A 55996-nucleotide genomic window follows, 5' to 3' on the forward strand; every position below is an offset into this window, starting at 1 on the left:
GTGGGAGGACGCCGGGATGGACCGCCTGGACGGCGCCCCCGACGCCCTGGCCGTCATCCGCAAGCTCAACGCCATCACCCCGCCCTCCACCGCCTTCGACGCCGCCTTCTCCTCAGACTGAAACCCCAGACGGAAACCCCGGACTGGAACCCCTAGACGGAAACCCCCGAACTGGAACCTCCGGCCGGAAACCCGGACCGAAGCCCGTACCGGAACCCCCGGCGCGAACCGCTGACCGGACTCCTCGGACCGGAACCCGGACAGGAGCCCGGACGGAAATCCCCGGCCGAACTCCTCGGACCGAACTTCCCGACGGGACTCCCTGCCTGAATTCCGCAGGCTGAGCTGGTTCGACGAAAACATATAGCGCCGAGACATATATCCGTAATATCCGCATAACGTACGATTCCTTGCACAAGCGGGTCGGACCACCCGGTCCGGCCCGCCGCGGGGTCGTCTCCTCCGTTTTAACGACCACGTAATACCCGCCGTGACATCCCCTCCGACCGGACGGCCGCAATGGTGATGTCATCGGCGCCGTCCGGTCCCGGCCGGGCGGATGAAAACCGTCATCCCCCAGGAGTCGACTCACCACAGGAGGCCAGATGCGTACGGGAGTGTGGCTGATAGGAGCACGAGGGTCCGTCGCCGTCACGAGCATCATCGGAGCGCTGGCGATGCGCGCCGGTCTCGCACAGCCGACGGGCTGCGTGACGGAACTCCCCGAGTTCCGCGGCGCCGGGCTGCCAGGTCTGGGAGACCTGGTGTTCGGCGGGCACGACATCGTGCCGACCCCGCTGGAGAAGAAGGCGGCCGCGCTGGCCGGAGCCGGGATCGTACCGGCCCGGCTGCTCGAGCCCCTGCGCGACGAGCTCGCCCGGGTCGAGGAGAACCTGAGGCAGGTGCCGCTCGCCGAGAACCAGGCCGCGACCGCGGAGCTGATCGGCGCCGACATCACCGAGTTCCGGCTGCGGCACGGCCTGGAACGGGTCGTCGTCATCAACGTCTCGACCACCGAGCCGGCCCCCGAGCCCCATCCGGCCCACGCCGACCTGGAGCTGCTGGAGGCCGAGCTGGCGACCTCGCGGGACCTGCTGCCGCCCAGCGCCCTGACGGCGTACGCCGCCTTCCGCGCGGGCTGTCCCTACGTGGACTTCACCCCGTCGACGGGCGCCCGGCTGCCCGCCCTGGATCGGCTCGCCGACCTGCAGGGGCTGCCGTACGGTGGCCACGACGGCAAGACCGGCGAGACGCTCGTCAAGTCGGTGCTCGCCCCGATGTTCGCCCAGCGCAACCTCCGGGTCCGCACCTGGTCGGGGATGAACCTGCTCGGCGGGGGAGACGGCGCCAACCTCGCCGATCCCGCCGCCAACGCCGCCAAGGCCGCGAGCAAGCAGCGGGTGCTGGGCGAGACGCTCGGCTACACCCCGCAGGGTGAGACCCGCATCGAGTACGTCGAGGACATCGGCGACTTCAAGACCGCCTGGGACCTCGTCACCTTCGAGGGTTTCCTGGGCACGCCCATGCGCATGGAGTTCACCTGGCACGGCTGCGACTCCGCCCTCGCCGCGCCCCTCGTCCTGGACCTGGCGAGGCTCACGTCGGCGGCGCACCGCTCCGGCCGCACCGGGCCGCTGGGCGAGCTCGCCTTCTTCTTCAAGGACCCGCTCGGGGCGGTGCCGCACGCGCTGGCCGACCAGTGGCGGGTGCTCCGCGAGTTCGCCGGCACCCTCGGCGGAGAGGAGCCGGTCTGATGCCGTCGCTGCGCGACCTCGCCGAGCTCGTGCGCGCCCCCGCCGCCCTGTCCGTACCCGGTGACGTCGTCGCCGGGGCCGCCGCCGGGCAGGTGCTCGGCGGCAGGACCCTCGGCCTGGCCTGCTCCTCGGTCTGCCTGTACTGGGCGGGGATGGCCGCCAACGACTGGGCCGACCGCCACCTGGACGCGGTGGAACGCCCGGAGCGGCCGATCCCGTCCGGCCGGGTGTCGCCGGACGCCGCGCTCAAGGTGGCCGCGGGTCTCACCGTCGCCGGTCTGGCGGCCGCCGGGCTCTCCGGCGGCCGACGGGCCCTGGCGGTCGCCGTCCCGCTCGCCGCCGCCGTCTGGTCGTACGACCTGGTGGCCAAGAACACGGCGGCCGGGCCGCTGGCGATGGCGCTGTGCCGCGGCCTCGACGTGCTGCTGGGCGCGGCCCCGGGGCGGAGCGTCGCGGACGCGCTGCCCTCGGCCCTCACCGTCGCCGCCCACACCTACCTGCTCACCGCGCTGTCGCGCGCCGAGGTGTCCGGCTCCGACCGCGGCCTCCCCGTGGCGACCCTGGCGGGCACCGTCGCGCTCGCCGTGGCCACCGCGCTGGGCCGAGGCGACGCCTCGCGCGAGCCGCGGACCGAGCGCGCGGCGCAGGTGGTGCGGGCCGTGCAGGCGGGGCTCACCGGCTGGTACGCCGCCAGGTTCGGCCTGTCCCAGGCCCAGGCGGTCGCCGAGCCGTCGGCCTCCCGGCTGCGGGCCGCCGTCGGCACCGGCATCGTCGCGCTGCCCGCCCTGCAGGGCGCGCTCGTCGCCCGCAGCGGCGCCATCCGCGAGGGCGTCGCGGTCGCGGCGGCCGTCCCGCTCGCTCGGGCCCTCGCCAAGAAGGTGTCCCCCACGTGAGCCCCGGCGGCACCGACACGAGCACGGGCGCCGGGCCGAGGTTCGGCTACGGTACCAACGGGTTCGCCAACCACCGGCTCGCCGACGCGCTCCGGGTCATCGCGGACCTCGGCTACCAGGGGGTCGCCCTCACGCTCGACCACGACCACCTGGACCCGTACGAGGAGGGCCTGGCGCGCAGGGTCGCGGCCGTGGCCGACCTGCTGCGCGACCTCGGTCTTGGCGTGGTCGTCGAGACCGGCGCCCGTTACCTGCTGGACCCGTGGCGCAAGCACGCCCCCACGCTGCTGCACGACGAGCGCGAGGCGCGCCTGGACTTCCTGAGCCGGGCGGTCGCCGTCGGCGCCGACCTGGGAGCCGAGGCGGTGTCGTTCTGGGCGGGCGTGCGCCCGGAGACGGTCGGCGAGGCCACGGCCTGGGCCAGGCTCGTCGACGGCTGCGCCCGGATCGCCGAGGAGGCCGGCACCGCCGGCGTGCCGCTGGGCTTCGAGCCCGAGCCCGGCATGCTCGTCGAGACGATCGCCGGATGGCGCAAACTCCACGCCGAACTCGGCGAACCACCCGCGTTCGGCATCACACTGGACATCGGCCACTGCCGCTGCCTCGAACCCGACCCGGTCCCCGACTGCGTCACCGCCGTCGCCGACCACCTCGTCAACGTGCAGATCGACGACATGCGCCGCGGGGTGCACGAGCACCTGGAGTTCGGGGAAGGGGAGATCGACTTCCCTCCCGTGCTGCGCGCCCTGGCCGAGTGCGGCTACCGGGGCCTGGTCGCGGTCGAGCTGCCCCGCCACTCGCACGCCGCGCCGCAGGTGGCCGCCCGATCCCTGGACTTCCTGCGCGCAGCCGCCGCCGAAGGGACGAACGCATGACACCGGAACCGAGCACCCGCACGGACAGCCTGTTCGCGGCCCTCGACCAGGAGTGGCTCGCCACCGCCCGGGAGGGCGTCGCCGCCAAACCCGAGAGCGTCGCGCGGCACTTCGCCTCCGCGGGACGGCGCGCCGGGCGGGCACCGCTGCCGGACGTCCCCGGCTGGACCGCCGACGAGGCGGCCAGGGCGGTCCTGCTCGCCGCGCTGCCGCCGGACGCGGTGGCCGGGCAGGTCGCGGACCTCTACCGGTACGGCGACGCCGACGAGAAGCGCGCCGTCCTCAAGGCCCTGCCGCTGCTGCCCGTCGGCGCGGAGGCGGTGCCGCTCCTGCACGACGCGATCCGCACCAACGACACCCGCCTCGTGGCCGCCGCCCTCGGCCCGTACGCCCGCCACCTCGACCAGACCATGTGGCGGCAGGCGGTGCTCAAGTGCGTGTTCATGGGCGTGCCGCTCGCCGCCGTGGACCGGCTGGAGGAGCGGGCCGACGCCGAGCTGGCCGGGATGCTCGCCGCGTTCGCCGAGGAACGCGCGGCGGCCGGACGGCACACCCCCGACGACGCGATCGCACTGCTCGACCGTCTGACCAGCGAGAAGGAGGCCTGATGCGGATCTTCGACCCGCACATCCACATGACGTCGCGCACCACCGACGACTACGCCAGGATGGCCGCCGCCGGGGTGCTCGCCATTGTGGAGCCCGCCTTTTGGCTGGGGCAGCCCCGGACCAACCCCGGCTCGTTCACCGACTACTTCGACTCGCTGGTCGGCTGGGAGCCGTACCGCGCGGGGCAGTTCGGCATCCTGCACCACGCCACCATCGCGCTGAACCCCAAGGAGGCCGGAGACCCGCGCTGCCGGCCGGTGCTCGACCTGCTCCCGCGCTACCTGGAGAAGGACCGCGTCGTCGCGGTCGGCGAGATCGGCTACGACTCGATGACCCCCGACGAGGACGACGCCTTCGAACGGCAGCTCGCGATGGCCGTCGACCACGAGCTGCCCGCGCTCGTGCACACCCCGCACCGCGACAAGGCCAGGGGCACCCAGCGCACCCTCGACGTCGTCGCCTCGTCCGGCATCGCGCCCGGACTGGTCGCCGTCGACCACCTCAACGAGGTCACCGCGAAGATCGTGCACGACTCGGGCTGCTGGATGGGCTTCTCCATCTACCCCGAGACCAAGATGTCGCCGCCCCGCATGGTGGAGATCCTGCGTGAGCACGGCCTGGAGCGGGTGCTGGTCAACTCCGCCGCCGACTGGGGCGTGTCCGACCCGCTGCTCACCCTGGAGACCGGCAGGGCGATGCTGGAGGCCGGGTTCAGCGAGGACGACGTCGACCGGGTGCTGTGGCGCAACCCCGTGGAGTTCTACGCCCAGTCGGGCCGCCTCGACCTGTCGGGCGTCGGCGCCGGGGCGGCGGAACCCACCTTCGAGGGCAGCTCCATCAAACGCGGAGGGTCTTGATGCGGCTACGCCACCCCGGCGGCCGGACGCTGCACCTGAGCTACTGCACCAACGTGCACCCGGCCGAGGACCTCGGCGGCATCGTCGAGCAGCTCGACACGTACGCGGTGCCGATCCGCGCCCGCCTCGGCACCGAGGTGCTCGGGCTCGGGCTCTGGCTGGCCGCGCCCGTCGCCGCCGCGCTCGCCGCCGACCCCGCGCTGCTGGCCGGGCTGCGCCGCGAGCTGGACGCGCGGGAGCTGGAGGTCGTGACGCTCAACGGCTTCCCCTACCGCTCGTTCCAGGACCCGGTGGTCAAGCACGCCGTCTACCACCCCGACTGGACGACGCCCGAACGGCTCACCTACACCCTCGACCTGGCACGGATCCTCGCCGTCCTGCTGCCGGACGACGCCGCCAGGGGATCGATCTCCACGCTCCCGCTCGCCTGGCGCGACCCCTGGGACGAGGACATGTCCCACCGCGCCACGCGCGGGCTCGACGAGCTCGCCACCGGGCTCGCCGCCGTCGAGTCCGCCACCGGCCGCGTCATCCGGGTGGCGTTCGAACCCGAGCCCGGCTGCGTGGTGGAGACCACCGACCAGGCCGTGCGCGCCCTGTCCGGCGTCGACACCGACCGGCTCGGCGTCTGCCTGGACCTCGCCCACCTGGCGTGCGCCTGGGAGCGGCCCGCCGACGCGCTGCGCCGGTACGCCGAGGCGGGCCTGCCCATCGTCAAGGTCCAGGTCTCCGCGGCCCTGGAGAGCGACGACCCGGAGAGCCTGCGCGAGTACGTCGAACCGCGTTTCCTGCACCAGACCCGCAACGCGGCCGGAGACGACGCCGACGACCTCGACGAGGCGTTCGAGCGGAAGCTGCCCGGACCGTGGCGGGTCCACTACCACGTACCGCTGCACGTCGCACCGGAGGCACCGCTCGCCACCACCGTACCGGTGCTGCGCGAGGCCCTCGCGGAGCTGGTCGGCGGACCCGAGCCGCTCTGCGACCATTTCGACGTGGAAACCTACACCTGGGGCGTGCTGCCACCCGCGCTGCGCCCGCAGACCCCCGACCGGCTCGCCGCGGGCATCGCCGACGAGCTGGACTTCGCCCGCGCCGAGATGCGCGACCTTGGAGTGAAAGCATGACATCGTTGCTGGTCCTCGACGTGGTGGGCCTGACCCCGAGGCTGCTGGCGCACATGCCGAGGCTGCGCGCCGTCGCCGACGGCGGCTTCCAGGCCGAACTCGGCACCGTGCTGCCCGCCGTCACCTGCTCGGCCCAGTCGACCTTCCTCACCGGTGTCGCCCCTGCCGAGCACGGTGTCGTCGGCAACGGCTGGTACTTCCGCGAGCTCGGCGAGGTCTTCCTGTGGCGCCAGCACAACGCGCTGGTCGGCGGGGACAAGCTGTGGCACGCCGCCCGGCGCGAGCGGCCCGGTTTCACCGTGGCCAACGTGTGCTGGTGGTACGCGATGGGCGCCGACGTCGACTGGACGGTCACCCCCCGGCCCATCTACCGTGCCGACGGGCGCAAGGACCCCGACTGCTACACCTACCCGCCGGAGCTGCACGACGAGCTCACCGGAAAGCTGGGCACCTTCCCCCTGTTCACCTACTGGGGCCCGGGGGCGGGCATCGCCTCGTCCACCTGGATCTGCCGCGCCACCGAGCAGATCATGAAGGACCACAACCCCGACCTCACCCTGGCGTACGTGCCGCACCTGGACTACGACCTGCAGAGGTTCGGCCCGTCCGACCCGCGCTCGGCCGCCGCCGCCTCCGAGCTCGACACCGTGCTCGCCCCCCTGCTGGACGCCGCCGCCGCGCGCGGGACCACCGTGGTGGCCCTGTCGGAGTACGGCATCACCGACGTCTCCCGCCCGGTCGACGTCAACCGGCTGCTGCGGACCGAGGGGCTGCTGAAGGTCTACACCCAGGACGGCATGGAGTATCTCGACCCCTGGACCTCCCGCGCGTTCGCCGTCGCCGACCACCAGGTGGCCCACGTCTACGTCGCCGACCCCGCCGACATCCCGGCCGTCGCCAAGCTCTGCGCGGGGCTGCCCGGGGTCGCCGAGGTGCTCGATGAGGAGGGCAAAGCCAGGAACGGGCTCGCGCACCCCCGCGCCGGGGAACTGGTCCTCGTCTCCGAGCCCGACGCCTGGTTCACCTACTACTACTGGCTCGACGACGCCCGGCGTCCCGACTTCGCCAACCTGGTCGAGATCCACCGCAAGCCCGGCTACGACCCCGCCGAGCTGTTCTTCGACCCCGCGGACCCCGGCGCCGCCAAGCGCAGGGCCGGGGTGGCGCTGCTGCGCAAGAAGACCGGCATGCGCTACACGATGAACGTCGTCGGTCTCGACGCGGGCGCCCGCGCCATCCGGGGCTCGCACGGCCGGCTGCCCGACAACCCCCTCGACGGCCCGGTGCTGCTCTGCTCGGACCCGTCCGTGGCCAGCGACCGGATCGCCGCCACCGAGGTCAAGGATCTGCTGCTCCGGCTCTCCCTGAGCTGAGCCGCCCTTAAACGGCGCCGCCCGTCTGTGCCTTTCACCCCCCGACCGGGCGGGCGGCGCTCTCCACCTCGTTTTTCCGGTTTACCGGGCCCATGCCTCGCGGCCGGTGGTCACCGCGGCGCCGGTGCGCAGTGACTCCCCGATCGCCAGGCCGACCAGGTGGTCCTGGCAGCCGTCGGCCAGGGAGTAGGGTTCCGGGGCCTCACCCCGGCACCAGGACGTCATCCGGCACAGGAGCGAGACGACGGCCAGGTCGTCCTCGGAGAAGTGCGCGCCCCGGTGGTCGTTGCGGTAGACCACGCGCCCGTCGAAGCTGATGTGGTCCAGCTCGCGGCCCTCCAGGTTCAGGTCGATCCCGGTCTGGCGCCGGGTGAGCCGCGACTCCACCGGGGTCCTCGGGTCGGCCAGGCGCACCACGTGGTCGTCCACGATCTCGCCCAGTGATCCCCGGACGACGATCCGGCGGGCGCGCAGCGGGTTCCACCACTGGTTGTCGGTGAAGTCGTAGAGTCCCATCCCCTCGGCGAACTCCAGGGTGGCGATCGTGGTGGCCGCCTCCTTCGGCGTGGAGTCGCCCGTCCAGCCGTCCCTGGACAGCGGGTCGGCAAGCGGGGCGGTGAACGACCTGGCCGACACCGTGGTCTCGCCGAACCCGGCCCCGAGCAAATGCCGGATCAGGGAGACGGCGTGGTACAGGTGCGTCGAGGAGATCTGCACGGAGGTCACCTGCCCGATGACCCCCTCGCGGACGAGCGCCAGCCTCGCCGCGTGACCCGGCATGTACGAGTACTGCTCGGCGACCTGCACCAGACCGCTGGACCCGACGGCCGACCACAGGTCGCGCAATCCGTCCAGGTCGGCCGCCGGGGGCGTCTCCGCCAGCACCGGCATGCCGAGTCCCACCAGCTCCTTCGTCACCTCGGGGGTGACCGGCCACGGCACCGAGGGAATGACGAACTCGGGCCGTCCGGCCGCGAGCATCTCCCCGACGGAGCGGAACGTCGGCACCCCCCAGGCGGCCTCGACCTCGGCGCCGCGCTCACGCGACCTGGTCACCACGCCGGACACCGACAACCGCTCCGGCAGCAGCCTGGCCAGGCGCAGGAAGAACTCCGAGCGCCACCCGCTGCCGACCAGGCCGAAGCGGCCCGCTGACTGTGAACTCATCACACTTCCTTGGAAAAAGGGGGTGTCCACGTCGTGACCTGGCCGGGCGAGTCGTCAGGCCCCGCGCGTCACGACGCGGATGTCGAACAGGAGACTACTCGGCGCGGTCCGGCGCGCCGTTCCGGGTTCGGGGGCTGGGGAGCGGCCGTCAGCCCGCGGGGTGGCGGTCGCGGCGGGTGCGGAGTTTGTAGCGGTTGCCGCAGCGGTCCATCGAGCACCAGCGCCGCGCCCCGGGGCGGGAGGTGTCGAGGAAGAGCATGGGGCAGCGCTCACCCCCGCACGTCCTGATCCGGTCGAGGGCCGGTCCGCCGAACACCTCGATGGCGTCGCGGGCCACGGCGGAGAGAAACTGCGCCCCGGTGACGGGGGAGGCCCAGGTGCGCTCCAGGGCGGGGCCGATGACCGGGACGGGCGGCGGCGCGGCGGCGGCCTCGTTCAGCGTGGCGAGGTCGGCCCCGGAGAGGGCGCGCGAGCCCGAGGCGGCGGTCTCGGCGAGCCGCTGGAGGGCGGCGCGCACGCGCAGGGTGGCGGCGAGGTCGTCGGCGGAGACCTGGACGAGGTCGCCGAGACCCGCCCTGGAGTGCGGGATCCACGCGGTGAGGTCGGCGGGTGTGTGGAGCCGTTCCCACTTCGAGAGCTCTCCCTCGCCTCCGGTGACGAGAAGCTCCAGGCACAGCGTGCCGGCGTCGAACCTGAAGCGCTGCCCGCCGAGCGGGGCGAGCTCCATGGCGTTTGCCAGGGTCATGGATCAAGTGTAACACTGACACCGGTTAAACCGGTGTCAAGCGAGAGGGAGTACGGCGATGAGCCCCGAGCGTGAGCAGACCGAGCGTGAGCCGATCGAGCGTGAGCCGATCGAGCGTGAGCTGATCGAGCTGTCCGAGCGGGCCTGGGAGGCCAACAGGAACGGCGACGCGCGGTTCTACGACCGCTTCCTCACCGAGGCGCCGCTGAGCGTGTCGCCGTGGGGGATCGTGGACGACCGGGAGGCGATCCTGGAGGGGTTCGCCGAGAACCGCAATCCGTACACGCGCACCGACCTGAGCGACCACCGGGTGATCGTGCTGGGCGACGGCGGCGCGGTCCACACCGCCACCGTGGAGATCGACGTGCTCGTCAACGGCACGGACAAGCAGACCATGAGGGTCTTCGCCACCACCGCGCTGACCCGCCGCGACGGTGAATGGAGGGCCGCCCTGTTCCAGATCACCCCCGCGCCCGCCGGGGACGGACCTCCACGTCGTCGCTGACCACTCGGCGAGGCGGCCGGTTCCGGCGAGTGTTGGACGGCGATTTTGTCGGTGGGCTGTCATAGCGTCGGTAGCCACGACCGTGGCGGGCATGTCGCGAGTGGAGTCGGCTTCGCTCCCGGTCACGATCGGGAGCGTGGCCACGCGCCGGCACGAATCGGCGGCGAGGCCGGAAAGGGACGCCGATGAGTGGTGTACGCGTACTGGTTGGCACGCGCAAGGGCGCGTTCATCCTGACCTCGGACGGCGGGCGCGAGCGGTGGGACATCAGCGGCCCCCACTTCGGGGGCTGGGAGATCTACCACCTCACGGGATCCCCCGCCGACCCGTCCCGGCTCTACATGTCGCAGTCCGGCGGCTGGTTCGGGCAGCTGATCCAGCGTTCCGACGACGGCGGCGCGACCTGGGAACCGGTCGGCAACCAGTTCCGGTACGAGGGCGTCCCCGGCACTCACCAGTGGTACGACGGCACGCCGCACCCGTGGGAGTTCACCCGGGTCTGGCATCTCGAGCCGTCGCCCACCGACCCGGACACGGTCTACGCCGGGGTCGAGGACGCGGCCCTGTTCCGCTCGGCGGACGGCGGGCAGACCTGGCAGGAGCTGTCCGGGCTGCGCGAGCATCGCTCGGGTCCTTCCTGGCAGCCGGGGGCCGGGGGGATGTGCCTGCACACGATCGTTCCGGATCCGCGCGATCCCGGGCGTATCGTCGTGGCGATCTCGGCCGCGGGTGTGTTCAGGACGGACGACGTCGGCAAGAGCTGGCAACCGATGAATCGCGGTCTGCGCTCCGAGGGCATTCCCGACCCGGACGCCGAGGTCGGCCACTGCGTCCACCACATCGCCACGCACCCGTCGCGTCCGGAGGTGCTCTTCATGCAGAAACACTGGGACGTCATGCGCAGTGACGACGCCGGGGAGTCGTGGTACGAGATCAGCGGTGACCTGCCCAGCGACTTCGGTTTCCCCATCGCCGTGCACGCGCACGAGCCGGACACCGTCTACGTCGTTCCGATCAAGAGCGACTCGGAGCACTACCCGCCCGAGGGAAGGCTGCGCGTCTACCGCAGCCGGACGGGCGGGAACGAGTGGGAGCCGCTCACCAGGGGGCTGCCGCAGAGCCACTGCTACGTCAACGTGCTGCGCGACGCGATGGCCGTCGACTCGCTGGACTCGTGCGGCGTCTACTTCGGTACGACCGGCGGCCAGGTGTACGTATCGGCCGACGCCGGCGACAACTGGGCGCCCATCGCCCGGGACCTTCCGGCCGTGCTGTCCGTCGAAGTCCAGACACTGCCATGATCCGCGTCGTGCTCCCGGCGCATCTGCGGAACCTCGCGCGTGTCGAGAGCGAGGTGACGCTCCACATCCAGGGGCAGGCCACGCAACGCTCGGTTCTCGACGCGCTCGAAACCCGCTATCCGGTGTTGCGCGGGACGATCCGTGATCACGTCACGCAGCGGCGCCGGCCGTTCGTGCGGTTCTTCGCCTGCGAGCGGGATCTGTCCCACGAACCACCCGACACCCCGTTGCCCGAGCCGGTCGCGACGGGGGCCGAGCCGTTCATGGTCGTGGGGGCGATGGCGGGCGGGTAGGCACAGATGCCGCCCGCGTGGAGGACCCGTGAAGGCCCCGTGAAGGGTTTCGCCACCCCGCCCGCCGTCGCGGTCATTCCGCGCGCCGGTGTGCCCGTCTCACCTCGCGGTCGATCGCCCAGGCGTCCGCCACCGGACCCACGTGCCCGAGCTTGTCGGGGTTGATCACCGAGCGGATCGTCTGGATCCGCCCGTCGAGCACGTCGAGCGCCAGGATGTGGAGCACCCTGCCGTCCCGGTCGCGGAAGATGGCGCCCGGCTCGCCGTTGACCTCGTGCTGCTCGAACGTCACGTCGACCCTGGCTATCCGGGGGAAGAGGAAGGCGAGCAGCCGGGCCACGTTCTCGGCGCCGACGACGGCCCTGGCCAGCTGCGGGGCCTTGCCGCCGCCGTCACCGACCATCGACACGTCGGTGGCGAGCAGGTCCCGCAGGCCGACGACGTCGCCGTCGCGGAGGGCGTCGAAGAACCGCGACGCCAGTTCCTCCCGCTCCTCGCGGGCCGCTTCGAAGCGCGGTCGCCCGGCCTCCATGTGCCGCCGCGCCCGCACCAGCAACTGCCGGCACGCCGCCTCCGACCGCCCCACCGCCGAGGCGACCTCGTCGAAGCCGAAACCGAACACCTCCCGCAGCACGAACACCGCCCGCTCCAGCGGGCTGAGCCGTTCCAGCAGCAGCAACGCCGCCATCGACACCGAGTCGGCCAGCTCCACCGACCGCGCCGGATCCTGGTACGGGTCGCTCAGCAGCGGTTCGGGAAACCACGGGCCCACGTACTCCTCCCGCCGCATCCGCGCGGAGCGCAGCACGTCGATCGAGATCCGCGTCACCGCGGCCGACAGAAGGGCCTTGGCCGACGTGGGCCGGGTCTCCAGGCCGTCGTAGCGCAGCCACGTCTCCTGCACCGCGTCCTCGGCCTCACCCACACTGCCCAGGATCCGATAGGCGATCGAGAACAGCAGTGGCCGCAGCTCCTCGAACTCCTCGACCTTGCTCACGCCGAATCCCCTCCTCGTGGACCCCTCTCACCCGGCCGTACTCGTCGGCGCGAGCATCCCGCGATGATCATCCGGGCCACCGGCACGCCAGGGTGACGCCCTTGGGCCCGGGGTCGGCGGCCGGGCCCCCGAGCCGGTCGCCGGCGCCGTTCAGTGGAACTGCCCTGCCACGTAGTCGCCGGCCGGCTGCCGGGTGATGATGTTCAGCCGGTTCACCGTGTTCATGAAGGAGATCAGGAGCACCAGGGCGGTGAGCTGCCCCTCGTCGTAGTGTTTGGCGGCGTCCGCCCACACCTCGTCGCCGACCCCACCGGCCCCGTCCGCGACCCGGGTCCCCTCCTCCGCCAGTCTCAGCGCGGCACGTTCGGCCTCGGTGAAGACCGTGGCCTCCCGCCACGCCGCGACCAGGTGCAGCCGCACCGGGGTCTCGCCGGCGGCGGTGGCCTCCTTGGTGTGCATGTCGAGGCAGACGGCGCAGCCGTTGATCTGACTCACCCGGAGCGCCACCAGCTCCTGCGTGGTGGCCGGCAGCGGCAGGTCCTTGAGCGCCTTGCCCACCGTCATGAAGTGCTTGAGGACCTTGCCGACGGCCGGGTCGGCGAAGTAGTTCAGTCGCGCGTCCATGGTGTTCTCCTCCGTGCTCGTTGACGGCTACACCCTCTGAGACGAGGTAGCCCGGCCCCCTGTGACACGGACGGATGTGACCTGCGTCTCCCGTCGGCCGTCCCCGGACATCTTCATGGTCACGTTTCCGGATACGCGAGGGGTGCGGCGACCGGTGTTTCCGGTCTGCGGGCCGCTCCTTAAACGCTCCTCAAAGGCCCTCCGGGGCTCGCGTAGGGGAGGCGTCAAGCCTCGGGGCCGGGGCGTATGGAACCCGTCAAGACCCGCAAGAAGGGCGAAAAACAGGGGTTTCCTGATTTATGTCCCACCCGTCGGGTGGTGGCGGACAAACCCCGGATTCGAGGAGTGGGGATGGCAGACGTCATCTTCGTCGCCCTGACGGTCGCGGTTTTCGTGATCCTCGGGCTGGTCGTCAGGGCGGTGGAACGGTTGTGAGTGCCGTCAACGCCGCCGGTCTGGTCGTGGTCGCCGCTCTGGTGATCTTCATGGTCGCGGCCCTGCTCTTCCCGGAGCGCTTCTGATGACGGAGCGCACGCGATGATGTCCTCGACCACGGCCGGGATCCTGTTCATCGGGTCCCTCGTCGCCGCCCTCGCGCTGGTCCACCGGCCGCTGGGCGACTACATGTACCGCGTCTACACCGGGACGAGACACCTCGCCGCCGAGCGCGTGATCTACCGGCTCGTCGGCGTCCGGCCGGACACCGAGCAGCGGTGGGGCGTCTACGCCCGCGCGCTGCTGGCGTTCTCGGCGATCTCCATCCTGTTCCTCTACGGCCTGCAGCGGCTGCAGGACAGGCTGTTCCTGTCGCTGGGCCTCGCCCCGGTGCCCGACCACGTCGCCTGGAACACCGCCGTCAGCTTCGTCACCAACACCAACTGGCAGGCGTACTCGGGTGAGTCGACCATGGGCTACCTGGTGCAGATGTCCGGCCTGGCGGTGCAGAACTTTGTGTCCGCCTCGGTGGGCATGGCCGTGGCGATCGCGCTGGTCCGCGGCTTCGCCCGCAGGAGGAGCGAGGAGATCGGCAACTTCTGGGTGGACCTGGTCCGCGGCACCGTACGCGTCCTGCTGCCGCTCGCCCTCGTCGGCGCGGTCGTGCTGCTGGCGGGCGGCCTGGTCCAGAACCTCACCTCCCCGCACGAGGTGACCACCCTGACCGGCGGCACCCAGGCGATCACCGGCGGCCCGGTGGCGAGCCAGGAGATCATCAAGGAGTTGGGCACCAACGGCGGCGGGTTCTACAACACGAACTCGGCCCACCCGTTCGAGAACGCCACCGCCTGGACCAACTGGTTCGAGATCTTCGCGATCTTCCTGATCCCGTTCGCGTTGCCCCGCACGTTCGGCCGCATGGTCGGCGACACCCGGCAGGGCTACGCGATCGTCGCGATCATGGGGACCCTGGCGCTGGCGAGCGTCGCGCTGCTGACCGGGCTGGAGGTCGCCCACGGCGGCACGGTCCCGCAGGCGGTGGGCGCGGCGATGGAGGGCAAGGAGGTGCGCTTCGGCGTGCCCAACTCCGGCACCTTCGCCGCCGCCACCACGCTCACCTCCACCGGGGCGGTCAACTCCTTCCACGACTCGTTCACCGCGCTCGGCGGCATGCTCACGATGTTCAACATGATGCTCGGCGAGGTCGCCCCCGGCGGCGCGGGCGCGGGCCTGTACGGCATGCTCGTCCTCGCCGTGATCACGGTCTTCGTGGCCGGGCTCATGGTCGGCCGCACCCCCGAGTACCTGGGCAAGCGGATCGGCTCCCGCGAGATCAAGTTCGCCGCGATGTACTTCCTGGTCACGCCGCTGCTCGTGCTGACCGGCACGGCGCTGGCGATGGGCTCGGCCCAACAGCGGGCGAGCATGCTCAACGGCGGCCCGCACGGCTTCTCCGAGGTGCTGTACGCCTTCACCAGCGCGTCCAACAACAACGGCTCCGCGTTCGGCGGTCTCACCGTCAACACGCCGTGGTACGACGTGGCCCTCGGCCTGTGCATGGCCTTCGGCCGCTTCCTGCCGATCGTCTTCGTCCTCGCCCTGGCCGGATCCCTGGCCGGGCAGGCGCCGGTGCCCGGGTCCGCGGGCACGCTGCCCACGCACCGCCCGCAGTTCGTCGGCATGGTCGTCGGTGTGACGGTGATCATCGTCGCGCTGACCTTCCTGCCCGCCCTGGCGCTCGGCCCGCTCGCGGAAGGAATCCAGTGATGTCCCCCCAGCCGCGTACCCCCGCCCCCGGGGACGGAAAGGTGGGCGGCGGCCTCCTCGATCCCCGGCAGCTGGTCACCTCGCTGCCCGAGGCGGTCAGGAAGCTCAACCCGGCCACGCTCTGGCGCAACCCGGTGATGCTGATCGTCGAGATCGGCGCGGCCTTCACCACGGTGCTCGCCGTACTCGAACCATCCTTTTTCGCCTGGGCCACCGTGGTGTGGCTCTGGCTGACGGTGATCTTCGCCAACCTGGCCGAGGCCGTCGCCGAGGGGCGCGGCAAGGCCCAGGCCGCGACCCTGCGCGCCGCCAAGCGCGACACCACGGCGCGGCGGCTGCGCGGACGCGACTCCACCGAGTGGGACGTCGTCGGAGCCTCCGAACTGCTGCGGGACGATTTCGTCGTCGTGGAGGCCGGGGAGATCATCCCCGGAGACGGCGACGTGGTCGACGGCATCGCCTCGGTGGACGAGTCGGCCATCACCGGCGAGTCCGCCCCGGTCATCCGCGAGTCGGGCGGCGACAGGTCGGCGGTGACCGGCGGCACGAAGGTGCTGAGCGACCGGATCGTCGTCCAGATCACCCAGCGGCCCGGCGAGAGCTTCATCGACCGGATGATCGCCCTGGTCGAGGGCGCCGCCCGGCAGAAGACGCCCAACGAGATCGCCCTCAACATCCTGCTGGCCGCCCTGACGATCATCTTCCTGGTCGCCGTCGCGACCATGCAGCCGCTGGCGATCTACGCCAAGGCCCAGAACCCCGGGGTGCCGGACTCGCTCGCCCTGACCGGGGACGGCGTCACCGGCGTCGTACTGGTCGCGCTGCTGGTCTGCCTCATCCCGACCACCATCGGGGCACTGCTGTCGGCGATCGGCATCGCGGGGATGGACCGGCTGGTCCAGCGCAACGTCCTCGCGATGAGCGGCCGGGCGGTCGAGGCCGCCGGGGACGTCAACACCCTGCTGCTGGACAAGACCGGCACCATCACGCTGGGCAACCGGCAGGCGTCGGAGTTCCTCACCGCCCCCGGCGTCTCCGCCGACGAGCTGGCGACGGCCGCGCAGCTGGCCAGTCTCGCCGACGAGACCCCCGAGGGCCGCTCCATCGTGGTCTACGCCAAGCAGGCGTACGGCCTCAGGGAGCGCGGGCCCGGAGAGCTCGCCCACGCCGAGTGGATCGGGTTCACCGCGCAGACCCGGATGAGCGGCGTCGACCTCGACGGCCGCCGGGTCCGCAAGGGCGCCGCCACCGCCGTCATGAAGTGGGTCCGCGAGCACGGCGGCCACCCCACCGACGAGGTCGGCGGCATCGTGGACGCCGTCTCCGGCTCCGGCGGCACCCCGCTGGTCGTCGGGGAGGTGGTCGAGGGCAAGGCGCGCGTCCTGGGGGTCGTCCACCTCAAGGACGTCGTCAAGCAGGGCATGCGCGAGCGCTTCGACGAGATGCGCAGGATGGGCATCCGCACCGTCATGATCACGGGCGACAACCCGCTGACGGCGAGGGCCATCGCCGACGAGGCGGGGGTGGACGACTTCCTCGCCGAGGCCACGCCCGAGGACAAGCTCGACCTGATCAGGTCGGAGCAGGAGGGCGGCAGGCTGGTCGCGATGACCGGCGACGGCACCAACGACGCGCCCGCGCTCGCGCAGGCCGACGTCGGGGTGGCGATGAACACCGGCACCTCGGCCGCCAAGGAGGCCGGAAACATGGTCGACCTCGACTCCAACCCGACCAAGCTCATCGAGATCGTCGAGATCGGCAAGCAACTGCTCATCACCCGCGGCGCGCTGACGACCTTCTCGATCGCCAACGACGTCGCCAAGTACTTCGCGATCATCCCCGCGATGTTCGCGGCGGTCTACCCGGGCCTGGACGCGCTGAACGTGATGCGTCTGTCCAGCCCGCAGTCGGCGATCCTGTCCGCGGTCGTCTTCAACGCGCTCGTCATCGTGGCGCTGATCCCGCTCGCCCTGCGCGGTGTGCGCTACCGCCCCTCCAGCGCCTCCACGCTGCTCAGCCGCAACCTCTACGTCTACGGCCTGGGCGGCATCGTCGTGCCCTTCGCCGGCATCAAGCTGATAGACCTGCTCATCCAGTTCCTTCCGGGGATGTCGTAATGGAACGCCTGCCCAGCTGGGTCCGCCAGCACCTCGCCGCGCTCCGCGCGCTGCTCGTCCTCACCCTGGTCACCGGGGTCGTCTACCCGCTGGTGGTCACCGGCATCGCCCAGACCGTGTTCGCCACCGGGGCGAACGGCTCCCTCGTCCAGAAGGACGGCAGGGACGTGGGAAGCGCGATCGTCGGTCAGAGCTTCACCGACGCCGACGGCAGGCCGGTCGGCCGCTACTTCCAGAGCAGGCCGTCGGTGGCCGGTGACGGCTACGACATGCTCGCCACCGCCGCGAGCAACCTCGGGCCCGAGGACGTCGTGGACGTCCCGGGGGCCAGGCAGAGCCTGCTCACCCAGGTCTGCGCCCGCTCCAGGGCCGTCGGGGAGCTGGAGGGGGTGAGCGGCGCCCGGCCGTACTGCACGCCCGACGGCGTCGGCGCCGTGCTGAAGGTCTTCCCCTCCGTCGGCGCCCCCACCCGGGTCGTCAGCGTCAACCAGGTCTGCCCTGCCCGGCCCTTCGTCGCCACCTTCGAGGGGGTCGCGGTGGAGTGCGCCCGGCCCGGCGAGGACTACGCGGCCGGGCGCACCGTCCCGGTCCGCGGCACGGCCAGGGCCGTGGTGCCCGCCGACGCGGTCACCGCCAGCGGCTCCGGCCTCGACCCGGACATCTCCGTCGCGTACGCCGAGCTCCAGGCGGCCCGGGTGGCCAGGGAGCGCGGCGTCCCCGTGGAGAGGGTGAGACGGCTGATCGCGGCGAACACCACCGGCCGCCCCCTCGGCTTCATGGGCGAACCGGCGGTGAACGTCCTCGAACTCAACCTGGCCCTCGACCGGTGAACAGGGGGCGGGGGCGGCTGCGCGTCTACCTCGGGGCCGCCCCGGGCGTCGGCAAGACGTACATGATGCTCTGCGAGGGCCGCCGCCGCCTCGCGAGGGGCACCGACGTCGTCGTGGGCCTCGTCGAGACCCACGGCCGCCCCCGCACCGCGGAGCTGCTCGACGGCCTGGAGGTCGTCCCACGCAGGAGCACGGCCTACCGGGGGAGCGCGTTCACCGAGCTGGACGTGGACGCCGTCATCGCCAGGAGGCCCAGGGTCGCCCTGGTCGACGAACTGGCCCACACCAACGTGCCGGGCTCGCGCAACGCCAAACGCTGGCAGGACATCGAGGAGATCCTCGACGCGGGCGTCGACGTCATCTCCACCGTCAACATCCAGCACCTGGAGTCGCTCAACGACGTGGTCGAGGAGATCACCGGGGTGGTCCAGCGCGAGACGGTACCCGACGAGGTGGTGCGCCGCGCCGACCAGGTGGAGCTGGTGGACATGGCCCCGGAGGCGCTGCGGCGGCGGATGGCGCACGGCAACGTGTACGCGCCGGAGAAGGTCGACGCGGCGCTGTCGAACTACTTCAGGGTCGGCAACCTGACCGCGCTGCGCGAGCTGGCGCTGCTGTGGGTGGCGGGCAAGGTCGACGACCAGCTCGACCGCTACCGCGCCGAGCACGGCATCGCGGGCACCTGGGAGGCGCGCGAGCGCGTCGTCGTCGCGCTGACCGGCGGCCCGGAGGGCGACACGCTGGTACGGCGGGCCGCCAGGATCGCGGACAGGAGCAAGGGGGCCGACCTGCTGGCCGTGCACGTCACCCGCGCCGACGGCCTGACCGGGGCCGACCCGGCGAGCACGGCCCGTCAGCGCACGCTGGTGGAGGACCTGGGCGGCACCTACCACCAGGTCGTCGGCGACGACGTGCCGGGCGCCCTGCTGGACTTCGCGCGCGGCGTCAACGCCACCCAGCTGGTGCTGGGGGCGTCGCGGCGCGGCCGGTTCGCCCAGATCCTCTCCCGGGGGGTCGGGGTGACCACGACCGCGCGGTCCGGGCCCATCGATGTCCACATGATCACCCACGACGGTGTGAAGCGGGGGCGCGACCGTGCCCCGTCGCGGGCCGCGCTGACCCGCACCCGCCGGGTGGCGGGCTGGCTTCTCGCGACCCTCGGGCTGCCGCTCCTGACGCTGGCGCTGCACCCCTTCCGTGGCGACGTGAACCTGCCGAGCGACATCCTGCTCTTCCTGCTCATGGTGGTCGTGGTCGCCCTGGCGGGCGGCATGTGGCCGGGCGTCACCGCCGCCGTGCTCGGCTTCCTGCTGCTCAACTACTTCTTCACGGCGCCGGTCGACCGCTTCACCATCGCCGACCCGGAGAACCTGTTCGCGCTGAGCGTCTACGTGCTGGTGGCCGTGATGGTGAGCGCGGTCGTGGACGTCGCCGCCCGCCGTACCCGGGAGGCGGCCCGCGCCCGCGCCGACGCCGAGGTCCTCTCCACCCTGGCCGGGCACGTGCTCCGTGGCGAGCACGCGCTCGCCTCGCTGCTCGCCCGCCTGCGGGAGACCTTCGGGCTGGCCTCGGTCACCCTGCTGGAACGCGCCGGAGACCCGGGTCCCGACGACCAGTCCGACCCCGAGGCGTGGCGGATCGTGGCCACCGCCGGTGACGCGCCCTGCACCTGCCCGGGGGGCGCGGACACCGACGTGGTCATCGACGAGCGGCTCGTCCTGGCCATCCGGGGCAGGCTGCTGGAGGCGTCCGACCGGCGGGTGCTGGAGGCGTTCGCCGCCGAGGCGGCGGTGGCGCTGCGGCAGGACCGGCTCGCGGCGGAGGCGGAGCGGGCCAGGCCGCTGGCCGAGGCCGACAGGATGCGCACCGCGCTGCTCGCCGCGGTCAGTCACGACCTGCGCACCCCGCTCGCCTCGGCCAAGGCCGCCGTGGAGAGCCTGCGCAACACCGGCATCGACTGGTCGCCACGGGACAGGGAGGAATTGCTCGCCACCGCGGACGAGTCCCTGGCCAAGCTGGACCGGCTGGTCGCCAACCTGCTCGACATGAGCCGCCTGCAGGCGGGAGTGCTCGGGCTGACGCTGGAGCCGACCGCGCTCGGGGACGTCGTGCCGCGCGCCGTCGACGACCTCGGCCACCTGTCCCGGCGGATCGAGACGGACCTCTCCGCCGAGCTGCCCGAGGTCGTCGCCGACCAGGCGCTGCTGGAACGGATCCTGGTCAACCTCATGTCCAACGCCGTCCGCTACAGCCCCGGGGGCCGGAAGGTCCTCGTCACGGCCAGCGAGTACGGCGACCACGTGGAGATCCGTGTCGTCGACCGAGGTACGGGCATCCCGCCCGACGCCTACGACCGGGTCTTCATGCCCTTCCAGCGGCTCGGCGACCGCGACAACCACACCGGCGTCGGCCTGGGCCTCGCGCTCTCCCGGGGGCTCGCCGAGGCGATGGCCGGAACCCTGCTACCGGACGAGACACCAGGGGGTGGCCTCACCATGATCCTGACACTTCCCGTTTCCTCCCGCCCTCGGGCGCGTCCGGCGGGGGAACGACCATGATCCTGACATTTCCTGGTTTCTCCCGCTCGCGCCCCGCGCTGGAACGACCGTGACCCGCGTCCTCGTCGTCGACGACGAGCCCCAGCTCCTGCGCGCCCTGCGCATCAACCTCGCCGCGCGCCACTACGACGTGGCCGTGGCCCCCGACGGCGGCGGGGCCCTGCGGCAGGCCGCCGACTGGCACCCCGACCTGGTCGTGCTCGACCTCGGCCTGCCCGACCTCGACGGGATCGACGTCATCCACGGCCTGCGCGGCTGGACCACCGTCCCGATCATCGTGCTCTCCGGCCGTACGGGAGGATCCGACAAGATCGACGCGCTGGACGCCGGAGCCGACGACTACGTCACCAAGCCGTTCGGCATCGACGAACTCCTCGCCCGCATCCGGGCCGTCTCCCGGCGCACCGCGCTGCACGACGCGGAACTCGCCCGGATCCGCATCGGCGACCGGATCGTGGACCTGGTCGACAAGACCGTCTCCGACGGCGTGCGGCTCACGCCCACCGAGTGGCACCTGCTGGAGATCCTGATCCGCAACCCCGGCAAGCTCATCACCCAGCGGCAACTGCTGACGGAGGTCTGGGGTTCCAAGTACCTCAAGGAGACCCACTACCTGCGCCAGTACATGGCCCAGATGCGCAAGAAGCTGGAACGGGACCCGGCCTGCCCGGTCCACCTGCTCACCGAGCCCGGCATGGGATACCGCTTCCAGCCCTGAAGGGGTGGGCTCGTGTTCGATCCCCGCGGGTCTCCTTTTAGGGCGTCGCGCCCCCGGCCCCTCCGCCGTGCCGCGAATCTCCGCCGCGTGGACCGCCGTACGGTCCACGCGGCTTGCGGGCCTCCGCTGTGCGAACCGTGGTACCGCGCGTCGCGGTACCACGGCGCCGCTACAGAGGGTCCGAGCTGCTCGCCGGGGACTGCCTCGCCCAGGCGAGCTGCTCGTTCCCGCGCAGGTCCTCCTCGGCGGTCTGCTCCACCCTCGCCATGGCCCAGCGCAGGATCGGCGGTGCCATGAGCGAGGTCACGATCGCCACCAGCACGATGATCGTGTACACCTCGACGCTGAGGATGCCCAGCCGCAGGCCCACCATGGCCACGACCACCTCGATCACGCCCCGCGCGTTGAGCCCCGCGCCCAGCGCGAGCGCCTCCCACCGGTTGAGCTTGCTGGCACGCGCTCCCGCGTACGCCCCGACGAACTTGCCGATGATCGCGACGGCCAGGATGCCGAGCCCGGCGAGCAGGATCATCGGGTCGGTCAGGGACGTCAGGTCCATGCGCAGCCCGGCGGTGGCGAAGAAGATCGGCGCGAAGCCGGAGAGCACCACCGTGCGCAGCGGGGCGAGCCGCGCAGGGTCGACGCCGCCCGCGGAGCCGATCAGGATGCCGCACACGAAGGCGCCGAAGATGGCCTCCAGCCCCATCGCGTGCGTGGCGGCGGCGGAGAGCAGAAGCAGTACGGCCGCGGTCGCGACGGACGAGCCGGGGTCCTCGCCCCGGGAGGTGAGCCGGAACGCGTGCCGTACCAGCGGGCGGCCCAGGGTGAGCGCGAAGACCACGACCGCCAGCAGGCAGGCGAGCGAGATCAGCACGTTCCCGGCGCGCAGGCCGGTGGTGGCCATGGCCGACACGATCGACAGCATGAACCAGCCGAACGCGTCGTCGATCATTCCCGCGGCGAGCGTGAGCTGCCCGACGTTGCGGTGGAGCAGCCCCATGTCCATGAGGGTCTTGGCGATGACCGGGATGGCGCTGACGCACATCGCGACGCCGAGGAAGAGCGCGAAGACCAGAGGCTCCGTTCCGGCGGGAATGAGCGTGGCCGGGAGCAGGAAGCCGGCGCCGACGCCGAACGCGAGCGGCACCAGCAGCCCACCGGCGCTGACACCGGCGGCCGTGGCGCCCCGGCGCCGGATCAGCCCCATGTCCATGTGGATGCCGGTGATGCCGACGAGCAGCAGCACGCCGATCTGCCCCACCGCGTCGAGCAGGTGGAACTGGGCGCTTTCCTGCGGGAACAGCCAGGTGGACAGCCCCGGCGCGACGTGCGCGAGGAACGACGGGCCCAGGAGCACGCCGACGAACAGCTCGCCGACGACGGCGGGCATGCCGAGCCGCCGGGCGAGGCGGCCGAAGACGAGGGCGAGCAGCAGGAGCAGCCCGACCTGGAGTAAGAAGATCAGCAGTTGGTGTGCGGCGATCGGCGCCACCGGCGCCGCGAGCGGGACGAGCACGACAGACCCCTCCGGTCTCTCACAAGGCACCGCCCTGTCTCCCCGGTCAGGACCGTACGACGTAGAGCCTGACAAAACGAAGTTCAGTCATCAATCCTTGAAGAGTTACCCAAAATATGCTTTGTCACGTGTGTCGCTTGTTTTATGGCGGACATCACATGGCCAATCGTGTTTCACCTGTGGAAACGGGCGGAGGTGCGGAAAACCGAAAAGGGCACGGCCTCGTGCTCAGGTTCCTCGCCGGGCCGTGGAGTGGACCGGTGCCGAATGCCCTGCCCCCATTTCCTCCATTTCCGCTTTTTTCGCCGAGTGGCCCTCGGGACGCGCCCAGCAGGTGACCGCGGGGGCGGGTCCGCCGGGGGCGTCGCCCTGGAAAATCATCTTCAGGATGCCGGGGAACTCGCCGGTACGGTCCAGGCCGAGGTCGTGCACCAGCACCGTCGCGGGCCGCGTCCGGGCGACGGTGTCGGCCAGCCCGACGAGCCCGGTGGGGGAACCGGCGGACGGCGGCGACGTCAGGGCCAGGAACCAGGCGCCCACGTCGATGGCGAACCGCGCGAGCCGTGCCCCGTCCACGGTGCGTGTCACGCCGTCGCCCGCCGGGGAGCCGGGGAACACCAGCTCGCCACGGTCACCGGTGAGCCGGCCCGCGCCCACGAAGTGGATCACGTCCGCGGGCCTTCCCGCCAGTGCCGCCCCGATCCAGTTGAGCCACGGGTCACCGGGACGTGGGGCCAGGGCCACCGGAGGGTCGTGGACCACGATGCCGGGACGGGCCGCCGCGAGCCCGCGTACCCGCCCCGCGCACTCCCGGCCGGTGAACACATGCACGCTCGCCCGGTGGCCGGTGCCGTCGTGCCACTGCTCGGCGAGGTCCGCCAGGTCGGGCGCGAACAGGGGGCCACCGGCGCAGAGCACCACCCTCGGCCGGTCGCCGGGCACCGGCGGGCGCGGCGTGAGATACGGCGTGCGCAGGACGGTCCTGGCCAGCGACACCGACAGCAGCCGTTCCCAGGGAAGCAGGTGCAGGTGGCCGCGCGGCTGCCGGACGTCGAGCCAGAGCCGGGGGTTCCCGTCGCTCCCGCCCGCCTCCAGCGCCTCGCCGACCGCGCGCAGGACCTCGCCCGGCACGGTGAACCCGTCCTCGGGGAGCTCACCGGCCGCTGTCCCCTCGTCCGGTACGCCGAACAGCCGGGCGGGCCAGGACGCGCTCCACCGCCGTCCCGGGTCGCGGTGCGGCACCTCCAGGGTCACCCGGTGCCCGCCCGCGGACCTCTTCTCCAGTCGCACGCGCAGCGTGGGCGCCTCCTCCATGACCACTTCCTTACCGGGGAGAGGGATGCTGGTTCTCCACCGGGACGGGACGCGCCTCAGAGGGGTTCGTACCTTGTCGTGAACGGCTCCTTCGCCCGGTACGGCGATGATGGGCCGCGCGGGGCATGGGATGCCTGAGTAGCCCCCTACTCAACCGTCATCGGGGGCCAAGCAGGGTGCCGACCAGGGCGCGGCCGTATCCGGGCGCGAGGGAGTCGCTGATGAACAGGACCCGGTACATCATCGGCGCGAGCACGTGGTCCAGCACCGCGTCCAGCGCGGGCACGTCCTCGCCGCGCCCGGCGGCGCGGGTGAGGATGGCCTCGATCTGACCGCTGGTGTACGCGCAGCACTGCCCGGTGCTCCTGCCGTCGCCGTCGCCGGCGACCACGTCGCGGGCGACCGCGCGGCCGGTGGGGGAGGACATCTCCTCCAGCCACTCCTCGGCCCACGCCGCGAGGTCGTCCCGCAGGTTCCCGAGGTCGGCCGGGGGACCGTCGGGCCGCATGTGCTGCAGGGCGACGTCGGCCAGCAGCTCCTGCAGGTCACCCCACCTGCGGTAGACGGTCGAGGGGGTCACGCCCGCGCGGGCGGCCACCAGGGGCACGGTCAGGTCGGCGCGGTCGCGCTCGGTCAGGAGGTGCCGGACCGCGTCGTGGACGGCCTGCTGCACCCGCGCGCTCCGGCCCCCGGTGCGAACCGCCTGCCTCGTACCCATGGGCCGATCTTAACGCAAAATATTTGCTTCAGTGGTTCCGGGTGTGTACGTTGCTAACGCAAAACCTTTGCTTTAAAGCCCTGGAGTCCCCATGCCCTCCACGTCCTCCGTATCCCCCGCGTCCTCTGTGTCCGCTGTCTCTCCCGCGTCCCCCGCCCGGCGGGCCCGCCTGGGGACCGGCGCGGCCTCGGTGCTCCTGGCGCTGACCCTGACGACGTTCATGGCCGCCGCCAGCGCGCCCACCCCGCTGTACGCGGTGTACCAGGGGTACTGGGGATTCTCCTCCAGCGTCCTGACCGCGATCTTCGCCGTCTACGCCGTCAGCCTGCTGATGGCCCTGCTCACCGTCGGTTCCCTGTCGGACCACGTCGGGCGCCGCCCGGTGATCCTCGGGGCGATCGCGCTCGAAACGGTCGCGATGGCGATCTTCGCCTCCGCCGACGGGGTGCCCGCCCTGGTGGTCGCGCGCGTCCTGCAGGGCTTCGCCACCGGGGCCGCGAGCGGGGCGCTGGGAGCGGGTCTGCTGGACGCCGACCGGACACGCGGCCCGCTGATCAACAGCGTGGCCCCCGCCCTGGGCCTGGCGGCGGGCGGCCTGGGATCGAGCCTGTTCGTGCAGTACCTGCCCGCGCCGACGCGGACGGTGTTCGTCGTCCTCATCGTCGCGTTCGTGCTGCAGGGCGTCGCGATCCTCCTCCTGCCCGAGTCCGCCGGTCGCCGGGCGGGCGCGCTGGCCTCGCTGCGCCCGCACGTCAGCGTGCCCGCCGGGGCACGCAGGGTCCTGCTGATGGTCACCCCGATCACCGTGGCCGGGTGGGCGCTCGGCGGGTTCTACCTGTCCCTGGGGCCGTCCCTGGCCCGCGGCGTCACCGGCTCGACGTCGATCCTGGTGGGCGGGCTGCTGGTCTTCGCGCTGACCTTCAGCGGAACCGTCGCGATCCTCGCCATGCGGGCGGTTCCCGCCCTGCGCACCATGCGCGTCGCCTCCGTGCTCCTGGCCCTCGGGGTGATCGTGACGCTGCTCGGCGTGAACACCGGCTCGGGAGTGCTGTTCTTCACGGGTACGGTTGTCGCCGGGCTGGGCTTCGGCACGGGTTTCCAGGGCGCCGCGCGCACCCTGCTCCCGGCCGCGGCCCCGCACGAGCGGGCCGGGCTGATGGCCGCCTTCTACATCGTCAGCTACCTCGCCATGAGCATCCCCGCCACCGCCGCCGGGATCGCCGCGGGCCATCTGTCCCTCACCGAGCTCACCACGTACTACGGGATCGTCCTCGTCGTCCTCGCCCTGGCGGCTCTGGCCGGGACGTTCCTCGTCCGCGACCGTCTCCCCGAGACGGCGCGCCCGGCGTGACCGCTCCCCGGCGGGGGCCGGGCGGGGCCGCCGTGGAAGGCTGTCCACCATGACTGTTCTGAACATCCCCACGGTGAAGCTGGTCAACGGCGCGGACATCCCGCAGATCGGCCTGGGCACCTGGCCCATGTCGGACGAGGAGGCGGAGGTCGCGGTGGCCGACGCCGTCGAGATGGGCTACCGGCTGGTGGACACCGCCTACGCGTACCGCAACGAGGTCGGGGTGGGGCGCGGGCTGCGGGCGAGCGGAGTGCCGAGGGAGGAGCTGTTCGTCACCACCAAGCTGAACGGCGAGTGGCACGGATACGACGCCGCGCAGGAGGCGTACCAGGCCAGCCTGGACCGGCTCGGCCTCGACTACGCCGACCTCTACCTGATCCACTGGCCGCTGCCGCGCAAGGACCGCTACGTGGAGGCGTGGAAGGGCATGGTCAAGCTGCTGCGGGACGGCCGGGTGCGGGCGATCGGCGTGTCGAACTTCAAACCGGCCCACCTCGACCGGCTGCTGGCCGAGACCGGCGTGGTGCCCGACGTGAACCAGATCCAGCTCAACCCGTTCTTCACCCGTGACGAGCTCCGCGCCTACGACGCCAAGCACGAGATCGCCACCCAGTCCTGGGGCCCCCTCGGGCAGGGAGGCGACCTGCTGGAACAGCCGGTCGTCACGGCCGCCGCCGAGCGACACGGCAGGACCCCCGCCCAGATCGTGCTGCGCTGGCACATCGAGCTCGGCCTGATCACCGTGCCGAAGTCGTCCAGCCCCGAGCGGATGCGGGCCAACGCCGACGTCTTCGGCTTCACCCTCACCCCCGAGGAGGTCGCGGAGCTGTCCTCCCTCGACCGGGGCGAGGCCGCCGCGACCGACTCCGACTCGGTCGGCCACTGACCTTTTTCACGACTCAGGAGACCCGGGTGCGAACGAGGACAGGAGGCGGCTGATCCAGGTGCCGCGCGAGACCTCTGACGCGGGGGCGTCCGCGCGTACGGAGGGATGGGTGGGGTTCTCGCGGGCATACCTGACCGCGAGAATAATTCACAGTTAACCTATAGAGATAGTAGATTTAATCGAGACCAGCCCACATGGGGCCACCGGCCAGAGGTAGAGGCGCACCGTCGGGGGGACTTTCGGATGCACATCACGGCCCGGAGCGACTACGCCATAAGAGCGATGCTGGTCATCGCGCTGAGCGATCCCGCCCCGGTCAAGTCGGAGACGATGGCCCAGGCGCAGGAGATCCCGGCGAGTTTTCTGCGTGGCATCCTGACCGATCTGCGCCGCGCCGACCTCGTCTTCGCCCAGCGGGGGCACGAGGGCGGCTTCACGCTCACCCGGCCGCCCGTCGACATCTCGGTCGGAGACGTCCTGCGCGCCGTCGCGGGCGAGCTGACCTCGGTGCGGGGGCTGCCGACCGGCGACGTGGCGTACTTCGGGGAGGCGGTGCGGTTGCGTACCGTGTGGCTGAACATCGAAACCTCCATCAGCGCCATCGTCGACACCGTCAGCCTGGCCGCCCTCCTGTCGCCGGTGGCCGAGGCGGGCAGGCGACGCAGGGCCTGACCCCGCATGTGGGATGAAGATTCCCATACCTTGAGACGCCTTGCTCGAAACGTGACTTGACGTCGCCTTGGCATTCAATCACCATAATTCCTATCAACAGAGTAGGAAAAACAGGAAGGGGGGCGTTGTGCGTGCGCTCATCCTCTTAGGCCTGGTCGGCTTCGCGGCACAGCTCGTCGACGGCAGCCTCGGCATGGCCTACGGTGTCACCTCGACGACGCTGCTCCTGGCCATCGGCACCAACCCCGCTGCCGCCTCGGCCACCGTTCACCTCGCCGAGATCGGCACCACCCTCGCCTCCGGCGTCTCCCACTGGCGTTTCAACAACATCGACTGGAAAGTCGTCGCCAAGATCGGTATCCCCGGCGCCGTCGGCGCGTTCGCGGGAGCGACCTTCCTGTCCGGCCTCTCCACCGAGGTCGCGGCCCCGGTCATGTCGACCATCCTGCTCGTGCTGGGCCTCTACGTCCTGATCCGCTTCACGGCCTTCGGCCTCCCGCGCGGCAACCTGGGCAAGCCGCTGCGCAAGCGCTTCCTCACCCCCCTCGGTCTGGTCGGCGGATTCGTCGACGCCACCGGTGGCGGTGGCTGGGGCCCGGTCGGCACCCCGGCGATCCTCGCCAGCGGACGTCTGGCGCCGCGCAAGGTGATCGGTTCCATCGACGCCAGCGAGTTCCTGGTCGCCGTCGCCGCCAGCATCGGCTTCTTCGTCGGCATCGGCTCCGAGAACATCAACTTCTCCTGGGTCGCCGTCCTGCTGATCGGAGGCGTCATCGCCGCCCCCATCGCCGCCTGGCTGGTCCGCCACATCCCGCCGCGCATCCTGGGCTCCGCCGTCGGCGGTGTCATCGTCCTGACCAACGTCCGGACCCTGCTGCGCAGCGACTGGATCGACGCCTCCAGCGGTGTCCAGACCTTCGCCTACATCACCATCGCCGTCATCTGGGCCGCGGCCATCGCCTACTCTGTCCGCGAGTACCGCCGTGACCGCGACAACGAGACGGTCGAGGCGATCGAGGAAGAGGAGAGGCGCCGCGCCGCGGAGCAGGAGACCGCCGGCACCGCCAGCTGATCCCGGCGGCGTCCTCCGGCGCGCCGTACGCGCGAAGGCCCCCTCGCCTCGGTGAGGGGGCCTTCGCGCCGTGTGCGGCAGGGGCACCGCCTCCGTCCGTCACGCGCGGGCGATGCCGTTCGGTGACCCGGAACGGCCCACGGGTCCGAAGTGCTCCGACACGCGCTCGGCGGGGTAGGCGCCGTGCTCGGTCACGATCCGCGTCACCAGGTGCGGCGGCGTGGCGTCGAAGGCGGGGTAGTGGCCGGTCACGCCCTCGCCCGCGGTGCGCCTCCCCAGGACGTGCAGGACCTCGTCGCCGTCGCGCCGCTCGATGACGACGTCGTCGATCCCCGGAGCCCGCGGATCGGGTGCCGGGATCACCACGTAGTACGGGACGTCGAAGGCGCGGGCGGCCAGCGCCACCCCGAGCGTGCCGACCTTGTTCACCACGTGCCCGTCCATCGTCACCCGGTCCGCCGCGGTCAGTGCCACGTCGGCGAGCCCGTCGGACAGCACCGAGGCGACCATGCCGTCGGTGATGAGGGTGGGCCGGTAGCCCATCTCCACCAGCGTCGGCGCGGTCAGCCGTGCCCCCTGAAGGTAGGGCCGGGTCTCGGTGCAGACGAACTCCAGCCGCTTGCCCGCCTCCTGCGCGGCCTCGACGGTGGCTATCAGGTAGGTGTCCGCCCAGCAGTGGGTGAGGACGCGGTCGCCGTCGTCGAGCAGTGCCGCCGCGTGCCTGCCCATGGCCGCGCTGCTCGCCAGGTAGGCCGCGTCGTGCTCGGCCGCCGCCCGGGTCACGGCCTCCACCAGTTCGTCCCCGTACGCCTCGGGCAGCGGCCCGTCCACCGTGGCGGCCAGGACGGCCTCGACGGCGTCGCGGATGTGGTTGTTCGTGGGCCGGGTCGCGATGAGCCGGTCGCCCGCCTTGCGCAGCCGCGCCGCCGCCAGGCCCGGCGGCTCGCCCCGCGCCTCACGGGCTGCCAGTGTCATCCCGGTGGTCGCCGCGAACGAGGGGCCGGTGCTCTGCGTGACCATCCGCTCGATGGCCACCGCGACGTCCTCGCTGGTGGCACAGCGCACCCAGCGGTGCTCGAAGGGATAGACACGGCGGTCGAGTATCTCCACGGCGTCCTCGGTGATCCGGACGGAGTCCGCGAGGACAGGGCGCCTTCCGGGCGTGCTCATGAGACCTCCAGCGGGGGATCGGGCGGTCTGCCGCCGCTCTGCTCGCACACCGGGCGCCGTTCGGCGTCACCGCCATCACCGCGACCCGGTTGCGCCTCGCGCTTATGCCCCTTTTGAGGGGCCTCGTACCCACGGATGGCGGGTCGTTCCCGGGCGGTTCGCCGTTCGAGTGAACGACGACCAGGAGTGGACTCCGCGTGGACCCAGAGTGGACGCCGAGTCGACTCAGGCGAGCTTCTTGCCGATCTCGGTGATCTGGGCGCGCTGCTCGCTGACCATCTTCTCCGCCAGCTGGGTGGTGGGCCGGTGCCTGCCCAGCGCGATCGCGACCTTGGCCATCTGGACACCGCTGTTGAGGTGCTTGCCCAGCACGCTCAGCCACAGCTTGTCGAAGGAGGCGCCCGACCGTCCCTCCAGGGAGGAGAGCTGGGTGGCGGACAGCATGCCGGGCATGTTGTGCGCGGCGTGGTCGCCCTCCGCCGGTACCTCGACCTTCCACGACCGCAGCCAGCCGGACATCAGGTCGATGTCGGCGGACTCCTTCTTCTTGATCTTCGCGGCCAGGTCGCGCACGTACGGGTTCTCGCTCCGGCCCGCCACCAGGTCGGCGAGCTGGATCGTCTGGCGGTGGTGCGGAATCATCTCCTGGGAGAAACGGACGTCCGCGTCGGCCCGATCACCGGCCAGTCCCACCGCCTGGACGGGGGTTCCGGCGGTCACGGCCGCTGACGAGCACCCGGCGGTCAGTATGGCGGAGACCAGCAAGGTGGCGGTCAGGGACCGTCGTTTGCGCGACCGCCGGGTGCTCATCGAAATCACTGCCCCTTTCCTGCGGGTGGGAAGGACCATTCGTGCCGTTCCGTCCTGAGATACGCGGGCACCGTTCGCGGGGTTCAGGGTCCGTCGTAAATCGCGCGCCGGATTCCGGACGCCGGGGTGGGTCAGCCGGGGACGTCGCGGTGGTCGGAGATGCTGTCGAGCCAGGCGCGGTGCAGGTCGGCGTAGCGGCCCGCCCGCCCGGCGAGCTCACCGGGCGGGCCGTCCTCCACGATCCTGCCGCCGTCCATCACCAGCACCCGGTCGGCGATCTCGACGGTCGACAGGCGGTGCGCGATGATCAGAGCCGTCCGCTCCGCCAGGATCGTCCGCATCGCCCGCTGCACCAGCCGCTCGCTGGAGACGTCCAGGCTGGACGTCGCCTCGTCGAGGATCAGCACCGCCGGGTCGGCCAGGAACGCCCTGGCGAACGCCACCAGCTGCCGCTGCCCGGCCGACAACCGGCCGCCGTGCTTGCCGACCTGGGTGTCGTACCCCTCGGGAAGCGCGGAGACGAACGCGTCGGCACCGATCGAGCGGGCCGCCGCCACGACGTCGGCCATGCTCGCGCCCGGCCGTCCGAACCTGATGTTGTCCGCCACCGACCCGCTGAACAGGAAGTTCTCCTGGGTGACCAGGACCACCGCGGCGTGCCGCGACTCCTCGCCGAGGTCGCGCAGGTCGACCCCGTCCAGCAGCACCCGCCCGGCCACCGGGTCGTAGAACCTGGAGACCAGCTTGGCCAGCGTGGTCTTGCCCGCCCCGGTGGTGCCGACCAGCGCCACGGTCTGCCCGGTGGGGACCACCAGGTCCAGCCGGGGCAGCACCGCGACGCCGTCCAGGTAGGAGAACTCCACGCCCTGGAACTCGATCCTCCCGCGTGGCCGCTCCAGCGTCACCGGGTCGCCGGGTTCGGCCACCACGGGACGCTCCTGCAGCACACCGGAGAGCTTCTCCAACGCGGCTCCGGCGGACTGGAACGTGTTATAAAATTGCGAGATCTCCTGCATCGGCTCGTAGAACTGGCGCAGGTAGAGCAGGAAGGCGGCCAGCACGCCCACCGTGACCTCGCCCTGGATCGCCAGCGTGCCCCCGTAGAGGAGGACGGCCGCGATCGTCACGTTCCCGATCAGCTTGACACCCGGCGAGAAGATCGCGATCAGGTGCATGCTCCGCCGGTTGGCGTCGCGGTAGTCGGTGTTCAGCTGGGAGAAGATCTCCTGGTTGCGCGGCTCCCCGCGGAACGCCTGCACCGCGCGCATGCCGGCCATCGACTCCACGAAGTGCACGATCACCAGGGCCACGGTCTCCCGGGTCCTGCGGTAGACGATGCTCGACTGCCGCCGGAACCAGCCGGTGAACACCACCAGGACCGGCAGCGGCAGCAGCGCGACCACAGCGAGGTGGACGTCCAGGACGAGCAGCAGGACCGCCGTGCCGAACAGTGTCAGTACGGCGGTGACGAGGTCGTCGAAACCCGACTGCAGCATCTCGGAGATGGCGTCGATGTCGGAGGTGAGCCGGGAGACGACCCGGCCGGAGGTGTAGTCCTCGTGGAACGACAGCGACAGCCTCTGGAAGTGGCCGAACACCCGCCGCCGCAGCTCCAGCAGGATGTTCTGGCCGATGCGCCCGGCCATCCTGAGGAAAATCCGCCGGGTCACCAGTTGGATCGCCGCCGCCGCCAGGATCGCCGCGACGACCGTCATCAGCGTTCGTGGTCCCGCGCCCGCCACCATCGGCGGGATGCCCGCGTCGATGCCCACCTTGACCAGGTAGGGGATGGAGAGCGAGGCGACGTTGCAGGTCACGATGATCGCGACGAGCAGGACGATCTCCCCGCGGTACGGGCGCAGCAGATCGCCGAGCAGCCGCCTGGACCTGTCGCGCAGCAGGAACGACACCTGCGCCGACAGCTCGTCCTGGTTCTCCGCCGCGACCCCCCGCCACTCCCGGGACCCGTTCACGGCCTCGGCGCCGGAGGGATCCGTGACGGCGGGGCCTGAAGGTCTGGAGGGTCCGGTGGGTCCGGAAGGTCCGGTGGCGGGTCCGGTGGTTTCGGTGTGTCCGGAAGGCCCGGTGGACGGTTCGGTCACGCTCACAGTCGCGCCTCCTCGATGTCCGGGTCCGCCGACAGCAGCGCGCGGTACTCGGGCACGTTCGCCATGAGCTCGTGGTGCTCGCCGACGTGCGCGATCGTGCCGTCGAGCAGCAGGGCCACCCTGTCGGCGAGGAGCACGGTGGAGGCCCGGTGGGCGACGACGATCCCGGTCGCCTCGCGCAGCACGTGCCGGAGCGCCTCCTCCACCAGGGCCTCGGTCTCGACGTCCAGGGCCGACAGGGTGTCGTCCAGCACGAGGATCCTGGGACGGCTGAGAACCGCGCGCGCCAGCGCGAGCCGCTGGCGCTGGCCACCGGACAGGGACATGCCCTGCTCGCCGATCCGGGTCTCCAGCCCCCACGGCAGCGCGTGGACGAACCCGGCCTGGGCGATCCGCAGCGCCTCCGCGATCTCCTCCTCGCTCGCGTCGTGCCGCCCCAGCGTGAGGTTCTCCCTGACGCTCATCGAGAACAGCGTCGGTTCCTCGAAGGCCGTGGCGACCATCGAGCGCAGCGTGGGCAGCGGCAGGTCGCGGACGTCGACCCCGTCGATCGTGACCCGGCCCGCGCCGACGTCGTGCAGCCGCGGCACCAGGGAGGTCAGCGTGGTCTTGCCGGAACCCGTCGCGCCCACGACCGCCACCGTCTCTCCAGGCCGCACCTCCAGCCAGACGTCGCGGAGCACCGGTCTCCCGTCGCCGGGGAAGGTGAAGCCCGCCCCCTCGAAGCGCAGGTGCCCCCGGGGCCGTTCGATCACGCCGGTACCCCCGACGATCTCCGGTTCGGTGTCGAGCACCTCCATCACCCGGTCCGCCGCGGTCATCGCCTCCTGGCCCATCGTCAGGATGAAACCGAGCGCGGAGACGGGCCAGACCAGCTGCAGCATCAGGGTGGCGAAGGCCACCAGCGTGCCCAGCGTCAGCGTGCCGGAGCCGACCGCCAGGGCGCCGAGCAGCAGCACGAGCGCGAGGGTGATGTTCGGGATCACCTCGAGGAAGGTGAAGAACCTGGCCGACAGACGGACCTTCTCCATCGAGGTCCCGTAGACCTTCAGCGCCTCTTTCTCGAAGATCCCGGAGACGTACGGGCCGCGGCCGAACGCCTTGATCGTACGGATGCCGGCCGCCGACTCCTCGACGACCGTGGCGAGGTCGCCCTGCTCGTCCTGGACCCGGCGGGAGATGGTGATGTACTCGCGCTTGAAGCGCAGGGTGGTGAATACGATCGGTACCGCCGAGACGACGACCAGCAGCCCGAGCGGCCAGTACATGTGCAGCAGCAGCCCGGTCACCGTCGCGATCTGGACGGTGGTCAGGACGAGGAAGAGCAGGCCGAAGCCGAGGAAGCGCCGGATCGTCGACAGGTCGGTCGTCGCCCGGGACAGCAGCTGGCCCGACTGCCAGGAGGCGTGGAACCCCATCGGCAGCCGCTGCAGGTGGCCGTAGAGGTCGTCGCGGATCCTGGTCTCCAGGCCCAGGACGGCGGCGGCCAGCAGCCACCGTCTCAGGAAGACGAGCAGCGCCTCGGTCACGCCCAGCCCCAGGGCGAGCAGCGCGAGGGGAGGCACGGCCCCGGTGTCGCCCCGGGCGACGGGGCCGTCGATGATCTCCCTGCCGATCAGCGGGATGGTGATGCCGATCGCGACCGCGGCGAAGGACAGCACCCAGATGGCGACCAGGCGGGTGACGTACGGGCGGAGGTAGGACTTCAACCGCCACAGGGAGCCCGCCCTGGCACGGCGCGCGGGGAGGGGCCGCGAGGCCGGGGATGTCGGGGGCGTCAGGGGCGTCGGGGGCGTCGGGGGCGCTGTGTCGGCGGCAGGGGTGTCGGCGTTGTTGGCACTGGCTGTGGTGGGTCCGGTGTCAGGGGGCATCGGTGGGCGGCACGCTCCTCATGGTGTTCTGACGGGGTGAGAGCCGTCCGGGGCATGGCAGGCCGGAACGCCATCCCCTCTCAGCCGGTCTCACCCGCGCCACCGCTCCCGGTGGGTGCCCCGTCGGATCACCGCCACCCGCGTGATACGGGCGACCATTCAGTTTCCGCACCCGGGTGCGGCGTCGGCAACTGATTTGACGGTCGGCGTGGTGTGATCTCCAGGCCAGGGTGCCCATTGACCACGGATCCTCTTTCGGAGTAAAGGGTCCGAGTCCCGGGACGGGTGCGGGTGACGGCTTTTCCGGCTCACCGGGACGGGCATTGTCGTAGCGCCGGAATAGGGGGGCTAAAATGCCCGGTGGTGTCGAGCGCGAGGAGGCGGCCCCCCGATGGACCTGAAGACGCTGCACGACGTTTCCAAGCTGAGCGACCCTATCGAGCGGGCGCGGATTCTGAGCCGTCTCATGACCGACGAGCAGGAGCTTGTCGCGGAGGCGGCGAAGATGCGCCGCCAGGCGATCGCCGAGGCCCGTGACTCCGGGATGAGTCTGGAGGACATAGGGACCCGCCTGGGCGTGTCCCCGGGCCGCATCTCCCAGATGAGGAAGGGACCGGCGGCACGCGCCCCCGAGGGGCCCGCGGTCCGCGCGCCGAGGGTCCTGGTGCGGCGGACGCTGCCGACCGACCCCGCCGTGCGGGCCTCCGCGTCCCTGTTCCTCGCCGAGGCGGAGAGGCAGGGCGTCACGCCGGGCCGCAGAATGCTCTACGTGGGCCCGGAACCGGCCGGTGAACAGGTGGCCGCCTGCCTGCGCGTCGAACCGGGCGCCGAGGTGATCGCCCGCCGGAAGATGATGACGGCCGACGGCATCCCGGTGCGCGTCGCCACCAGTTACTTCCGGGCGGACCTGTTCGGGGGGACCCGCCTCGCCGAGCCCGGGTTCGTCGAACCGTCACTCCAGTCGGCGCTGATCGCCCTCGGCCACACCTTCGGTCACGCCGAGGAGAACCTGACGGCCCGCCCGCCGACGTCCTTCGAGTACGAGACCCTGGAGCTCGAACCGGGGGAGTGGGTCGTCCAGGTCCTGCGCGCGGGTTACTCCGACGACGACACGCCCGTTCACGTCCTGGAGACCATCTGCGCCGCGAACCGGCACATCTTCCCGATCGGCCAGGTCTCCGGGCACGACGAATTCTGACTCTGAAAAGGGCCGGAAAAAAGGGGAGGACGTGGGGGACGCGGTGGTTGTAGGGTCTGGGGCATGACCTGGCGACATTGATTCTGAACGATCGGTCGGTCCGGCGCGAGCTGCCGTGGACCTCCGGAGATGCCGAGCATCCCGAGTCCGCACAGTCTCCGCGAGAAGGACCTCATGACCACTTCTTTTCACCGTACGCCTGAAAGGCGTGCGAAGCGCTTGGCCGCGACGTTCTACGTCTACAACCTCTTTGATGAGTTCGTCCTCTTCTACCCGTTCTACGCGTTGTTGTTCGTCGACACGGGTCTGTCGACCGCCGAGATCTCCTCGCTCCTGGTGGTCTGGTCGGTCACCTCCATCGTGCTGGAGGTTCCCTCGGGGGTGTGGGCCGACGCCGTCTCGCGGCGCGCGCTGCTCGCCCTGGCGCCGCTGCTCGCCGCCGTCGGCTTCGCCCTGTGGGGCATGGCCCCCTCCTACTGGGTGTTCGCCGTGGGCTTCGTGCTGTGGGGCGCCGCGGGAGCGCTGCAGTCGGGCGCGCTGGAGGCGCTGATCTACACCGAGCTCGACCACCTGGGCGAGACCGGCCGCTATGCCGCCATCATGGGCCGCGCCCGCGCGGTCGGCACGGGCGCGGCCGTGCTGTCCATGGCCGTGGCCGCCCCGGTGTTCGCCGTGGGCGGCTACTCGCTGGTCGCAGCGGGCAGCGTCCTGGCGTGCGTGCTCGCCGCGGTGGCCGCGCTCGCCTTTCCCGAGCATCGCGTACGTCCCGGCCGGGAAGGTGAGGCGGCCAATGCCGATGAGGAGGAGACGCCGGAGGGCGGCTACGCCGCGATCCTGCGCGAGGGGCTACGGGCGGCGCGGGCCGACCGGTCGACGCGCCGGGCGCTGCTGCTGGTACCGGCGGTGACGGCCCTGTGGGGTGCGCTGGAGGAGTACACCCCGCTGCTCGCGATCGGCACCGGCGTCGCCGCGCACGTCGTGCCGCTCCTGGTGCTTCTGGTCTCCGTGGGCGTCGCGGCCGGTGGCGTGCTCGCGGCGGCCGGGCGGAGCTTCACGGACCGGGAGTTCGCCGCGCTCCTCGCGTTCGGGGCGCTGACGCTCGGCGCGGGCGCGGTCAGCGGTGTCGCGGCGGGGTTCGTCGCCCTCGCGGTGGCCTTCTGCGTCTTCCAGATGGCGACCGTGCTGGCCGACGTGCGGCTGCAGGAGAGCATCACGGGCCCGGCCCGCGCCACCGTGACCTCGCTGGCCGGGCTGGGCACCGAGGTGGGCGCCATCTTCGTCTACGGCGGTTACGCCGCGGCCTCGGCACTGACCGGTCATGCCGCGATCTTCGCCGTCTCCGCGGTGCCGTACGCCGTCCTCGCCCTGGTCCTGTTCCTCGGCGGGTCCCGCTCGCGGAGGGCCGAGACCGCCAAGGTCCCGCTCGGCGATCCGTGAGGCGTGAGGCGTGAGGTGAGCCGGTCGGGTTGAGCCGGTCGGAGCGGGCCGGTCCTGGCTGATCGGCCCGGACCGGTGCGGGGCGGGCTCCGCACCGGTCGGAGCCCGCGCTTACCGGCCGGTGCGGGTGGCCCCGGTCGGAGCCCGCCTCTTCATCGGCCCGTGGGGGCGGTTCCGGTCGAAGGCTGCCTCTTCGTCGGCTCGTGCGGGCGGTTCCGGCCGGTCAGGCGTGGCGGATCGGGCCGGGGTCAGCGCTTCGTGAAGCGCGGCAGGCCCAGCTCGGAGAAGACCGGGCGGTGGTCGGTATCCGGGAGGTGGTGGACGCCGAAGGTCCTGATCGCCATGCGCGAGTCGGCGAATATGTGGTCGATCGTCACGCCGGGGACGGGCTCCCAGCCCTGCTGCGGCCAGGTGGCCGTCAGGCCGTGCCCGGTGGCGTCGGCCGCGTCGCGGTAGCCGCTGTCGAGCAGGTCGCGCACCAGCCGGTGGTCGAGGGTTGCGTTGAAGTCCCCGGCGAGCACCCGCAACTGCCCGCCCGCCCTGGGCAGCGCCCGCAGTCCCTGCTCCCAGCACGGCACCCTGTCGCCGTACCGGGGCGCGCAGGGGTGGACCGAGACGACCTCGATCTCGTGGCCGCTCGGGTGCTCGATCACCCCGCGTGCCTGCCGGAACCTGCCCAGCTCGATCAGCGGCCTCTCGGCGATGGGATGCTTGGAGTAGATGCCCGAGCCCCACACCCCGTCGACCGCGCGGTCCACGACGTGGGGCATGCGCTCGCGCAACCCGGCTCCCTCCAGGCGTTCGCGCGCGGCCGGGGTGATCTCCTGGAGGGCCAGCACGTCCGGGTCGAGGGAGCGTACGAGTTTCATCAGGACGTCGGTGTCGCCCGCGCCGACGGCGAGGTTCGCGGCGAGCACCCGCAGCCGCCCCCCGTCGGCGGCGGGCCGGTCGCCGTCGCCGAAGTGGCGGGGGAGCACGGCCGTCGCCAGCACCGCGCTCGTGACCAGGGCGAGGGCCGCGGCCGTCCAGCGGCGCAGGCCCAGGGCGAGGAGCAGCGGGATCGCCGAGGCCGCCGCGACGTACGGCGTGAACGCCACCAGGGCGACCCACTGCCAGACGGGGGTCCACCCGCCGGCCCTGAGCACCGCCCAGGCCGCGAAGGGCAGCACCGCCGACCAGACCAGCAGGCTCACCCATCTCGATCCGATCATGCACCCGGAGCGTAGTGGTCTCCTGTGCAGTTTCGATGGAGATTGGCGGTTTTATCCGCGTAGCTGGGAGCGCCGACGATGACGCGGGAGACCGGGGTCAGTCACCCCGGGTGAGGTCGTACGCCTGGGCGATGAGCTCGTAGGAGCGGGTCCGGGCGGCGGAGTCGTGGACCATCGTGGTGATCATCAACTCGTCGGCCTCGGTGCGCTTGCGGAGGTCCTCCAGCCCCTGCCGCGTCCCGGCGGCGTCCCCCAGCACCACCTTGGACAGGTAGTCGTCGAGGAAGTCCCGCTCGATCGGGCTGTACGGGTAGTTCTCGGCCTCCTCGGGCGTGGGGATCGGCTGCGGCGCCCCGCGCCGCAGCCGCAGCATGGACAGCCCGCCGGAGCGGGCCAGGCGCAGCGCCTGCTCGGGGGTGTCGGCGGCGACCGCGGAGACGCCGATCATCGCGTACGGCCGGTCGAGGACGGCGGAGGGCTCGAAGGACGACCGGTACAGCTCCAGGGCCGGGATGGTGTTGTTCCCGCTGAAGTGGTGCGCGAACGCGAACGGCAGGCCGAGCATCCCGGCGAGCTGGGCGCTGAAGCCGCTGGAACCGAGCAGCCAGATCGGCGGGCGGCCCGACTCGGGGGAGCGGGGCACCGCGACGACCCGCTCCAGCGGGTGGCCCGGCGGGAACGTGCCGTCCAGGAAGGCCGTCAGCTCGGCCAGCTGCTCGGGGAAGTCGTCGGCGTCCAGGCCGTGCCGCCCGCGCAGGGCCCTCGCCGTGGCGGGGTCGGTGCCGGGGGCCCGGCCGAGCCCGAGGTCGATGCGGCCCGGGTGCAGGGCGTGCAGGGTGCCGAACTGCTCGGCGACCACCAGCGGGGCGTGGTTGGGCAGCATGACGCCGCCGGACCCCAGCCGGATGCTCCTGGTCGCGGCGGCCAGATGGGCGATCAACACGGCGGGCGAGGAACTGGCCACGGACGGCATGCCGTGGTGCTCGGCCACCCAGATCCGGTGGTAGCCCCACTCCTCCGCGCGCCTGGCCAGCTCGGTGCTCGCCGCCAGGGTCTCGGTGGGTGTCACTCCCGAACCGACGGTCGCCAGCTCCAGGATCGACAGGGGTACCTCGGAGGAGCCGCGGGCCGTCCCGCGGATGTCGTCAACAGCCATGTAGGCGGCAACCAGGCGGAGCAGGGGTTTATTTCTGGTCTACGACCATCTCGATCATCGGCGCCCCGCCCTCGGAGGCGCCGCGACCCTGACCGGCCTCACCTGCGGCGACGTCCACAGCGTCTACGACGCCGGTAACCGGGTGATCGGGATGGACCTGTGGACCTTCTGCCGATATGTCGCCCTCGGCCCGGCGCGACATATCGTTTCGTTCGTCTGCTCCTGCCCGGCCGGTCGGTCAGCAGGTCACGATGACGCGGGTGTGTTCGATGTCCGTCACCTTGTACCACTTCGGGCCCGGGTATTTCAGCCAGGGGTTCACCGCGTCCTTGCCCGGACAGTCGGTGTAGATGAAGAACCCGTCCGCGTCGACGACGCCGACGTCCTTGGAGCTCTTGCCCGGTGGCACCCACACCCAGTTGTCGGGGGTTCCGATCCAGTTGTTGGTGACGCGCAGTGAGGCGTTCGAGCCGAAGTGGTTGTAGATGACGCCACACAGGGTGATGCCGAAATCGGTGCACGTACCGAGCGTGGAGACGTCACCGCTGCCCGAGCCGGTGCCGGGATCGTCGGCGTGCGCCGGTGAGGTGGACAGCGCGGCCGACAGAAGTAACGTGGCGGCGGCGTACTTCAGTTTTCCCACAATGATCTCCTGTTGTGTCAGTGCGATCACGGACGTGACGGGCCCATCCAAGATTGGAAGCTGAGATCTTGGCTATCTGTAAGGTTCCAGGGAGTCGCGGAGGCCGGGCCTCGGCCCCCCGTCCCTGGTGACCGCGCTGACCGATCGAGTTCGCGGTCGTCCAGGTCGGCGAGTTCCTGGCAGGGCCACGCCCGTCCTGAAGCACACACGCCGGGCCGGACGGCGGGCGGTGCGAGGCCACTGCCGTCGACGCCGCGCCGGGGGTCGGCGCGACGTGCTCCTGTTCGGTCGTCTACGGCAGCTGCCAGAACGGGCCTGTGAGGCCGCATTCATCGAGGAGCCCCTGGTTGTGCTCCCGGCTGTGCGGCTGGAACCCGGGGGCCAGACGATCGCCGTACCACGGGCCGGCCAGTCGCCACATGGCCGTCGCCTCGGCGATGTAGCCGGTGCCCGGTGCGTTGTCGGTCGTCCACCGCTCGGCGTGAGCGCGGTCGCAGAACGCGCGGATCATCGTGCAGGTGCCGACCACGTCGTCCCACCACTCCTTGGCGGGCCGGGGAATCCGGACCGCGAGATCCACGGGGGGCGGGAGCTGCGGGCCTGCCTGGAAGCTGATCGGGGCTCCGCACCGCGGACATGCCGTGTCGATGCGGACGTCCAGGTGGAGGGCGGCGCTGATGCCGAAGGAGTCCCACGCGCATCCGCCCCACCAGCGGCGGTCGTCACGCCCGTCCAGCGGTGTCACGACGAACGCCATCGGTGCGGAGGTGAACGGGTGGGCCATCCGCACCGCATCCCCGTCGGGAGTCAGGACCAGGGCGTGCTCCTCCGCCAGGTCGTACAAGATCTTCTGGATCGCGTCGACAGTGCTCCGCGTTCTGCGTGCCAGCTCGGCCACCGACGGTGCGCGCCCCTCCGATGCGAACGTCTCATAGACAAGATCGCGCACTCTCCGCGAAACCGGCGTTCTCAAAGGTGTCCCCTCTCCTGCGTGCTGATCCGGCTCATCTCCGAGCGGCCTCCAGTCTCCAACGAGCTCGTCCTCGTCCGGCACACGCGCCCCGCGGCATCCGGATCCGAGGGGCTGGCCCGTGCCTGGAGCGCCGGTGATGACCAGGCGGCGCCCGATCACCCGGGCCGCCACGCCGGATCCGCCCCGTGACCGCACGGGGCCGTTCGGAGCCGTGATCACGTGGCCGGAAAAGGGTTGGACGGGATGATGTTCGGGCTTGTAGCTTGCGGTTGACCGTGACACCGCGCCAGGAGGTGAGACCCATGAACGCCGCATCGATGTGGGTGCTCCCCCTTCCCGTCACGGCCGGGCGATTGACGTAGGTGTCGCCGGGAGCGCCTCGCCACCAAGGCACTCCCGAAAGGCAACACCCATGCACTCTCAGCAGGTCACCGCCGAGCCGCCGTCGAACGACAGCGTCGAGCGCGACTCCACGGCAGACGACGTCCCCGGAGTTCTCCGGTCACCGGCCTCCGGCGCCGATCGCGCGCCCCTCGTCTTCGATGTGATCATTGCCGGGTGCGGGCCGACCGGTGCGACGCTGGCCGCCGAGCTGCGGCTGCACGATGCGCGGGTGCTCGTTCTGGAGAAGGAAACCGAGCCCGCGTCGTTCACCCGCATCGTCGGTCTGCATATTCGCAGTCTTGAGCTGATGGCGATGCGCGGGCTGCTGGATCGCGTTCTCCAGCACGGAAGACGACGTCCGGCCGGCGGTTTCTTCGCCGCCATCGGTAAACCCGTGCCCAAGGGCCTGGATTCCGCGTACGCCTATCTGCTGGGTATTCCACAGCCGGTCATCGAGCATCTGCTCGAAGAACACGCGATCGAACTGGGGGCGCGGGTCCGGCGCGGTCGCGCGGTCGCCGGTTTCGAGCAGGACGACGAGGGGGTGACCGTCGAGCTGGCCGACGGGGAACGGCTGCGTTCGCGCTATCTCGTCGGCTGTGACGGCGGGCGCAGTACGGTGCGCAAACTGCTCGGTGTCGGCTTCCCCGGCGAGCCCTCACGGGCCGAGACGCTGATGGGCGAGATGGAAGTGGGCGTGCCGCGGGAGGAGGTCGCCGCCAAGGTGACCGAAATCCGCGAGACCCATCAGAGATTCTGGCTCCGGCCCTTCGGTGAAGGGGTCTACAGCGTCGTGGTCCCCGCCGCGGGAGTCGGCGACCGCGCGGAACCGCCCACCCTCGAGGATTTCAAACAACAGTTGCGCACCATCGCCGGAACCGATTTCGGCGTGCACTCCCCGCGCTGGTTGTCCCGATTCGGGGATGCCACCCGGCTGGCCGAACGGTATCGGGTCGGGCGGGTGCTGCTGGCCGGTGACGCGGCACACATCCATCCACCCATCGGCGGACAGGGCCTCAACCTGGGCGTTCAGGACGCGTTCAACCTCGGCTGGAAACTGGCCGCGCAGATCCGCGGCTGGGCCCCGGAAACACTGCTGGACACCTACCAGGCCGAACGTCATCCGGTCGCCGAGGACGTGCTGGACAACACCCGCGCCCAGACGGAGCTGCTGTCCACCGAACCGGGCCCGCAGGCCGTGCGCAGGCTGCTCACCGAACTGATGGACTTCGACGAGGTGAACCGCCATCTGATCGAGAAGATCACCGCGATCGGCATCCGCTACGACTTCGGCGAGGGCCCCGACCTGCTCGGCCGCCGCCTGCCCGACATCGAGGTGAAACAGGGCCACCTCTACGGTCTGCTGCATCGCGGCCGCGGCCTGCTGCTGGACCGCACCGAACGCCTGGCCGTCGGCGGCTGGTCGGACCGGGTCGACCACCTCGCGGACCCCACCGCGGCACTGGATGTTCCGTGCGTCCTGCTACGCCCCGACGGCCACGTCGCCTGGATCGGCGACGATCAGCAGGACCTGGACGACCACCTCTCCCGCTGGTTCGGCACGCCCGCTAACTGATTTCGCCTGAGCAACCGAAACGGCCCGGAACGGCCTGGCGACTGACCATCGGAAGGTTGGAGGCGACATCAGCCGTGGTGACCACGAAGCTGGAGGGAGCGGACGGCCCCTTCCTGCCCAAGGCTCCAAACCGTTCCGGAACCCGGCTTGTCGTCAACGAAGCTGTTACCACGTACACGCGAGCGGTGAACCGCGCCGACTTCGCCGTGAGTGGACGGACTACTTGGGGCCGGTCGCATCGGGGTGTCGTCGCTGACACTCGCGACGGCATCCGCCCCCGCGGTCGGGAGGACCCGCATTCTGAAAAAAGATTCCGGCCGGCATGTAGAGGAACGGTGGACGGCTCCGACTTCTCGGTGAAGGCGCCAGACGGGCGCCGAAACGCAGGAGGCAGTGAGATGAGCAAGGTCACGTGTGACATAGCGATGTCCCTCGACGGCTTCGTGGCGGGACCGAACCAGAGCCTGGAGCACCCGCTCGGTGAGGGCGCGGAGGAGTGTCTGCACCGATGGATGTTCGAGGAGCCCGAGCGGCACACCGCGGTGATCGAGGCTATTACCGCGGCCGGGGCCTTCATCATGGGCCGCAACATGTTCGGCCCCGGCCGCGGCGCCTGGGACCTCGGCTGGAGCGGCTGGTGGGGCGAGGAGCCGCCGTACCACGCGCCGGTCTTCGTCCTCACCCATCACCCGCGTGAGCCGTTGACGATGAAGGGTGGCACGACGTTCTTCTTCGTCACCGACGGGATCGAGGCGGCGATGGCCCAGGCGCGCGAGGTCGCCGGCGACCGCGACGTCGCCGTCGCCGGTGGCGCCGAGACGGTGAACCAGTATCTGGCGGCGGGGCTCATTGACGAACTCCGCCTGCACGTCGCGCCGGTGATTCTCGGCAGAGGCGAGCGGCTGCTCGCCAACATCGGGAACATCACTCTCGAACCCATCGGTGACCCCGCGGGCACCAGTCTCGTCACTCACCTGGCGTACCGGGTGACCTGATAGAAGGGCAACGGACGGGTCGGAGCCCATCGACTGCGGGCGCCTACGCGTCGCCACGTGCCGATACGTTGTGGCGCTGGTACACCTTCCTTAGATGTCTCGGAGCCAACGGGCCGGGAACACGGTGCGCCGGGCGCGATCGACCCGGCCGGGAACGGTGGCCAAGCCACTGTGGCCGGTCACGATATATCTTGACTCGGGATGCAACGCGACATATCGTCTCTCTTCGGCGATGTGTCTCAGCTCTTGGAGGACGATCCCATGAACGAACCGGTGCCTGTCCTGGTTGTCGTCTTCGTCGCCGTCCTCGTCCTGCTGTCGGTCCTGCAACTGGCGCTCGTGTGCGGCGCGCCATGGGGGAGCCTTGCGTGGGGCGGGCGGCACCGGGTCCTCCCGGGACCACTGCGGGTCGGCAGCGGTATCGCGGTGGTGCTCTATGTCGCGTTCGCGGTCGTGGTCCTGGACCGCGCCGGCTGGATCGACGTCGTGGCGGAGCCCGTCGCGGGCGTCGGCACCTGGGCGGTGTTCGGGTTCGCCGCGCTCAGCGTCATCCCCAACGCGATGTCCCGAAGCAAGCCGGAGCGGTACGTCGGAACATCCGCCGCGTTGATGCTCGCGGTGACCAGTCTCGTCGTCGCGCTCAGCGGGGCGTCGACGACGTGACGACGTGACGTCGTCGACGAAGCTGTCACCGGGCACGTGCGATCGTGCTGGAGCGGCCGGGCGTCAATCGCGAGGGCCCGGAACTCCTGTGGCTACGGCGAGGGGCAGGGGCTGGACATCGTGTAGGAACGCAGCTCGGGAACTCGCCATGCGATCGCGGCGACGGCCACGGTGGTCAGTAGACCACCGATGCAAATCACTGTTCGGGGCCCGAGGAACGACGCGGCGGTCCCGTGCAGCACGTTCGCGAGCTGCGGTCCACCGATGAGGACAACGGTGAGTGTTCCCTGGATCCGGCCGCGCATGGCGTCGTCGGTAAGGGCCTGGGAGATGGCGTTGCGGAAGGTGCTGAGCACGAAGTTCACGGCTCCGCCGAGGACGAGTGCTGTCAGCGCGATCCACAGCTGTGCCGCCACGCCGAGTACGACCACGGTGATGCCCCACGCGGCGGCGGCCGCCGCCATGAGAGCGCCATGGCGGCGGGCGCGGGTGAAGGTGCCCGATAGGAGACCGACCGCGAATACCCCGGCTGGGTAGGCGGCGTAGAGCAGTCCCAGTGTCGGACCGCCGCCGGCCGGGCCGCCGTAGGTGTGCTGGGCCAGTTCGGGGAAAAGTGCGACCGGCATGCCGAAGACCATCGCCGAGAGGTCGACCGCCAGCACCGCCACGAGCAGTCGGCTGGCGGCCAGGTACCGGAACCCGGCGAGGATCTGAGCGAGGGCCGGATGATCCCCGCGGTGCGGTTCGGCCGGAACGTTCGATGCTCGGGCCGGCTCCAAGCGGGGCAACGTGGCGACGGCCCACACGACGGCCAGCAGCGCGAGCGCGTCGAACAGGTACAGGGTGCCGAGCCCGACGAGCGGGATCAGAAGGCCGGCGAGCACGGGGCCCGCGATCGACCCGGCGTAGCGGGCCAGCGAGCTGAGGCTGTTGGCCGCCGGGAGCAGTTCGACCGGGACGAGGCGGGGCACCACGGCACCCATCGTCGTCATGATCGATCCGAAGGTCAGTCCCTGGCAGGCCACCAGCACCATCAGGATCGGGACGGATCGGGCGTCCAGTACAGACTGAGCCCACAAGGCCGCGTAGGTCGAGGTCAGGCCGCAGTGCGCGGCCAGAAGTATCGTTCGCCGGTCTCTGACGTCGGCGAGAGCACCTGTCCACAGAGCCGCCACCACCAGCGCGACGAACGACACGACGGCCGAGGCACCCACGGCCGCCGATGACCCGGTCATGGTGAACAACTGCGTCGGGATCGCGACCAGGCTGAACGACCCGCCCACCGCGCACACCACCGACGCCACCCACAACCGCCGGAACGCGTCGACCCCCAGCGGCCGACGATCGACGATGACGCCGCGCCCCGCCTTGAGTTTGGGGGCGCGCGTCATCGGCTGGGAACGTTCCGGACGGCATCTGCGCCGTCCAGCGGTACGACGTCGGCGACGACACAGGCGATGTTGTCGGGAGCACCTGCGGCGTACGCTTGCGCGATCAATTCGTCGAGTACCCGCTGCGGGCCGTCCTCCTCGGTCAGCGCCTTCCGCAGGGACGCGGCCGGGACGACGGCCGACAACCCGTCGGAGCACAAGAGGTAGCGGTCACCGGCGGCGGCCTGGTGAAGTGACAGGTCCGGATGCGTCCCGCCTGTGCCGGTCAGTGCTCGCACCAGCAGCGAGCGCTGCGGGTGTGAGGCCGCTTCATCGGGGGTCAGTCGTCCTTCGTCGATCAGGGACTGGACGAAGGTGTGGTCATGGGTGATCTGGGAGAGCTCACCGTCTCGCAGGCGGTAGGCGCGAGTGTCGCCGATGTGCACCAGCGCCAGCTGGGAGCCGGACCACAGCAGCGCGGTCAGGGTGGTGACGGCCTCGCCATCCGATGATGCTGCGGCGATCGTCCCGATCTCCGCGTCGGCATCGTCGACCGCGTCGGCCAGCGCGCCGAGGAGGTCTTCGGCTGGCATGGCAAGGGCCTCCAGCGGTTTGAGCGCCTCGATGGCGGTCGCGCTCGCGAGGTCTCCGGCCCCGCCACGGACGCCGTCGGCCACCGCGAGCAGGCGGGGGCCCGCATAGGCGGCGTCCTCGTTGCTCGTCCGCACCAGTCCCGACTCCGAGCGGGCGACGTAACGGATCCCGAGCATGGTCGCGGAATCGTCCACAGAGCTGCCTCTTCCCGTCAGGTAGTCGACGAGGAAGGTCGCCAACCGGCCGCGAGCGGCGGTCTCGGCCAGGAACTGCTCCCAGTAGCCGGCGATCTCCTCGGCCGCCGTCTCCGCGGGGAGATCACACACGCGCCGGATACGGGTCAAGGGCATGCCCAGACGCCGTAGCCAGGCGATCAACCGGGCGCGCTCCAACTGCTCCGGATCGTAGAACCGGTATCCCGAATCGCCGTCCACGGCGGCCGGCGGCAGGAGCCCGAGTTCGTCGTAGAGCCGCAGGGCCTTCGGCGACAGCCGAGTTGCCCGAGCGAACGCTCCGATCGTCAGCAGCTCCCGCACCACTCCTCCTCGTCCCGGCCACGACGACCGGTGTCACCGATGCTGGGGCTTCACCCAAGGGGAAGGTCAACACCTCACCACCCTTCCACGCGCCTTCGCGGCACGGTCTACGGGCACCTGTACCGAAGCCAGCGTCGGTGTTCGGCCGATGCGCGCCCGGCTCAGGGGCCCGGCGCGCGCGAACTGCGTGAGGCGATCATGGCGACCCAGGCCATGACGCCCCGGACATCGGCACGCCCGCGCCGGACGGCCCGGCGGCGCCTGCCGTGGCGGGCCGGCGCCATCGGGCTGGGCGCGGCGGCGGCGGCGATGTTCTTCCTCGGCCAGGTCACCCCCACCGCGACGCTCTCTCCCACGGCCACACCCGGCGGCACCGCACTGTCAGGCGTCTCGATCCTGCTGGCCGCCGCCGCCAAGGCCGAAGCCGCCCCCGAAGGGGCCTACCCAACCCTGAGGCGCTGAAGAAGAGGGCCGCTGAGGCGATCCGCAGGGATCGGGACTTCGCCGGTTCGGTGGAGGACGGCCTGCCGAGCACCCTGGCCACCCTTCTGTACGGACTGCCCGCCTCCCCGCATGAGCATGACCGCCGACCACGCCGTCGAATACAGTGTTTTTGCTCCATTGCTCCACTGAACTGCTGGCTGGCGCGCGCTCCCGCCGTGGCGACGTGCGCCCTCGCGGACGGAGAAGGATGAGCACCTCTGTGGACACCCGGCGGCGTTGGCGCGCCCGATTTGCGGTTCTGGCCACCCTGACGGCGACCCTGCTGACCGGAACGCTGCCGGCCGCCGCCGCCGAGCCTCCGTTCGATCCTGACATCGGCCGCAGGCCGTACCAGCCCGGTCCCATGCTGGTGAACCCGGGCGCGGGGGGGAACACCGCCAACTCCTACGGCTTCAACCTGGTCAGGGTAGGGGGCCTGAACAACCCGGCCTACTACGAGCTGCAGGAGAGCTACACCGTGCGGCTCTACTTCAACTATCGCGGCTCCACCGACTCCGCGACGCGCGACAAGGAGCGGCACTGGATCCAGGGGCTCGACGACGTCATGTCCACGATGGTGCTGGAGACCAACAAGTGGGTCGGCGGACGGCTGGAGTACGACAGCTACGACGGCGAGACCTGGCCCGGCAGCCATGGGGACCGGGAGATCGCCATCGTGTTCGCCAACATCCCCGCCACGGGTATCGCCTCGCCGTCCTCCCACCTGGACGACCGGGGGGCGGTCTACGACGGCGGGCTGATCCGCCTCATCGCCTCCGACGTCTGGACCGAACTGGTCGACGGCAGCGAGGACGGCGACCGCTGGTCCCGGTACGCGATGGCGATCCCGGTCATGCACGAGATCGGCCACACGCTCGGCCTGGCCCACTACAACACGCCGTTCCGCGGCGACAACACGCTGATGTCATCCGTACGCGTCGCTGACGACGTCTCCAGCTGGAACGACGTATGGACCCCCGGCGACAAGGCCGGTCTGATGAACATGGCCGGCTGGCGCACCCGGGCGACCCAGTGCGCGAACACCGGCTCATGCCAGCAGATCTGGGCGAAGAACGACCCCCTCGCCTGGCCACCCCAGCCACCGGACCACACCTACGACCGCATTCCCTGAAGCGCGCCGCGCCGGGCGTTCCCCCACCCGCCCGACGTCACACGCGTGACCGGGTCCCGCCGGGGCGTCGGGGGTTTGGGCTTCCTGCTTGGGGTCCCAGTAGCAACGGATATTGCTTCGCCAGTGTCGATGTGGAGCACCCCGGCGAGGTCGGCGGCGTCTTCGGCCCAGCCCGCCGTGCCCACTCACCGGCACACCAGCCATGCGATGCCGCCACATCCGACAGGTCAGGGATATATCCGTTGGATTTTCGGCGATTACTACCGGGACCCCAGTGCGAGGAGGCCGGGACGACCTTCTCCACAGGCCGGCTCCGGGCCCACCCTCGGCGGCCCCGCGCGGGGACAGGTCCGGCCGGATTTTGGCGACAGAGGGCGGAGTCCGGCGTCGATTGTCCTGGGGCGGGTGAGGAAGGGGGCGGGAGGGAGTCCAGGCCGCGGGCCCACAGCTCGTACGCGGAGGGCTCCTGGGCCCAGGGCGTCGGTGCGGCTCAGTCCGGGGGCGGCCATAGGGTGGCCGTCGGCTCGAAGAGGCGGTCCAGGTGGTAGTCGATGATCGCAGTGGCGGCTTCGTGGCTGCGTTGCCGGCCCAGGACGCTGGCGGTCAGGCCGTTGGCGAGGGCCAGAAGTGTGGCGACCTCGGTGCGCGGGTCGCGCTCGGAGGCGAGGTCTCCGGCCTGCTGCGCGGTGGTAAGCCTGGTGGTGAGGAAGTCTTCCAGCGCGTCGGGTCGGATGAGCGCGGTCGCGGCGAGGGCCGGATCGGTGAGGGCGGCGGTGTAGTAGGCGGTCCAGGCGAGTGAGTCCAGTCGGCTCTGCTCGTCGGTGGGCAGGATCGCACCGAGGACGGCTTCGAGGACACTTCGTGCGGACAGCTCGCCCGTGGTGGCGGCGGCCCGCTGCCTGACCCGGCGGTCCAGGCGGGCGGTCAGCTCGGTGAGGCCGGAGTCGAGCAGGGCTTGCTTGTCGGTGAAGTAGTACTGGACGACGCGCAGCGAGACCCCGGCCTCGGCGGCGATCTCACGCATCGACACCGCCCGCAGGCCGCGGGTGCCGGCGATGCGCAGCAGCGCCTCGGTCAGCTGGCGTCGCCGCTGGTCATGGTCCACCTGTTTGGGCATGCCGATTTCCCTAGTCGTGGTCCGTGCCGTGCTTCGGCGTCGCGATCTCGGCTTGGGCTTGGCCGGGGAAGGCGAGGATACGCTCGATGACCAGGTCTGGAGCTTCGACGGGCAGCGCGTGTCCGGTGCCGGGCACGATCTCCACTCGCCACGACGGTGCGATCGTGGCCAGCCGCGCGGCCACCGCCTGCGCGTCGTGCAGCGCGCTGCGGGCACCCAGCAGCACCTGTACGGGCACGGACAGCTCGCGCACCTGTTGGTCGCTGTAGGGCGGTGGGATGGGCAGGCGCCGGCGAAAGGACCGGCTGGCCGTCATCAGTGTCATCAGCACGTCCTCGCGCAGTGTGCCGTTGCCGACGGTGTCGGCGATACGGCGTCGCAGCGCTCGGGGAAGCAGGGCGGCCATCCCGCCGACGATGACCCACCGGTAGAACCGGCCGGTCAACGGCGCGAAGCCGACCGGGTCCACCAGCGTCAGTGCCGCGACTCGGCCGCCCCCGCCGAGCTGCTGTTCCATCGCGGTCCAGCCGCCGTAGGAGGAACCCACCACATGTGCGCGCTCGGCGCCGAGCGCGGCCAAGGCGTCGGTGAGCCAGCCGCCGACCTCGGTGCCGCTCGCGAGTGGTCGCCGCTGAACCGAGCGGCCGGGCTCGCCGAGCGGGTCGACGGCGAAAACCGGGCGCGTGCGTGCCAGCGGCTCGATGTAGCGGTACCAGGCCAGCGCGTTCCCACCGGCACCGGCCAGGAGGATCACCGGATCCCCCTCGGCTGTCCCGGCCCGGTGGATCCGCACGCTGCCCGCACGAGTCTCGACGTCGATGGCGTCCACCGGTACCGGCCACAACTCACCGAGCACTCGGTCATAGGCGGCGACGTATTTGTCACGCGCAGAGTCGCTGGTGAAGGCCGATGGTTGGTCGGGTGTGCGCATGGTGATCCCATCTCCGCTGTTAGGATACGATCGTATCCTAACAGCGGATGGCGCTGACCGTGGCAGGAGTGCCGACTATTCGTCCGGGCCCTGGACCACAGGTCAGGCGGCGGTGTGCCTCTCGGAGCCCGCTTCCAGTTCGCCCCTGGCAGCGGAACGTCGACGCTCTGGCGGTCGCCGCCAGTCGTGAGTTCGGGCACGTATCTGTCAGCCACTGTGGGCGACGACTCGCCAAAACTCCTGCTGTGCGGCCCGCCGAGCCGCCGCGGCCCTCCGCCAACGCGTTCTCCAGGTCCCGGCTCCCGTCATCGCCAAGCCCCCCGGCTATCACCACGTCACCACCACATGAATCGCCGCTGGTGCCGACGGAACCTGGAACCGCTACGCCTTCAACAAACACTCTAAGTGACCACCACCGGGGCCCTTGTCTCGAACACAGACCACTTGATCAACGACTTCTGGCGCTCCAGCGCGCTACGCAACACCTTCAACTGCCTCCGGGAGCGTAAGGCTTACGACGAGCTCTCCGCCCTGCCCGTTTGTCGGTCGATGTCACTCAGCCAGGCGTCCTGAGCGTCGGCCAGCCGCTCTACCAGCGGCATCGGAACGAAGCGGCACGCGAACAGAAGACCGGCATCCGCGCCATCACCGTGGACATGGTGATGCCACGCATCCTCGCCATCCGCTGGGACTGTGAGCTGGAAGAACGTGGTCTGCCGTGGCTGCCCGGTATCGGGGTGCGCTCTGTCGTCCACCGCTATGGGGCCGACGATGGAGACGTCGGTCAAGCCGGTCTCCTCTGCGACCTCTCGCAAGACAGCCTCTTCCAGGCTTTCATCCGGCTGTACCCCTCCCGCCGGCACTTGAGTACCGGCTTCGGGCACGCCGATGTGATCGAAGACGAGGAGCTCCGGGGTGGATCGGTAGCGGATCACGTAGGCGGCGACGCGGATTCGCGGAGACATCCCTTCATTGTTTCAAACAAAGATCTTGAAGGCATGCGTTGGTCAGGATCTTTTGACATGTTAGGCAGATCGGATATTTCAGCACTTTTCGTGATCTTGTTATTTGTTCTTGGTGATCTCTGCTGTGTGATCTGGTCGTTTGTTCCTTCGTACTCTTCGGCCTTCCCCGCTTCGCTTCCTGGTCTGTCGGCCGTGCTTCGTCACGGCTCGTACCGGTCCTCGAACTCCGGGATCTCCGCCGCTTCGGGCTCCTCATTGTCGTCCTCCTGGCCCTCGTCGAGGTCGCCGTCCGCCAGGGCGGTGCGAGGAGCAGATGTCCGATCACTGGTGGCTCCTTTCGATGACGGTCATACGGCGGCGAGCGCCGCGGTGGGGGTGAGCCGTGCCGCACGGATGGAGGGATAGCCGCCCGCGATCACGCCGACGAGGACGGCGCCACCGAGGGCGGCAGCCACCCCATCGACGGGGACGACTACTGGCCAGTGGTTGTACAGGGAGTACAGAGCTGTTCCGGTTATGCCGAGGAGCGTTCCGGCCGCGCCGCCGAGGGCGGAGAGGACCACCGATTCGGTGAGGAACTGGGCGCGAATCTGGGCCCGGCTGGCACCGAGTGCCCGGCGCAGCCCGATCTCGGACCGGCGTTCGAGGACCGAGACCCCGCAGTCACGCGCGCTGGGCTGGTCCACGAACTCCACCACGCCATCGGCATCGGGAAAAACCCCGCGGGCGACGCTCCCAAACAGCTTTGTCAGCCCGTGCACGCCTCACTCCTCTTCGCCGTGACCCGCAAGAGCTTTGCAACCCCACAGCCCCCCGTCTTGGAGGCTGGTCGTCGGCCGGGTCGTGGAGGGGCACACCGATCCCGCCCACCCTCCGCCGCTGTACCACGATGGAGGTCTCGGCGCGCTCGCGCCGCACCCTTCCGACCGAACCAGGAGCGACTGATGCCGATCGTCCTTCCCGAAGATCCGTTCCACCGCCGCCTGCACCACATCGGGCCGGGGGGTCTCACCTCCGAGACCGCCCAGACCGGCGGCATGCGCCGCCGCGCGGCCATCAGCGGCGCCACCGTCGGCTCCAGCCGCCTGTGGATGGGGCAGACCCACGTGGCGCCCGCCACCGTCTCGGCGAACCACCACCACGGCGACTCCGAGACCGCCATCTACGTCGTCAGCGGCAACCCCTCGTTCGTCTTCGCCGACATCGAGGGGGAGGAGCCCGTCGAGGTACGCATCAATGCCAAACCGGGCGACTACATCTTCGTGCCGCCCTTCGTCCCGCACAGGGAGGAGAACCCCGACCCCGACCTGGAGGCGATCGTGGTCATCGCCCGCAGCACCCAGGACGCCATCGTGGTCAACCTGGACGATCTCACCTGGACGGGGCCGGTCCTGACCTCACGGTGACGACGGGCCACGACGGGCCACGGTGGGCCCCAGTAGGCCACAGTGGGTTATGGCGGGCCGCCGTCACCGCGAGGTGATCACGTGCCCGCCGGACGGTCCCGGCCGGTCATCCCGGCCGCCGTTCCTCGCTCATCCGGCCGCCGGACGAGTCTCCGGCGAGCCGTTCGCTCGCCTCACCCGCCGCCGGTGTCCCCGGACGGTTGTCCGTCGGCCGCTCAGCCGCCGGTCACCTCCCCGGCCAGCCGGTTGTCCGCCGTGACCCCGGTGTACACCAGGGCGGGCGGTACGTTGCGCCAGATCGGCCCCAGGGTGGCGACGGTGGCGAACGTGCTGTTCATGAGGCCGCGGAAGTGCCGGAAGCGCTGGAACGGCATCACGGTCAGCGTCGTGATGGTGCTGAAGGAGCCGCCGGGGACGATGGAGGCCGCGATCTCCTCCAGGACGCGCTTCTGCTGGGCCCCCTCGAACAGGGTCCAGGGAAGCGAGGAGACGATCGCGTCGGCCTGGGACAGACCGGCCTCCCGCAGCAGTTTGCCGAGGTCACCGGCGTCACCGGAGATCACTTCCAGCCAGGGCCTGCTGCGCCGCAGGTGGTCCACCATGCCCTCGTTGACCTCCACGGCGAGCTGCCGCCCTCCCGGAGGAAGGCGATCACGGATCGCGTCGCTGATCACGCCGCCGCCGGCGCCCAGTTCGACGACCACGGCTCCGGGGGTTGTGGGAACGATCGAGGCCGCCAGACGCGCGACGGCCTTCGAACTGGGAGCGATCGCCCCCAGCTGATGGGGATTACGCATGATCGCACCGAGGAATGTGAGCGTGTCACTACCGGCAGGACGAGTTTGAGAGAGCATCGACAGCTTATTCCCCCTGTTGAGGGGGTTATGCCAGATTAACGGGCTTTGATGATCGGGCTTCCGCCGCCGTACGGCTGCCGTACAGCCGCCGTACAGGTGCCGGGCCGCCGGACGGGAACGGATATCACGGCGGCGGGCCCGCTCCGCCGCCGGTGACGGGTCGCCACCCGCCCCTGCCCGGGAGCGGCGGGGCGAGGTACCGTCGTCTTATCGGATCCCGGTCATGAGGGGAGCCGCCATGCCAGACGATTCCGATCACGTGCTCGACTCCATCGACGGCGCCGTCGACGAATGGCTCGCCATGAGCGACGACTCGATGCGCTGGACGCCGCCGGAGAAGGCGCGGCCGAAGCCCCAGCTCGGCCTGCCGGTGCCGCCGCTGCCGCAGGTGCTGGAAGACCTCCTCCAGGAGGTCGGCACCCGTCTCGGGCCGCCCGCCCAGGCCGTGGTCGACGTGTTCCGCCCCCTGGGGGAGGGGGTGGTCGACGCGGTCTCCACGTTCCTCGACAGCCCGCCCATGCGGCAACTCCTCGATCCGCCCGGCCCGGCGGGCGACCGCCCGGAGGCGCTCGGGGTCCGCGCGTTTCCCGACACGTTCGGGCCGCCGCCGGAGGACGCGCCCCGGCCGCCGCGCATGATCGAGGCGCGGCCGGAAGAGGCCGGGCCACCCCTGGGCACCTCGGGTCCCTCGGACCCGTCCGGTCACTCGGGCGCCCCCGGTCCCTCGGACCCGTCCGGGGCGTCCCCGGTGCGGGAGCGGCCGGAGGCCGGGCCGTCAGGACACGACGGGCCCCCGGCGGAGCCGCCGCCCGCGTAGGCGCTGGGCGGCCCGGCCCCTGGGTACCCCCTGGTCGCCTCCGGTCGCCGAGCCGGGCGTGACGGCCATCCCGCCCTCCGCCCGAGCCCTCGGACCAAGCCTTTCGGACGGGGTCTCTGAGCAGGGCCGGGGCGTCCGGTCCACCGGTCGTCGGCGGTGCCTCGTCCGAATCCTCCTGAGATCTTTCCGGCGAAAAGGTGAGTCCTTCCGCCGGAGGGGAAGCGGGTCTGTCCCGAGCGCGGGCGACGAGCTCACGGTTTCACTTTCCCCCAAAGTGCCCTGTGAAGTGCGGAACTCCTTTTTTCGGGCAAAGAATGAAAAACCCCATGAACCGGCGTACTTCAGGAGTGATGAAATGGCGGGTCTGGCGGGGCCGATCGCGGTCGGTGTCGAAGAGGAGTTCCACGTCGTCGATGTCGACACCCGGCACCTCGTCCCACGGGCCGGAGTCCTGCTGGAGCAGTTGCCGGCGGAGCGCTTCACCCACGAGCTGCAGCGTTCGGTGGTCGAGGCCAACAGC

Annotated in this window: 53 protein-coding genes and 1 pseudogene (1 of these 54 cut by a window edge); 32 read left to right on the forward strand and 22 right to left on the reverse strand. The window is 71.0% G+C overall.

Annotated elements, in window-relative coordinates; genetic code table 11:
* From ABD817_RS19640 to ABD817_RS19675, 8 genes and pseudogenes are all read left to right on the forward strand, one after another.
* A pseudogene (locus ABD817_RS19640) lies at positions 1 to 121 on the forward strand (sugar phosphate isomerase/epimerase); the annotation flags it as partial.
* Between the two features lie 484 nt (positions 122 to 605).
* The gene (locus ABD817_RS19645; RefSeq protein WP_344919458.1) at positions 606 to 1754 is read left to right on the forward strand and encodes an inositol-3-phosphate synthase; all 1149 of its coding nucleotides are present in this window, start codon (positions 606 to 608) and stop codon (positions 1752 to 1754) included.
* Positions 1754 to 2647, forward strand: coding sequence for an SCO3242 family prenyltransferase (locus tag ABD817_RS19650; RefSeq protein WP_344919459.1), 894 nt, complete (start codon positions 1754 to 1756; stop codon positions 2645 to 2647). Before ABD817_RS19645 ends, ABD817_RS19650 begins: the two co-directional genes overlap by 1 nt.
* A complete protein-coding gene (locus ABD817_RS19655) occupies positions 2644 to 3522 on the forward strand; it encodes a sugar phosphate isomerase/epimerase family protein (protein WP_344919460.1) in 879 nt (292 codons plus the stop codon). Before ABD817_RS19650 ends, ABD817_RS19655 begins: the two co-directional genes overlap by 4 nt.
* Positions 3519 to 4130, forward strand: coding sequence for an EboA domain-containing protein (locus tag ABD817_RS19660; protein WP_344919461.1), 612 nt, complete (start codon positions 3519 to 3521; stop codon positions 4128 to 4130). Before ABD817_RS19655 ends, ABD817_RS19660 begins: the two co-directional genes overlap by 4 nt.
* Complete coding sequence (locus tag ABD817_RS19665; RefSeq protein ID WP_344919462.1) at positions 4130 to 4987, forward strand: TatD family hydrolase; 858 nt, start codon at positions 4130 to 4132, stop codon at positions 4985 to 4987. Before ABD817_RS19660 ends, ABD817_RS19665 begins: the two co-directional genes overlap by 1 nt.
* Complete coding sequence (gene eboE / locus ABD817_RS19670; protein WP_344919463.1) at positions 4987 to 6114, forward strand: metabolite traffic protein EboE; 1128 nt, start codon at positions 4987 to 4989, stop codon at positions 6112 to 6114. Before ABD817_RS19665 ends, eboE begins: the two co-directional genes overlap by 1 nt.
* Entirely contained in the window at positions 6111 to 7487 is a 1377-nt protein-coding gene (locus tag ABD817_RS19675) for an alkaline phosphatase family protein (protein ID WP_344919464.1), read from the forward strand. Before eboE ends, ABD817_RS19675 begins: the two co-directional genes overlap by 4 nt.
* A gap of 81 nt (positions 7488 to 7568) precedes the next feature.
* Here the strand turns inward: ABD817_RS19675 and ABD817_RS19680 are convergent, their stop codons facing one another.
* Positions 7569 to 8654 (reverse strand): Gfo/Idh/MocA family protein, encoded by a 1086-nt coding sequence (locus ABD817_RS19680; RefSeq protein ID WP_344919465.1) that lies wholly within the window; start codon positions 8652 to 8654, stop codon positions 7569 to 7571.
* Positions 8655 to 8802: 148 nt separating this feature from the next.
* On the reverse strand, positions 8803 to 9399 hold the full coding sequence (locus tag ABD817_RS19685; protein WP_344919466.1) for a CGNR zinc finger domain-containing protein: 597 nt from the start codon (positions 9397 to 9399) through the stop codon (positions 8803 to 8805).
* Between the two features lie 58 nt (positions 9400 to 9457).
* Between ABD817_RS19685 and ABD817_RS19690 the strand changes: the two genes are divergently transcribed.
* From ABD817_RS19690 to ABD817_RS19700, 3 genes are all read left to right on the forward strand, one after another.
* Entirely contained in the window at positions 9458 to 9904 is a 447-nt protein-coding gene (locus ABD817_RS19690) for a nuclear transport factor 2 family protein (protein ID WP_344919468.1), read from the forward strand.
* Positions 9905 to 10089: 185 nt separating this feature from the next.
* Entirely contained in the window at positions 10090 to 11205 is a 1116-nt protein-coding gene (locus tag ABD817_RS19695) for a WD40/YVTN/BNR-like repeat-containing protein (protein ID WP_344919469.1), read from the forward strand.
* An 8-nt stretch (positions 11206 to 11213) separates the two neighbouring features.
* On the forward strand, positions 11214 to 11498 hold the full coding sequence (locus tag ABD817_RS19700) for a MoaD/ThiS family protein (protein WP_344919470.1): 285 nt from the start codon (positions 11214 to 11216) through the stop codon (positions 11496 to 11498).
* Positions 11499 to 11571: 73 nt separating this feature from the next.
* Here ABD817_RS19700 and ABD817_RS19705 read toward each other — a convergent pair whose 3' ends face one another.
* Positions 11572 to 12495: an RNA polymerase sigma-70 factor gene (locus ABD817_RS19705; RefSeq protein WP_344919471.1), complete on the reverse strand. Its 924-nt coding sequence runs from the start codon at positions 12493 to 12495 to the stop codon at positions 11572 to 11574.
* A gap of 150 nt (positions 12496 to 12645) precedes the next feature.
* Positions 12646 to 13119 (reverse strand): carboxymuconolactone decarboxylase family protein, encoded by a 474-nt coding sequence (locus ABD817_RS19710; RefSeq protein ID WP_344919472.1) that lies wholly within the window; start codon positions 13117 to 13119, stop codon positions 12646 to 12648.
* Between the two features lie 246 nt (positions 13120 to 13365).
* Between ABD817_RS19710 and ABD817_RS19715 the strand changes: the two genes are divergently transcribed.
* From ABD817_RS19715 to ABD817_RS19745, 7 genes are read left to right on the forward strand one after another with little or no spacing between them, the layout of a single operon-like run.
* Entirely contained in the window at positions 13366 to 13554 is a 189-nt protein-coding gene (locus ABD817_RS19715; protein ID WP_344919473.1) for a hypothetical protein, read from the forward strand.
* Entirely contained in the window at positions 13551 to 13640 is a 90-nt protein-coding gene (gene kdpF / locus ABD817_RS19720) for a K(+)-transporting ATPase subunit F (RefSeq protein WP_344919474.1), read from the forward strand. Before ABD817_RS19715 ends, kdpF begins: the two co-directional genes overlap by 4 nt.
* 19 nt (positions 13641 to 13659) lie before the next feature.
* Positions 13660 to 15321, forward strand: coding sequence for a potassium-transporting ATPase subunit KdpA (gene kdpA / locus ABD817_RS19725; RefSeq protein ID WP_344919819.1), 1662 nt, complete (start codon positions 13660 to 13662; stop codon positions 15319 to 15321).
* A complete protein-coding gene (gene kdpB / locus ABD817_RS19730) occupies positions 15321 to 17438 on the forward strand; it encodes a potassium-transporting ATPase subunit KdpB (protein ID WP_344919475.1) in 2118 nt (705 codons plus the stop codon). Before kdpA ends, kdpB begins: the two co-directional genes overlap by 1 nt.
* A complete protein-coding gene (locus ABD817_RS19735; RefSeq protein ID WP_344919476.1) occupies positions 17438 to 18268 on the forward strand; it encodes a potassium-transporting ATPase subunit C in 831 nt (276 codons plus the stop codon). The genes kdpB and ABD817_RS19735 overlap by 1 nt, the downstream gene beginning before the upstream one ends.
* Positions 18265 to 20826, forward strand: a complete 2562-nt coding sequence (locus ABD817_RS19740) for a DUF4118 domain-containing protein (protein ID WP_344919477.1) — start codon at positions 18265 to 18267, stop codon at positions 20824 to 20826. The genes ABD817_RS19735 and ABD817_RS19740 overlap by 4 nt, the downstream gene beginning before the upstream one ends.
* 49 nt (positions 20827 to 20875) lie before the next feature.
* A complete protein-coding gene (locus ABD817_RS19745) occupies positions 20876 to 21544 on the forward strand; it encodes a response regulator (protein ID WP_344919478.1) in 669 nt (222 codons plus the stop codon).
* A gap of 169 nt (positions 21545 to 21713) precedes the next feature.
* Here ABD817_RS19745 and ABD817_RS19750 read toward each other — a convergent pair whose 3' ends face one another.
* From ABD817_RS19750 to ABD817_RS19760, 3 genes are all read right to left on the reverse strand, one after another.
* On the reverse strand, positions 21714 to 23060 hold the full coding sequence (locus ABD817_RS19750) for a cation:proton antiporter (RefSeq protein ID WP_344919479.1): 1347 nt from the start codon (positions 23058 to 23060) through the stop codon (positions 21714 to 21716).
* 228 nt (positions 23061 to 23288) lie between these two features.
* Positions 23289 to 24374 (reverse strand): hypothetical protein, encoded by a 1086-nt coding sequence (locus tag ABD817_RS19755; RefSeq protein WP_344919480.1) that lies wholly within the window; start codon positions 24372 to 24374, stop codon positions 23289 to 23291.
* Between the two features lie 157 nt (positions 24375 to 24531).
* A complete protein-coding gene (locus ABD817_RS19760) occupies positions 24532 to 25092 on the reverse strand; it encodes a TetR/AcrR family transcriptional regulator (protein ID WP_344919481.1) in 561 nt (186 codons plus the stop codon).
* Positions 25093 to 25183: 91 nt separating this feature from the next.
* On the opposite strand from ABD817_RS19760, the gene ABD817_RS19765 reads away from it, so the two are divergent.
* The 4 genes from ABD817_RS19765 to ABD817_RS19780 all read left to right on the forward strand — a co-directional run bounded on the left by ABD817_RS19765 (position 25184) and on the right by ABD817_RS19780 (position 29073).
* A complete protein-coding gene (locus ABD817_RS19765; RefSeq protein ID WP_344919482.1) occupies positions 25184 to 26443 on the forward strand; it encodes an MFS transporter in 1260 nt (419 codons plus the stop codon).
* 49 nt (positions 26444 to 26492) lie between these two features.
* The gene (locus ABD817_RS19770; protein WP_344919483.1) at positions 26493 to 27329 is read left to right on the forward strand and encodes an aldo/keto reductase; all 837 of its coding nucleotides are present in this window, start codon (positions 26493 to 26495) and stop codon (positions 27327 to 27329) included.
* 243 nt (positions 27330 to 27572) lie between these two features.
* A complete protein-coding gene (locus ABD817_RS19775) occupies positions 27573 to 28001 on the forward strand; it encodes an RrF2 family transcriptional regulator (RefSeq protein WP_344919484.1) in 429 nt (142 codons plus the stop codon).
* A gap of 127 nt (positions 28002 to 28128) precedes the next feature.
* A complete protein-coding gene (locus ABD817_RS19780; RefSeq protein ID WP_344919485.1) occupies positions 28129 to 29073 on the forward strand; it encodes a sulfite exporter TauE/SafE family protein in 945 nt (314 codons plus the stop codon).
* A 99-nt stretch (positions 29074 to 29172) separates the two neighbouring features.
* Here ABD817_RS19780 and ABD817_RS19785 read toward each other — a convergent pair whose 3' ends face one another.
* The 4 genes from ABD817_RS19785 to ABD817_RS19800 form a co-directional block, all read right to left on the reverse strand.
* Positions 29173 to 30243, reverse strand: coding sequence for a s-methyl-5-thioribose-1-phosphate isomerase (locus ABD817_RS19785; RefSeq protein WP_344919487.1), 1071 nt, complete (start codon positions 30241 to 30243; stop codon positions 29173 to 29175).
* Between the two features lie 225 nt (positions 30244 to 30468).
* On the reverse strand, positions 30469 to 31053 hold the full coding sequence (locus ABD817_RS19790) for a DUF305 domain-containing protein (protein ID WP_344919488.1): 585 nt from the start codon (positions 31051 to 31053) through the stop codon (positions 30469 to 30471).
* A gap of 131 nt (positions 31054 to 31184) precedes the next feature.
* On the reverse strand, positions 31185 to 33026 hold the full coding sequence (locus tag ABD817_RS19795) for an ABC transporter ATP-binding protein (RefSeq protein ID WP_344919489.1): 1842 nt from the start codon (positions 33024 to 33026) through the stop codon (positions 31185 to 31187).
* 131 nt (positions 33027 to 33157) lie between these two features.
* On the reverse strand, positions 33158 to 35032 hold the full coding sequence (locus ABD817_RS19800) for an ABC transporter ATP-binding protein (protein ID WP_344919490.1): 1875 nt from the start codon (positions 35030 to 35032) through the stop codon (positions 33158 to 33160).
* A 391-nt stretch (positions 35033 to 35423) separates the two neighbouring features.
* Between ABD817_RS19800 and ABD817_RS19805 the strand changes: the two genes are divergently transcribed.
* Together ABD817_RS19805 and ABD817_RS19810 are read left to right on the forward strand one after the other, a co-directional pair.
* Positions 35424 to 36230, forward strand: a complete 807-nt coding sequence (locus tag ABD817_RS19805; protein ID WP_344919492.1) for a GntR family transcriptional regulator — start codon at positions 35424 to 35426, stop codon at positions 36228 to 36230.
* Between the two features lie 219 nt (positions 36231 to 36449).
* Positions 36450 to 37667 carry an MFS transporter gene (locus tag ABD817_RS19810; RefSeq protein WP_344919493.1) on the forward strand — a complete coding sequence of 406 codons (1218 nt, stop codon included), beginning with the start codon at positions 36450 to 36452 and terminating at the stop codon, positions 37665 to 37667.
* Between the two features lie 248 nt (positions 37668 to 37915).
* On the opposite strand, the gene ABD817_RS19815 is transcribed toward ABD817_RS19810, so the two are convergent.
* From ABD817_RS19815 to ABD817_RS19830, 4 genes are all read right to left on the reverse strand, one after another.
* The gene (locus ABD817_RS19815) at positions 37916 to 38878 is read right to left on the reverse strand and encodes an endonuclease/exonuclease/phosphatase family protein (RefSeq protein WP_344919494.1); all 963 of its coding nucleotides are present in this window, start codon (positions 38876 to 38878) and stop codon (positions 37916 to 37918) included.
* Positions 38879 to 38975: 97 nt separating this feature from the next.
* A complete protein-coding gene (locus tag ABD817_RS19820) occupies positions 38976 to 40034 on the reverse strand; it encodes an LLM class flavin-dependent oxidoreductase (RefSeq protein ID WP_344919495.1) in 1059 nt (352 codons plus the stop codon).
* A 238-nt stretch (positions 40035 to 40272) separates the two neighbouring features.
* Positions 40273 to 40677, reverse strand: a complete 405-nt coding sequence (locus ABD817_RS19825) for a hypothetical protein (RefSeq protein ID WP_344919496.1) — start codon at positions 40675 to 40677, stop codon at positions 40273 to 40275.
* Positions 40678 to 40969: 292 nt separating this feature from the next.
* On the reverse strand, positions 40970 to 41575 hold the full coding sequence (locus ABD817_RS19830; protein ID WP_344919498.1) for an alkylmercury lyase family protein: 606 nt from the start codon (positions 41573 to 41575) through the stop codon (positions 40970 to 40972).
* Between the two features lie 487 nt (positions 41576 to 42062).
* On the opposite strand from ABD817_RS19830, the gene rox reads away from it, so the two are divergent.
* From rox to ABD817_RS19845, 3 genes are all read left to right on the forward strand, one after another.
* The gene (gene rox, locus ABD817_RS19835) at positions 42063 to 43610 is read left to right on the forward strand and encodes a rifampin monooxygenase (protein WP_344919499.1); all 1548 of its coding nucleotides are present in this window, start codon (positions 42063 to 42065) and stop codon (positions 43608 to 43610) included.
* Between the two features lie 398 nt (positions 43611 to 44008).
* Entirely contained in the window at positions 44009 to 44605 is a 597-nt protein-coding gene (locus ABD817_RS19840; protein WP_344919500.1) for a dihydrofolate reductase family protein, read from the forward strand.
* A gap of 261 nt (positions 44606 to 44866) precedes the next feature.
* Positions 44867 to 45268: a hypothetical protein gene (locus ABD817_RS19845; RefSeq protein ID WP_344919501.1), complete on the forward strand. Its 402-nt coding sequence runs from the start codon at positions 44867 to 44869 to the stop codon at positions 45266 to 45268.
* A 92-nt stretch (positions 45269 to 45360) separates the two neighbouring features.
* Here the strand turns inward: ABD817_RS19845 and ABD817_RS19850 are convergent, their stop codons facing one another.
* Both ABD817_RS19850 and ABD817_RS19855 read right to left on the reverse strand, forming a co-directional pair.
* On the reverse strand, positions 45361 to 46659 hold the full coding sequence (locus tag ABD817_RS19850; RefSeq protein WP_344919503.1) for an MFS transporter: 1299 nt from the start codon (positions 46657 to 46659) through the stop codon (positions 45361 to 45363).
* Positions 46656 to 47768, reverse strand: a complete 1113-nt coding sequence (locus ABD817_RS19855) for a MerR family transcriptional regulator (RefSeq protein WP_344919505.1) — start codon at positions 47766 to 47768, stop codon at positions 46656 to 46658. The genes ABD817_RS19850 and ABD817_RS19855 overlap by 4 nt, the downstream gene beginning before the upstream one ends.
* Before the next feature lie 198 nt (positions 47769 to 47966).
* On the opposite strand from ABD817_RS19855, the gene ABD817_RS19860 reads away from it, so the two are divergent.
* Positions 47967 to 48230: a hypothetical protein gene (locus tag ABD817_RS19860; RefSeq protein ID WP_344919506.1), complete on the forward strand. Its 264-nt coding sequence runs from the start codon at positions 47967 to 47969 to the stop codon at positions 48228 to 48230.
* A 229-nt stretch (positions 48231 to 48459) separates the two neighbouring features.
* Positions 48460 to 49383: a hypothetical protein gene (locus ABD817_RS19865; RefSeq protein WP_344919507.1), complete on the forward strand. Its 924-nt coding sequence runs from the start codon at positions 48460 to 48462 to the stop codon at positions 49381 to 49383.
* Positions 49384 to 49873: 490 nt separating this feature from the next.
* Here the strand turns inward: ABD817_RS19865 and ABD817_RS19870 are convergent, their stop codons facing one another.
* The 4 genes from ABD817_RS19870 to ABD817_RS19885 form a co-directional block, all read right to left on the reverse strand.
* Positions 49874 to 50500, reverse strand: a complete 627-nt coding sequence (locus tag ABD817_RS19870) for a TetR/AcrR family transcriptional regulator (RefSeq protein WP_344919508.1) — start codon at positions 50498 to 50500, stop codon at positions 49874 to 49876.
* 10 nt (positions 50501 to 50510) lie between these two features.
* Positions 50511 to 51431: an alpha/beta fold hydrolase gene (locus ABD817_RS19875; protein WP_344919509.1), complete on the reverse strand. Its 921-nt coding sequence runs from the start codon at positions 51429 to 51431 to the stop codon at positions 50511 to 50513.
* Positions 51432 to 51943: 512 nt separating this feature from the next.
* Complete coding sequence (locus ABD817_RS19880; RefSeq protein ID WP_344919510.1) at positions 51944 to 52396, reverse strand: NUDIX hydrolase; 453 nt, start codon at positions 52394 to 52396, stop codon at positions 51944 to 51946.
* A 347-nt stretch (positions 52397 to 52743) separates the two neighbouring features.
* Positions 52744 to 53157: an ABC transporter permease gene (locus ABD817_RS19885; RefSeq protein WP_344919512.1), complete on the reverse strand. Its 414-nt coding sequence runs from the start codon at positions 53155 to 53157 to the stop codon at positions 52744 to 52746.
* A 183-nt stretch (positions 53158 to 53340) separates the two neighbouring features.
* On the opposite strand from ABD817_RS19885, the gene ABD817_RS19890 reads away from it, so the two are divergent.
* Positions 53341 to 53802, forward strand: coding sequence for a cupin domain-containing protein (locus ABD817_RS19890; protein WP_344919513.1), 462 nt, complete (start codon positions 53341 to 53343; stop codon positions 53800 to 53802).
* Between the two features lie 215 nt (positions 53803 to 54017).
* On the opposite strand, the gene ABD817_RS19895 is transcribed toward ABD817_RS19890, so the two are convergent.
* On the reverse strand, positions 54018 to 54599 hold the full coding sequence (locus tag ABD817_RS19895; protein WP_344919514.1) for a class I SAM-dependent methyltransferase: 582 nt from the start codon (positions 54597 to 54599) through the stop codon (positions 54018 to 54020).
* 298 nt (positions 54600 to 54897) lie between these two features.
* Here ABD817_RS19895 and ABD817_RS19900 point away from each other — a divergent pair, with 298 nt between their 5' ends.
* Both ABD817_RS19900 and ABD817_RS19905 read left to right on the forward strand, forming a co-directional pair.
* Entirely contained in the window at positions 54898 to 55476 is a 579-nt protein-coding gene (locus ABD817_RS19900; protein WP_344919515.1) for a hypothetical protein, read from the forward strand.
* A gap of 355 nt (positions 55477 to 55831) precedes the next feature.
* Positions 55832 to 55996: the start of a glutamate--cysteine ligase gene (locus ABD817_RS19905; RefSeq protein WP_344919516.1), read on the forward strand. The gene runs 2373 nt beyond the window's last position; the window shows 165 of its 2538 coding nt (coding positions 1-165); it begins with the start codon at positions 55832 to 55834; its stop codon lies beyond the right edge, outside the window.

This window comes from Streptosporangium oxazolinicum, from assembly GCF_039537505.1.
GTDB classification, from domain to species: domain Bacteria; phylum Actinomycetota; class Actinomycetes; order Streptosporangiales; family Streptosporangiaceae; genus Streptosporangium; species Streptosporangium oxazolinicum.

What these genes read in the sequence shown, in the direction of transcription:
- ABD817_RS19645 (WP_344919458.1), top strand. Translation starts at nt 606, where the DNA reads ATGCGTACGGGAGTGTGGCTGATAGGAGCACGAGGGTCCGTCGCCGTC.
- ABD817_RS19650 (WP_344919459.1), top strand. Translation starts at nt 1,754, where the DNA reads ATGCCGTCGCTGCGCGACCTCGCCGAGCTCGTGCGCGCCCCCGCCGCC.
- ABD817_RS19660 (WP_344919461.1), top strand. Translation starts at nt 3,519, where the DNA reads ATGACACCGGAACCGAGCACCCGCACGGACAGCCTGTTCGCGGCCCTC.
- ABD817_RS19665 (WP_344919462.1), top strand. Translation starts at nt 4,130, where the DNA reads ATGCGGATCTTCGACCCGCACATCCACATGACGTCGCGCACCACCGAC.
- eboE (WP_344919463.1), top strand. Translation starts at nt 4,987, where the DNA reads ATGCGGCTACGCCACCCCGGCGGCCGGACGCTGCACCTGAGCTACTGC.
- ABD817_RS19675 (WP_344919464.1), top strand. Translation starts at nt 6,111, where the DNA reads ATGACATCGTTGCTGGTCCTCGACGTGGTGGGCCTGACCCCGAGGCTG.
- ABD817_RS19680 (WP_344919465.1), bottom strand. Translation starts at nt 8,654, where the DNA reads ATGAGTTCACAGTCAGCGGGCCGCTTCGGCCTGGTCGGCAGCGGGTGG.
- ABD817_RS19685 (WP_344919466.1), bottom strand. Translation starts at nt 9,399, where the DNA reads ATGACCCTGGCAAACGCCATGGAGCTCGCCCCGCTCGGCGGGCAGCGC.
- ABD817_RS19690 (WP_344919468.1), top strand. Translation starts at nt 9,458, where the DNA reads ATGAGCCCCGAGCGTGAGCAGACCGAGCGTGAGCCGATCGAGCGTGAG.
- ABD817_RS19695 (WP_344919469.1), top strand. Translation starts at nt 10,090, where the DNA reads ATGAGTGGTGTACGCGTACTGGTTGGCACGCGCAAGGGCGCGTTCATC.
- ABD817_RS19710 (WP_344919472.1), bottom strand. Translation starts at nt 13,119, where the DNA reads ATGGACGCGCGACTGAACTACTTCGCCGACCCGGCCGTCGGCAAGGTC.
- ABD817_RS19715 (WP_344919473.1), top strand. Translation starts at nt 13,366, where the DNA reads ATGGAACCCGTCAAGACCCGCAAGAAGGGCGAAAAACAGGGGTTTCCT.
- kdpA (WP_344919819.1), top strand. Translation starts at nt 13,660, where the DNA reads ATGTCCTCGACCACGGCCGGGATCCTGTTCATCGGGTCCCTCGTCGCC.
- kdpB (WP_344919475.1), top strand. Translation starts at nt 15,321, where the DNA reads ATGTCCCCCCAGCCGCGTACCCCCGCCCCCGGGGACGGAAAGGTGGGC.
- ABD817_RS19735 (WP_344919476.1), top strand. Translation starts at nt 17,438, where the DNA reads ATGGAACGCCTGCCCAGCTGGGTCCGCCAGCACCTCGCCGCGCTCCGC.
- ABD817_RS19755 (WP_344919480.1), bottom strand. Translation starts at nt 24,374, where the DNA reads ATGGAGGAGGCGCCCACGCTGCGCGTGCGACTGGAGAAGAGGTCCGCG.
- ABD817_RS19760 (WP_344919481.1), bottom strand. Translation starts at nt 25,092, where the DNA reads ATGGGTACGAGGCAGGCGGTTCGCACCGGGGGCCGGAGCGCGCGGGTG.
- ABD817_RS19765 (WP_344919482.1), top strand. Translation starts at nt 25,184, where the DNA reads ATGCCCTCCACGTCCTCCGTATCCCCCGCGTCCTCTGTGTCCGCTGTC.
- ABD817_RS19770 (WP_344919483.1), top strand. Translation starts at nt 26,493, where the DNA reads ATGACTGTTCTGAACATCCCCACGGTGAAGCTGGTCAACGGCGCGGAC.
- ABD817_RS19775 (WP_344919484.1), top strand. Translation starts at nt 27,573, where the DNA reads ATGCACATCACGGCCCGGAGCGACTACGCCATAAGAGCGATGCTGGTC.
- ABD817_RS19785 (WP_344919487.1), bottom strand. Translation starts at nt 30,243, where the DNA reads ATGAGCACGCCCGGAAGGCGCCCTGTCCTCGCGGACTCCGTCCGGATC.
- ABD817_RS19790 (WP_344919488.1), bottom strand. Translation starts at nt 31,053, where the DNA reads ATGAGCACCCGGCGGTCGCGCAAACGACGGTCCCTGACCGCCACCTTG.
- ABD817_RS19800 (WP_344919490.1), bottom strand. Translation starts at nt 35,032, where the DNA reads ATGCCCCCTGACACCGGACCCACCACAGCCAGTGCCAACAACGCCGAC.
- ABD817_RS19805 (WP_344919492.1), top strand. Translation starts at nt 35,424, where the DNA reads ATGGACCTGAAGACGCTGCACGACGTTTCCAAGCTGAGCGACCCTATC.
- ABD817_RS19815 (WP_344919494.1), bottom strand. Translation starts at nt 38,878, where the DNA reads ATGATCGGATCGAGATGGGTGAGCCTGCTGGTCTGGTCGGCGGTGCTG.
- ABD817_RS19820 (WP_344919495.1), bottom strand. Translation starts at nt 40,034, where the DNA reads ATGGCTGTTGACGACATCCGCGGGACGGCCCGCGGCTCCTCCGAGGTA.
- rox (WP_344919499.1), top strand. Translation starts at nt 42,063, where the DNA reads ATGCACTCTCAGCAGGTCACCGCCGAGCCGCCGTCGAACGACAGCGTC.
- ABD817_RS19840 (WP_344919500.1), top strand. Translation starts at nt 44,009, where the DNA reads ATGAGCAAGGTCACGTGTGACATAGCGATGTCCCTCGACGGCTTCGTG.
- ABD817_RS19845 (WP_344919501.1), top strand. Translation starts at nt 44,867, where the DNA reads ATGAACGAACCGGTGCCTGTCCTGGTTGTCGTCTTCGTCGCCGTCCTC.
- ABD817_RS19850 (WP_344919503.1), bottom strand. Translation starts at nt 46,659, where the DNA reads ATGACGCGCGCCCCCAAACTCAAGGCGGGGCGCGGCGTCATCGTCGAT.
- ABD817_RS19860 (WP_344919506.1), top strand. Translation starts at nt 47,967, where the DNA reads ATGGCGACCCAGGCCATGACGCCCCGGACATCGGCACGCCCGCGCCGG.
- ABD817_RS19865 (WP_344919507.1), top strand. Translation starts at nt 48,460, where the DNA reads ATGAGCACCTCTGTGGACACCCGGCGGCGTTGGCGCGCCCGATTTGCG.
- ABD817_RS19870 (WP_344919508.1), bottom strand. Translation starts at nt 50,500, where the DNA reads ATGCCCAAACAGGTGGACCATGACCAGCGGCGACGCCAGCTGACCGAG.
- ABD817_RS19875 (WP_344919509.1), bottom strand. Translation starts at nt 51,431, where the DNA reads ATGCGCACACCCGACCAACCATCGGCCTTCACCAGCGACTCTGCGCGT.
- ABD817_RS19880 (WP_344919510.1), bottom strand. Translation starts at nt 52,396, where the DNA reads ATGTCTCCGCGAATCCGCGTCGCCGCCTACGTGATCCGCTACCGATCC.
- ABD817_RS19890 (WP_344919513.1), top strand. Translation starts at nt 53,341, where the DNA reads ATGCCGATCGTCCTTCCCGAAGATCCGTTCCACCGCCGCCTGCACCAC.
- ABD817_RS19895 (WP_344919514.1), bottom strand. Translation starts at nt 54,599, where the DNA reads ATGCGTAATCCCCATCAGCTGGGGGCGATCGCTCCCAGTTCGAAGGCC.
- ABD817_RS19900 (WP_344919515.1), top strand. Translation starts at nt 54,898, where the DNA reads ATGCCAGACGATTCCGATCACGTGCTCGACTCCATCGACGGCGCCGTC.